The organism is Butyrivibrio sp. DSM 10294 (assembly GCF_028539135.1).
Classification (GTDB): Bacteria; Bacillota; Clostridia; order Lachnospirales; family Lachnospiraceae; genus Butyrivibrio.
Window position 1 is genome coordinate 230,687 of sequence record NZ_JANSWL010000088.1, and the last position, 57,671, is coordinate 288,357.

Below are 57,671 nucleotides of genomic sequence, written 5' to 3' on the forward strand. Positions count from 1 at the left end.
ATTTAAAAATCACTTCGTATACTCATCGTATATTGCTACATGATCGTAGATGCATCTCCATGAACTATAAGCATCTGCAGTTACGCATATATAGTGAGTTCCGTCATTAGATATCTGATAGCTGGCGCCACAGCAACCTGACTGATTAACAAATCCGGTCTTGGCACCTATAACTTCTCCATGCGTATCTTTGTCTTCAATTCTACGAAGAAACCAGTTTGATATAAGTATTCCTTCAGGATGCTCGGTTGTTGCTGAAGTTGTATATTTCCTTGCATTCAATACTTCATGACAAAGCTTGTTTTCTTCAGCGGCTTTGAGAATCATTGCCATATCAGTAAGTGTACAATAATGGTCTTCGTTATATATTCCGACACAATTGGTGAAATGCGCGGTATCTGAGATTCCAAGCTCTTCCAGCTTATCATTCATCATGGCAACAAATTCTTCCTGTGAGCCGGCTATATATTCTGCAAGACACATTGCAGCATCTGCACCGGAAGGGAGGATTGTGCCATAGAGCATATCTCTTACTGTAACCTTCTCTCCTACTGAAAAACCAACCTGGCTACAGTCTTTGCTGAATACGAAATCTCCGATTTCCTGTGTCATTTCATAGGTATCGTCAAGATCTTCAATATGCTCAGCAGCTACCAGTAATGTAAGAATCTTGGTCATGGATGCGGGATTAATACGAACATCGCCGTCTCTGGAAGCTACTACCTTGCCTTCATCGAGATTGATAAGTACCGCGTTTTTGCTGATTACTTCTTCACTTCCGAGATAAGCTATCGAATCCGCTGAGGGTTCATATCCTTCAAAAAAGCTCTGGGCATCCTCAGATTTTTCGAGAAAAGGATTGATATTCTCAGGTTCTGAAGAGTCAGTATCATCAATGATTGTCTCAACAACAGTGAGTTCTGCTGTTGCTTCTTCTGTTGGATTTTCTGCTGCTTCTGCTTCCACAGGGGATTTGCCAGTGAGCTTACTGATAATTAGGAAGACAGTAAAAATAAGAGCAAATACACCTGCTCCAAGAAGACTTAAGTGAAATATGATTTCTTTTTTTCTGCGAGATTTATATTCTGATACGGTCAGACGTTGACCGTCTTTTTTTCTGTAATTTGCTTTTTTCTCCAAAACTTTCTCCACCCAATAGAAATAATACTTATAAATATTATCATTTAACATAAAGCCCCATCAAGTGGCATTTTTACTTAAATTTTGGCTTGTTCATGGTATAATTAGACTATGCAAAACAAAATTGGAAATGATGAAAAATATTATAACGAACAGGACAAGCTCAACACTATCAGAATGAGGGAAGTGCTCGATACTCTTCCACATTTTTGCAGGCAGTTCTTCAGGGGAATTGAGACTACAACATCTGCAAGAACAAGACTTGGTTATGCTTATGATCTCAGGACATTTTTTGAGTATCTTCATAGTAAGAATCCGGCTCTCAAGAATATGGCTATTACCGAGTATAAACTTGATATTCTTGACATGATCGAGCGCGAAGACATTGAGGAATACCAGGAATATCTATCCTTGTATGAGAAGAAAGACAAAGAGATAACCAATGCCGAGCAGGGGAAGAAGAGAAAAATGTCAGCTCTTCGATGCCTATACACATATTTCTACAAGGCGGAACTCATTCAGCGTAATACAGCGGAACTTGTGAAGATGCCAAAGCTTCATGAAAACGAGATCATAAGACTCGAACCGGATGAAGTAGCAACTCTCCTTGATCAGGTTGAAGCCGGCGATAAGCTTACCAAGGGTCAGCTTAAATATCATGAGAAGACAAAGTTAAGAGATGTGGCGTTGCTTACTCTTCTGCTTGGAACAGGAATACGAGTATCAGAATGCGTCGGTATTGATATTGATGATATCGATTTTAAAACCAACGGAATCCGTATTCACAGAAAAGGTGGATATAATACAACCGTGTATTTTCCTGATGAAGTAAGAACGGCTTTGATCAATTATCTGGAAGACAGAAAGCTTAAGATTCCTGAAGAAGGTAGTGAAAATGCATTGTTCTTGTCAATGCAGAATAAGAGAATCACTGTTAGAGCTGTTGAGAATCTAGTGAAGAAATACTCTCGGAATGTAACTACTCTTAAAAAGATAACGCCGCATAAACTGAGAAGTACCTTTGGCACTAATCTCTATAAAGAATCCGGCGATATATACCTTGTTGCAGATGTACTCGGTCACAAAGATGTAAATACGACCAGAAAGCATTATGCTGCTCAGGATGATGAAAATAGGCGAAGAGCCGCGAACATGGTTAAACTAAGAGAAAAATGACAAAAAAAGAAGAGGATGTCCTCTTCTTTTTATTTTGCGCTCTTGTATATAGATTTGAACATATTGCGATCCATTATGAACATATCATGTGGATCATCTCTATTTACGCAGATATAATCACCCTTTTCTCCAACCATGTACTTCTCTTCATCCCAATATGGGAAAACTTTGGTGGTCTTTTTTAGCTTTCTTGCATAGATATTATTCTCTCCGGAAGTAAGACAGGCCTTAGCAACAGGCATAAGAGCAAAGGTCTTACCATTATCTGCATTCTTGATTGTGGGCTGATAATCGGCGATGTCCAAAACAAATTTCTTACGTGTCGTGGAATAGCTGCTTTTAAACTTTTCTTCGGAAATGGCGGATACATGACCATAGATGTTAATGATCAAGACGGTATTATCCTTGATCTCTACGTTAATATCACCTCCGATAGTTCTGACTATGGCCATGGAACCGGGTTGAATAAACTCCTGTGGTCGTACATAGCCCACGATAATAGGAGGTGTGGTGTATTGACTCATCTTGGATGTATCTAGTGTAGTATTGATAGCATAGATAATATCAGCGTTCTCAAAATAATCCGACATCCTCTCTCGGATGATATTGCTGATGGAATGTCTGGCCGAGTCATCATCTATCTCTGTATAATCCGAATAATGCTTGATGATAAGTTCGTTTTTGAGAAGACCGCCGGATTTCTCGGTATGTCCCCCTCCTGAACCAATATTTCTGGCAATATATGAAGCCAACTCATCAGCACGAGTCTCCTTGGAACAGCTCCTTATAGAGAATTTAACTCCAAAGGACAGTACACTGTACACTAGGCAAACATCTATTGAATCGACCGCTACAATGAAGTCGCCGATAAGGCCAAGTATATTGGGATCACAGGGCTCACTCCTTAGAATCGCGTATCGCTGGTCCTTATGATACTCAACACCAAGCATGGCGACACCGGCAATTCTGGCTTCCTTAAGAGTAAGATTCATATTCTTGAGCTTAAGAATAAGGCTCTTATCATAAGGCAAAGTATCTATCATATCTCGGTCAAGAGGGTGAGATACCTCGGAAAAAGCATTGGTATCCGAATAAAGACCATAATAAAGCGCAGTACCAACAGCTGTATCGATGAAGTACTCCTCATCTTCTATTTTCAGAAGATTCCAAATTACTGAGCAGCAACTTCCAAGATTACTTCTGACCTCGTTCTCTTTAGGTAGTTTGCCGGTAACCTGGTGATGATCAATGACGGCTACATTCTCAGCCTTGAATTTCTTGACATTACCCTCTCCGTATTGGCAGTCAGTAAGTAAGAGAAGCTCAGGCCTAATCTTAAGAGTCTCTACATACTCGATTGGGATCTTGAGTTCGTTGATCAAATAAACAAGATTGCTCTTGGTAATCTCAAAGTTACCTGAATAGATAAGACGCACGCTCTTTTTGTGCTTTTCAAAAAACCTATACAAAACATACCCCGAGCAGATTGCATCTGCATCAGGGTTGTCATGACATTGAATCGTTATATCGTTATATTTAAGTAAACTGGAAAGCTTCATAAAAACACCTCTTCTTGCATTATATAACATGAAGAGGTATTTGTTGTGAAAAAAGTAATATTTTTCAATATTTTATCTGAATTCTGTAGAATAATAAGGAATTATGAGATCTTCACCGGCATTAACGATACTGTCAGACTGGAGCTTATTGATGTTGTTGATCTCTCTGATGTACTCATTAAGGGACTTGTACTGAGTGCTATCGAAGTTATCATTAGCTATGGACCAGACTGATTCACCGGAATGGATTGTAACTGTCTTGTAATATTTATAATTTGTTACATGATCTTCACCTTCAGCACCTGAAAGAATGGTTGTGAAGGAAAAGCATAATGTAAAAATAATTATTGCAATAATTGTACCTAATGCAAAATATTGTCTTCTGACAATGCGCTGACGTCTGACCTGATTACGTCTGATTCTCTCTTCGCTCTCGCTGAAATATCTGGGATTATTGTATAAAGATGCTGCTGCTCTCATTGCCTCACTCATATTCTCACCTCAGCCGCTATCGGCTACTTTTAACAAACATGTGTACGGAACAATTGTTCTAAAATAATATTATCGAACATACTTTTGTTTGTCAACAAAAATCGAACAAATATTCCGAACAAATTTTCCGAACAGATATTTGCTTTTGCGTAAATGCTGTGATATACTAATAAAAACGATTATTTAGGAGGTTTTCATGGAAAAAGGGAGCATATCTAAGAAACAACAGGAAATTTTAGACTACATAAAAGAACAAACTCTCGTAAGAGGATTCCCTCCTGCTGTTAGGGATATCTGTAAGGCTGTTAATCTCAAGTCAACATCTTCTGTTCATTCACATCTTGAGACATTGGAGAAGAACGGTTATATCAGAAGGGACCCTACCAAGCCCAGAGCAATCGAGATCTGCGACGATGGTTTCAATATGGTAAGAACAGAGATTGTCAGCATTCCCGTTATAGGACAGGTGGCTGCCGGTACTCCTATTCTTGCGGAGGAGAACATTGATTCATATATTCCTATTCCTGCCAGCATGTGCCCTAAGGGATCAGATGCCTTTATTCTTAATGTTAAGGGTGATTCTATGATCAATGCAGGAATTTTTAACGGCGATAAGATTTTTGTTCAGCAGTGCAACACAGCCAAGAACGGCGATCAGGTTGTAGCTCTTATTGATGATTCAGCCACAGTCAAGACCTTCTACAAAGAAGATGGTCATATAAGACTTCAGCCGGAGAATGATACCATGGATCCTATCATTGTTGAGGATTGTCAGATACTTGGTAAAGTATTCGGTATCATGAGATTCTATTGATTATTCATATAAATATAGATTTTTCCATATAAAAAAGCAGGGCTCATTCGAGCTCTGCTTTTTCAATGGACTTACCGTCTCTCCATATTCTCTCAAGATCATAGAATAATCTGTTCTCTCTGTCGAAGACATGTACAATGATATCGCCGAAGTCAAGAAGAACCCAGCTTCCGGTATCATAGCCTTCAACATTCTTGGTCATATGACCAGCTCTTCCAAGTACTTCCTGGACGCTGTCGGCCATAGCCTGAACCTGATTTACGTTAGTTCCGCTGGCAATGATAAAATAATCTGCAAGAGTTGAGATCGTACTGATATCAATAACTTTGATATCTTCGCCCTTTCTGTCTTCAAGAGCATCAATTGCCATTAGTGCCATCTTTTTAGATACTGCTAAATCTGCCATATTTACCTCGTTATTTATAAAACTTTTTGTAGTACAGATAGGCATTCATTGTTGCCTCATCGCACTCTTTACCAATAGTTTGCAAGTAAAGAACAGAATCGTGAAGTATGTGTGCAAGACATCTGTCTATGTCTGTGAAGGCCTCTTTACGAATCTCATCCATGCCTTCAAGAGGCCTTCTGTTGGGCTCTATAAAATCTGCGATATAAATGATCTTCTCAAGAAGGGACATATCTTCTTTGCCTGTCGTATGCCATCTGATTGCTTCCAGGATTTCAGGATCATAAATATCATATTTTGCTCTGGCAAGATACATTCCAGCTTTTGCATGGAGCAAAGAGTGATTGCGTCTCTCAACGTCTGTAATCTCGATTTTGTTCTTTTCACAGATCTTGACCTGTTCTTCGTGAGACATGCATTTAGCACAGTCATGGAGCATTCCGGCTATCAGAGCTTTCTCAACATCTGCACCGAATACGAATGCCATACTGGCTGCTGTATATGCCACTCCCAAAGTGTGGTCAAATCTGTCGGGCTTTAGCTCTTTTTCTAGCTCTTTACGAAGCTTCTGGGAAATCTCAAGTATTCTCATTTGTACAATCCTTTGATACACATAAATTCAATGCATTCATTAGGCATCATGTACCTTACGGAGCGGCCTTTAACAACTCTCTCTCTGATATCTGTTGAGGAGATATCAATTCGGTTAAAGGTCATTAGACGAATATCCGCATTATACATTTTCTTGAGTTCTCTTCTCTTCCTGTCAAGAGACGGTAGATCATCTTCTTCTCTTACTGCTGCGAGAATAATGCAGGATGTGAGTAGATCCTTTGCTTTGTACCAAGTGTCGATTCCGATAACAGAATCTGCGCCCAAAATAAGATAGAGTTCGTCCCCGGGATACATAAGTTTCAAATCCTGAATTGTATCAATAGTATAGCACCCCTCCGGCTTGTCTATTTCAAGCCTTGAGCATGTGAAGTACGGGTTGTCGCTGATGGCCATTTTAACCATCTGATATCTTATATCTCCACTTGTGACTTTATCTCTGTTTTTTAAATGAGCAAGATTGTTGGGGATAAAAATTACACGGTCAAGATCAAATTGTTCTCTTGCCGATTCTCCAAGCAGCAAATGACCGTTATGTATCGGGTCAAATGTTCCTCCTAATATACCAATTCTTCTGCATTCCATAATTAAGCCTCCTCTGGTATAGTCAGATGTTGCCACGTGTTATTTAATATTTTAGTTCTTCTTGGATGCCTTGGGTAAAATGATCTTAGGATCATCCTTAAAAGGTTTGTATAGTACGAATCGTCTTCCGATTACCTGTACCAGCTCAGATCTGGTTCTCTCAGAAACAGTAACTGCAACGTCCTTAACATCTTCTACACAGTTCTTGAGTACTGTGATCTTAACCAGCTCATGTGTATTGAATGTCTCTTCGATAGCGCTTGTTATTTCAGGAGTAACAGTTGCTTTTCCAATCTGGAATACAGGCTCAAGGTCTGATGCAAGGCTCTTTAAATAAGCTCTCTGTTTACTTGTAAGTGTCATAAATCCTCATCCTCTTCTTCATAATCACCGTCATCAAACACCGGCTGGGTATCTGCGTTACGATAGTATTCAAATTTGAAGCCATACATTCTGACAGTATCACCTTCATGAATGTGGAGCTTCTCGAGTTCATCAAGAATTCCGTTGTCTGCAAGGAATTTCTGGAAGAATGCGAATCCTTTTTCAGATTCAAGATTGGTATAACCAAGCATCTTCTCAATCTTAGGTCCTTCAATAACATATTCGGACTCATCCTTGTCGTAGAATACCTCGAAGGCTTCATCGGCACTTCTAAGTGCCTCTTCAGGGAAGTATTCCTGTTCAAATACGATAGGCTTCTCCTGAATCTCTGAAAGCGTCCTACTTACATAGTATAACAGTTCCTTAACACCTTTTCCAGTTAGGGTAGAGATTGCAAAGACCTTAACGCCAAGGGGTTCGTACTTGTCTCTGATCTTCTGAATTATCTCTGCATCCTCACCTTCGGGAAGCATATCTATCTTGTTAGCGGCTATAACCTGTGGTTTCTTGGTTATATCTGCGTTGTAGCCTGCAAGCTCGTTATTGATGAGTTCAATATCCTCAAGAGGATCTCTTCCCTCTGTTGAAGCTGCGTCCACAACATGAATCATCATTCTGGTTCTCTCGATATGACGAAGGAACTCATGACCAAGTCCTGCTCCTTCTGAGGCACCCTCGATAAGTCCGGGAATATCGGCTACAACGAAGCCTCTTGCGTCATCAAGATCTACAACACCAAGCATAGGTGAAAGGGTAGTGAAATGATAGTTTGCTATCTTGGGCTTGGCATTGGATACCTTAGAAAGGAAGGTTGACTTACCTACATTGGGGAATCCAACAAGACCTACGTCTGCTATAACCTTAAGCTCAAGAAGAACTTCAAGCTCAAGGGAAGGCTGACCCGGCTGAGCATATTTGGGAGCCTGCATGGTGGAGGTTGCATAATGCATGTTTCCGTTTCCGCCTTTGCCGCCCTTAAGGATAACCATTTCTTTGTTATCACGACTCATATCGGCAATTACCTTACCGCTCTCAGCTTCTTTTATAACAGTTCCTTCCGGAACCTTGATAATGAGATCGCTGCCGTTTTTACCATGGCAACGTCTCTTGTTTCCATCCTGACCGTTTTCGGCTTTGTATTTGCCGCCGTAGTGGAAGTCTGCGAGAGTATTAAGGCCTTCGTCTACCTTGAAGATGATATCTCCGCCCTTTCCTCCGTCTCCGCCATCAGGGCCGCCGTTTGCCACAAATTTTTCTCTTCTGAAGGAGATGTGGCCATCTCCGCCTTTTCCGCTCTGAATAAATATTTTAGCTTTATCTACAAATACAGGCATGTCTAAATCCTCTTATGAAGTCTTACGGGTATCATTAATATAATAACAAATTCTATTTCAAAAAATAAGGCTTCAAACTATTGGTAAGTTTGAAGCCCGATTAAATACCTGATTACTTATTCTCTACAGGATGAACGCTAGCCTGCTTTTTATCTCTGCCCTTGCGCTCAAATCTAAGAACACCATCAACAAGTGCAAATAATGTATCATCGCTACCGATTCCTACATTAACACCAGGATGAATGTGTGTTCCACGCTGTCTGTATAAAATATTACCGGCCTTTACGAATTGTCCGTCAGCTCTTTTTGCTCCAAGTCTCTTGGATTCTGAATCTCTACCGTTCTTGGTTGATCCAACACCCTTCTTATGAGCAAAAAATTGAAGGTTCATATTCATCATGACTTATTCCCTCCTAAATTTAATGTTCAAATACTTTTTACCATATTGCTGATAAATTGATTCAATACCAAGTTCGAATGACCTAACTAAAAGCTCTGCATCATGAGACGGGGTATCCTTAAACTCGAATCTAATGATTCCCTTGTCTTCGTCCTGAAAAACGCTTATCTCATCCTTGGTAAGATTATCAAGTGAATTGATAGTGTTGATAGTCAGAACAGATATTGCGGAACATACAATGTCACTGCCGTATTCGGCAAAACCGGCATGTCCGTTGCACTCTATGCTCTTGTAATTATCATCAGAAGTCTTGGTGAAAATGATTGATGTCATATTATAATGAGATCTTGTTGATCTTAACGAGAGTGAAAGGCTGTCTGTGACCATTCTTCTTGTGATAGCCTGTCTTTCTCTTGTACTTGTAAACAACAACCTTCTTGTCACGGCCCTGTTCAACAACTGTTGCGCTAACCTTAGCTGAGCTAACAGCGTCAGCTACCTTAAGTGTACCGTCGTTTACTGCAATAACATCAAATGTTACTTCTTTTCCGGATTCAACATCAAGTTTCTCAACTTTGATCTGATCTCCCTCGGAAACCTTGTACTGCTTACCACCAGTTACAATAATTGCGTACATAAGTTACCTCCTTCTTCAAAAAACTCGCTAACTTCGGCGGGGCAAAAAGGCCCACTTATGCCTAGTTAAGCGGCATACCATGATATATTAACATCTAATATCAATGTTGTCAACAGTTTAATAAAGTTTCTTTTAACGATTTATCATTTTTATTACGGATAAGCTCCATTATGCCAAGGCCCGTGATATCTATAAAAGAGGTATGAACAGGGTCTCTCCTGCATAAATCCTTCATGACTTCTATCAATTCTTCGTTATCTTCCTTACTCTTCATGTTGATAAAATCAATCAATATCATTCCGGTAAGGTTACGGAGTCTGATCTGTCGCATTATCTCTTTAGTTGCTTCGAGATTGACTTTTTTGATGATATCATCTTTGCCGTTTATGGCTTTGCCGGTATTAACATCTATTGCATTGAAGCTTTCAAGCTGCTCGATTATCAAGAAAGCTCCACTTTTAAGCCATACCTTATTCTTGCATAGTTCATCTATCTTGCTGCTAATACCCCAAATGCCTGAATCATCTTTCATTTCATAATCGGATATACCGTGGAGCTTCATGTAGTTCTCTGCTTTGGCAATGTGCTGCTCAAGGAGATCTTCGTCAGATGAAGTTTCAGAAAATGTGGAATATACTTTTCTGGTGCCCGCTTCAGCTAAAAGGTTCAAAAGATTGTCAAGATTGTTCCTGATATCCTGAATAAGTATATCGCCTGCATCATCAGGATCAAGCTCTGCTGCATCAGTTCTGATGATTGTGCCAAAGCAGTCTCCACATAATCTATCAAGATACTCAGAAGTAATGCTTGAAATATCCTCTTTTACAATACCAATAAGTCTGTTTCTGACAGCATCTTCAAGCTTAACAGAACAACCTACACCGTTTTTGCCAAGAGTGATTACCGTATACTTGCCTGAAACACTGATGCAGGTGGTTAGTTTGGTTTTCTTGGTCTTAACGGCTTCAGACTCAACCTGTACAAGGATCTCATCGCCTTGGCGCAAGGCATCTTTCGGACCGAGCTTTCTGTTCAGAACACAGCATTTATTGACGTTCTTAAGGGAAAGATATCCCATGTTATCATTTGACAACCGAATGAACGCGGCGTTGATATTCTTAACGATATGGTCCACCCTGCCGAGATATAAATTGCCCAGGTCACTTTTTCTTACGAATGAAAGAAATTCAAGCCTGCCATCAACCAGACAGGTGACGACAGGCATGTTTTTGTAGTTGGATTTGATTATCATTCCCTGATTCATAGTGTTAAACTTCCGTAATACAGAATCTTTCATTGATATCATCCGATATAAAAGGCTCAGCGAAGCGCTTTTCTCCCTCAATAACCTCTTTGTATATATCTACTCTATGGATTGCGAGGGCATTTTTGTTAAACTCCTTACCTACATAGGCAAAAAAGCCTTCGAACAAAAGCGTGGGTTTAAGAGTCGCGGAGCTACTCATGCTAAGAAGAATATTGACTTCTTCTTTTGCACTGTCTATGCAGTATTCAAAGATCATGGGCTTCATATCGATCTCTTTTTCACCGCTCTTGGTCTTCTTCATGGCAGGTAGCTTGTCCTGTGAAAGATATTCTTCAAATTTGGAGCACCAATCAAAATCCGGTCTTATATTCTCTCTGAAGTTTAGTCTGTATCTGGCAGCAAAAGAAGCTGTCATGGCCTTCTCATCTCTTTCGGACAGTTCTGTTATCGCCAGGATCTTAATCCCTTCGTTAAGCACATTGTTAAGCCTATCCATGATATCTTTTGTGGAAACCATGGAATTGACGGTCATATCCATATATTCTCCGTCACTTGTAGCACCTACGCTTAAGGGCTGTGCAAATGATATCACCTGATGAGGGCTGAAGCCTTCAGAATACTTGACATCAATATCTGCTCTTCTGATGGCCTTCTGAAAATATCTCATTACATCCAAATGTCCAATGAACTTAATCGGACCGTTTTTGCTGAATTTAAGTCGCAGTTTATGCATTGTTTCGGCCCTCCTTACATACTCCTACGCCATAGGCCGCTGCACCGCAGCCAAAACATTGCTGTCTGCAGTTGGAGGATTTTTTGCCTTCCTGAGAGGTGTGCCATTCTCTGAGAAGGAATGCCTTTGTGACACCACAATCAATCATGTCCCAAGGGAAGATCTCATCATCTGAACGTTCTCTTGTAGTATAGAAAAATGGATCAACGCCGCATTCTTTGAAGGTTTCCATCCATACGTCAAATTTGAAATATTCACCCCAGGCATCAAAGATACAACCTTTTTTGTACGCTTCCAGGATGACTTTGCAGAGCTTTCTGTCGCCCCTTGCGAGAACTCCTTCCATCATGCTGGCATCGGCTTCATGCCAGTTGTATTTGATGTGCTTCTGGTTGATCTGAGCCATAATACCTTTTCTGGTCTTATTAGCCTTATCAAGGAATTCTTCTTTTGTGTTCATTCTTGCCCACTGGAAAGGTGTAAAGGGCTTAGGAACAAAGAAAGAAGTACTTGCAACGATGTCAATTGCTCTTCCGTTTCTCTTATCCTTCGGAAGCGTCTCATAATACAATGCAGCAATCTTGTTGGAAATATCGCCTATTCCAAGAATATCTTCATCTGTCTCCCCCGGAAGACCCAGCATGAAGTAAAGCTTAACCTTGTTCCAGCCGCCTAAAAAGGCCTGCTCAGAACCTCTAAGGATATCTTCTTCGGTAAGTCCTTTATTTATAACATCTCTCATTCTCTGGGTTCCGGCTTCGGGAGCAAAAGTAAGACTACTCTTTTTAACATCCTGAACCTTGCTCATAACATCAAGGGAAAAAGCATCAATTCGCAGAGATGGAAGTGAAATATTTATCTTCTTCTCGTTACAGTGCTCTATCAGGAAGTCTATAAGCTCAGGAAGCTGCGTATAATCGCTGGAGCTGAGTGAGCTAAGAGAAATCTCCTCATATCCTGTATTGGCAAGAGCTTCCAGTGCAAGCTTTTTAAGTCTTTCAACATTCTTTTCGCGAAGCGGCTTATAGAGCTGCCCTGCCTGGCAGAATCTGCAGCCTCTTATGCATCCGCGCATAACTTCAAGGACCACTCTGTCCTGAGTTATCTTGATATAAGGAACCACGGGCTTAGTAGGATAAAACATCTCATCGAGATCAAGACACATCTCCTTCTTAACAGTTGAAGGTATGTCGTCATAAACAGTCTCAATCTTGTCGATGGTTCCGTCTTCTTTGTAAGAAATATTAAAGAGTGAAGGCACGTACATACCGGGTATCTTAGCAACCTCATGAAGGAAATCCTCCCTCGAAATGCCGTCCCTCCTGGCTTTCTTATACATGTCAAAGAGCTCTCTATACCTGGTTTCACCCTCACCTATGTAGAAAATATCAAAAAAGTCTGCAATAGGCTCAGGATTATAAGTGCAGGGACCTCCACCTATAACAATTGGATCATCCCAGGTCCTGTCCTTTGTCATAAAAGGTATACCTGACAGATCTAGAATCTGCAAAATGTTTGTATAGCACATCTCGTACTGAAGCGTAAATCCAAGGAAGTCAAAGTTCTTGACAGGGTCCTGTGATTCAAGCGCAAAAAGAGGAATGTTTTTGCTCCTTAGTAGTGCATCCATGTCGGTCCAGGGTGAATAAACCCTCTCGCACCAAACATCGTTGTAGGAGTTAAACATTCCGTACAAAATCTGAATTCCCAGATGGGACATTCCTATCTCGTAAACATCAGGAAAACAAAAGGCAAATCGGATATCCACCTCTGATTTGTCTTTTGTCACTGAGTTGACTTCATTTCCTATATATCTCTCGGGTTTCTCGATACTAAGCAAAATGTCGTCTGTAAGAGCTAAATTATAATTCATATCGTTTCCTTATCTTCTTGACAGTTCGTCGGTTATATCCTCCCAGCTGACATTTTTTTCAGCCATAAGGACCATCATATGATACAGGAAATCAGACATTTCGTAAACCACTTCATTTTCATTCGGGTTCTTGGCGGCAATAACCATCTCTGTAGCCTCTTCGCCGACTTTCTTAAGAATCTTATCAATGCCTTTGTCAAAAAGGTAATTGGTGTATGAACCTTGTCTTGGATTGACTTTGCGATCCTTGATAACTTCATATACACTGTCCAGGACCTTCTGCGGGTTCTTTTCGTTATAATCTTTCTCGGCGATCTTGTTAAAGAAGCATGAGTAACTGCCGGTATGACAGGCAGCACCCACCTGCTTAACCTTGGCAAGGATGGTATCCAGGTCACAATCGGCATATAATGACTTAACAAATTGGAAATGTCCGCTGGTTTCGCCCTTTAACCATAGCTGGTTTCTGCTACGGGAAAAATATGTCATTTTTCCTGTCTTCAATGTATTATTATATGCTTCTTCGTTCATGTATGCCAGCATCAAAACCTGATCCGTACGATAATCCTGAACAATTACAGGAACCATGCCGTCTGAGTTCTTCTTAAGATCTGCAAAAGAAAATTCAGGCTCCAGAACAAGAATCGGAATGCTCTTTTTGATGCATTCGGACTTGTATGCATCGATTTTTTCAGCATTCTGGTTAATATATGGACCACTCACACCGGAAATTTTCTCGTCCTGCAAAACATCGAATAAATTACCTGCAAACGCTTCGGGAAGCACACAAATAACCGGAAGTTCAGCATCAGCAGGAATAGCTGAATAATCATTTAAACAGATAAGCTCGGTGCTATAAGTTCTGACTTTATCCAAATTAGCAGAAATATCGTCCGAAGATGAAAAAGTGATAAGTATCTTATCCTTGCCGAATTTATCTGAAATTTCTTCTGTTATCTCAACGTTCTTACCATCGGAATAATCAAGGCACGCTCTTTTGCAGCCTGCATAAAGGAGCTTTTTTATATCCTCCATACGCTTAACATTGCCTGCACCTATTACGGGAACGTCAGAGGCTTTGCAGATGTCCTTAAGATCATCCATAGCTTTTTCATGAGCTTTGTCATTGCCGGGTTCTGACAGGTCGAAAACAAGAATCTCATCTGCACCGAGATCACTAAACCTTGTTGCTGCTTCTACAGCAGAATCAATCAAAACCGCACCGCCTGACATATCAGTCATGGCTTTACCGTCTTTTAAATATATGCAGGGGATAAAAAGCTTTTTGTAATTCATATCATAATGCTCCTTTTGTACTGAGAACGTCCTTAATTCTGGGATCATAAGAGGATGCTTCATCCAATGCTTTGGAAAAGGCCTTGAACAGAGCTTCTATCTTGTGATGCTCGTTGAGTCCGGTGATTACACGAAGATGGAGATTCATAGCTGCGCTGTAGGATACTGCATAGAAAAACTCTCTTACCAGCTGTGTGTCAAATTCACCAACCATAGGAGCAGCAAAATCAGCGTCCATTACGAAATACGGTCTGCCACACAGGTCTACAGCACTCATTACAAGAGTTTCGTCCATCGGAAGAATCATAGATCCATATCTTTTAATACCCTTTTTGTCGCCGAGCGCTTCTGCAATAGCCTTTCCAAGCACAATTCCGGTATCTTCAACGGTGTGATGTCCATCAACCCGAAGGTCACCTTTAACTTTAACTGTAAGATCAAAAAGACCATGTCTTGCAAAACCATCAAGCATATGATCAAAAAAACCTATGCCTGTATCGATATCAGCCAGCCCTGAACCGTCCAGATTCAAGGTTATTTCGATATCAGTCTCTTTTGTACTGCGTTTTACAGTTGCAATTCGGCTTGCATTTCGGATATCCATAATTAGTATCTCCCTAGGCAAATCAACAAAATATTGTTGTTTTAATTATTAACAAATTATAAAACTTGCATTTTATAGATAATTTAGAAAGTTCACTTGCAATTATTATGATAACAGTTGATATGTTATCGATATTAACCATATCAGTCAGTATATAATAATGTTAACCGTATTAGTCAAACCTTACGGATATCGAGTTTGCGTGTGCGGTCAAGCCCTCTTCTTTGGCAAAAAGTTCTATATCCTTATGAACCTTCTCAAGCCCTTCTCTGGAATAAGCGATAATGCTTGTCTTCTTCATGAAATCATCTACATTAAGAGGTGAGAAGAATCTTGCGGTTCTGTTGGTCGGAAGAATATGGTTGGGGCCTGCATAGTAATCTCCGAGAGGCTCTGATGAATATTCTCCAAGGAAGATGGCACCGGCATTCTTGATCTTGGTCATAACCTCGAAAGGATTCTTGGTTATTATCTCAAGGTGCTCAGATGCAACAGCATTGGCTGCATCAATTGCATCTCCCATGTTGTCAGCCACAAAAATATAACCGTAGTTATCCAATGACTTTTTAATTATATCACTTCTTGAAAGAGTCTTAAGAAACTCATCAATCTCGCTTGAAACTTTTTCTGCCAAATCTGCTGAAGTTGTTACAAGAATAGCGCTTGCCATCTCATCGTGTTCTGCCTGGGATAAAAGATCCGCTGCAACATATCTGGGATTGGCAGTTTCATCAGCAAGAACGAGGATCTCACTGGGGCCGGCAATAGAATCAATTGATACGTGACCGAAACACGCCTTCTTGGCAAGAGCAACAAAAATGTTACCGGGGCCTGTTATTTTATCAACCTTTGGTACACTCTCTGTTCCAAAAGCCATTGCAGCGATTGCCTGAGCACCACCTACTTTATATACTTCGGTAACACCTGCTATATCTGCTGCAACAAGAGTTCCGGGATTAACACTTCCGTCCTTACCGGGAGGTGTGCACATCACAATTCTCTCTACGCCTGCAACCTTAGCGGGAACTACATTCATAAGAACACTTGAAGGATAAGCAGCCTTACCACCGGGTACGTAAACGCCGGAGATTTCAATAGGCAGGATTCTCTGTCCTAAGATGCTGCCATCTTCCTTGGTGTCGATCCAGGAATTCCTCTTCTGCTTCTCGTGGAATACGCGGATGTTCTCGGCACTCTTTTTCATAACCTCAACAAATTCAGGTGCAAGCTTCTTATAAGCTTCGTCAATCTCCGCTCTGGTAACCAGAATGTTATCAGCTGTTATGTCACATTTATCAAACTTCTTGGTGTAATCAAATAACGCACTGTCACCATTATTTCTTATGTTCGTGATTATTTCATTAACAGTTGCTTCGTATTCGGAGTAACTTCCGGGATTTCTTCCGAGAAGATTGCCGAGAAGTTCATTTTTGGTCTCTTCATTTAAACTAACGGTTCTCATATATCAAAGGTTCTCCTTCATTGCATTAATAATCTTTCTGATACGTTCTGTCTCCATCTGCATGCTGACCTGATTGACGATCATTCTTGCAGACAGGGGACAAATCTCTTCCAGAACTTCCAGACCGTTTTCTCTTAAAGTGGATCCGGTCTCAACAATATCAACAATAACATCTGATAGATTAACGATCGGTCCAAGCTCAACTGAGCCGTTAAGCTTAATAATATCAACTGTCTGATGCTTCTTATTGAAGAAATAATCCTTGGCGATATTAGGATATTTGCTGGCTACTCTTATCATCTCGCGATGCTCAAGAAGCTCTTTTGCCTCATGAGGTCCGCAGACACACATTCTGCATTTGCCAAAGCCAAGATCAAGGACCTCGTAAACACGTCTATTCTCTTCCATAATTGTGTCAGCGCCAACAATTCCTATATCAGCTGCGCCATATTCAACGTAGGTAGGAACATCCGGTCCCTTAGCCAGGAAAAACTTAAGCTTAAGCTCTTCATTTGTAAAAATGAGCTTCCTGGTCTTCTTGTCCAGGATCTCTTCACACTGAATACCGCATTTATTAAGTATCTCCATTGTGGAATCCACAAGTCGTCCCTTTCCAAGGGCAAATGTAAGATATCTCATATATTCACCAATTAACCTTTCTTGTAACAAAGGGCAACTTTCTGACCTGATTTACGAAGATCCGCAGCTTCCGAAAGCTGTGCCTCAAAACTATTCTCATCAAATTCTAAGATAACCACTTCATCTTCGTGTTCAATCTCTACATTTTGTCTATAAAGAGCTGATATAAGGTCATCCAGGATGATAACAAAGCCGATGGCAGGTGCATCCTTACCATATTTACCCAGAAGTGAATCGTATCTTCCGCCTTTGGCAATTGCATCTCCTACGCCATAGGTATAAGCACTGAAGATAACACCTGTGTAATAGTTGAATTTGCTCAGCATTCCAAGGTCAAAGGAGACATATTGGCTGCAGTTATATTCCTTAAGTACCCCATACAAGCTCTTGAGGCGCCTAATTGCTGACAGTGACCTCTTGTTGGAAACTTCTTTCTCAGCATTATCAAGAGCCTCATCTGAACCGATAAACTCAGATACCTTCACAAGAAGATTTCTGTATTTATCCTGGATATTACGCTCAACCATAATACTCTCAGCAGCAAAATAGTTCTTCTGAACTATCTGTTCTCTGATAAGACTCTCAGTCTCGGCATCAATTCCAGCTTCCTCACAGATTCCTTTGTAATAATCAGCATCACCGATGCTGACCTGGAAATCGGTAAGGCCTGAGCTCTTAAGAGATTCGATAAGAAGAGCTATCATCTCAGCGTCGGCATATACAGAATCGTCATTAAACAGTTCAACGCCGATATCATAGTTCTCCTTGAGTTTGCCCTGAAGGTTGGATGTATTAAGGAAAGATTTACCCTGATATACAACTCTTATAGGGGTTCCGTTCTCAAGCATGGACTTTGAGGCACATCTTGCTACAGATGGAGTAAAGTCAGGTCTAAGAACCAGAGTGTTACCCTCTTTATCAAAAAACTTGTATAATTCTCTGGCATCTGAAGCATTGATCTCCTCAGCAAAAACATCGAAGAACTCAAAAGTAGGAGTCTCCATATCTTCATAGCCAAAAAGCTTCATTTTGTCGTGGATTTTCTCTTTGACAAGAATTCTGTCGCTGCACTCTCTTCCGTAAATGTCTCTTACACCATCAGGGGTATGTAATAGCACTTTAGTCATAAACACCTCATCTCAAATACTTTCGCATGGTACAGTGGTAGTGTGATAATTCGCTAATATAATAAAGATTTTATCTTATAGCCAGATTATTGTCAACAATTTATACTGCGGTGATTTAATTGCGAAGATCAAGATCTTTTTGTATTGCATCAAGATATGGGATAAGAAGGCCGTTTTCTCCTGGAGATCTGATAATAAACTCATCATCAAGTTCATCTCTCCTAAAGCTCTTGCGGCCGCCTTCCTGTGCTCGTGCCCAAAATTCTTTTAATTTTCTGAAGGGTAAATAATAGAACTCATTTCTGCCTGTATAATAGATAAGAAAAAAAGCAACACCATCCTGCTTTTCAAAGCTATCCATGAACGCAACCTGATGGGGATGGATATTCTCAAGTGCAAAGGTAGTGGCAGCGCATTCCTTTGCGTCAAAACAAACGGGAATACCCTGGACTGCTCCAATGTAGTCCACGGTACTTTTCTGATCAAAATATGCGAGAGTTATATGCCTTGTCTCCTTCTCAATATTGATAGGAGTAATAGGCGTAGGAATCTTTTGAATGAGCGCCAGAGACAGCTCCTGATAGCGCTCATTAGTCCTGTTTATCATATCTTCTAATGTTGAACCACGTAGACCCCTTGATTTCCAGGTTGGCATATTATCCCTCTCTGAAGAACTTACCAAAAATCTCCGGAAGTTCTGCCTTGTATTCTTTTCCCATGATGCTCGTAAATTCCTCCGGCAGATCATTGGGAAACTTAAGTCTGTAGCTGTGAAGAAGCTGTGATCTAAGACCTCCGATTTTCCTTCCGCCGTATTTTACATCACCTATAATCGGATGGGAAATACTGGCAAGATGAGCTCTGATCTGATGGGGTTTACCGGTTATAAGCTTAACCTCCAGCAGGGTAAGATCATTTTCTTCATTGTATAAAAGAGGCTGATAGTAGGTCTCTATATAGGAATAGCGATCATCCTTAGGGTCCTCTTTTTTAATAAATACCTTATTCTTCTCTTCATCCTTATATAGGAATCCGGTCAGCCTGACAGGCTCTTTGAGATTACCACTGACAATTGTTCGGTAGTATTTATCTACATTTCTGTCCTTAAGGAGCTTATTCATGGTTCTGGCTCCTAAAAGCGACTTGGCACAGATAACAAGACCGCTGGTATTTCTATCTAATCTGTTGCAGACAGAGGGTCTGTAGGTATCAAGTGACTGAGCCGTAACTTCGTTTTTGCTGTACAAATAATAGATAAGCCATTCATTTAGGCTGACATCTTTGGGAGTGGCCTTCTGAGTAAGCACTCCGGAAGGTTTGTTAACAAGAATAATGTTATTGTCTTCATATATTACTGAAATATTGCCGAGAGCATTAATATCTTTGATTTCTTTATCGGTAAAAGGCTCAGCACTACTATCTTGGTTGCTCTTTCCCTTGAACTTCTCAAAAGTCTCATCAGAGAAAAAGATATTGATCTTATCTCCTACTTTTAGTTTCTCTGTTCCGGAAGCTTTCTTGCCATTGAGAGTAATATTTTTCTTCCTTAGCATCTTGTATATGAATCCGGTGGAAGCTTCAGGCAGATAGGCCTTAAGAAAACCGTCTAATCTCTTATCTATTTGATTTGCACCAATAACTATTTCCTTCATAACACTCCGTTAAAGTGAAATTGATAAAAGTACCGAAGCAGCTGTCTCCACCGTTCCGGGAACCCAGGCATCCTCAATTGCCTTGGGATCAATGTTTTTCTCGCTTCGAAGCTTTTCAAGCTGAGATAGTCTACTACAGAACTGATCAATATCCTTGAAAATCTTGATACTGTAGCTGGAATAGCCGCTCTGTGCGATCATTTTCTTGATATGCTTTTCGCAGTCGTGAATATCAAGCTTATCATCAGACGCATAGAGACAGATATTTTTATCCAGAACTGTGGATGCTGCTATATTGTAGTTGGTATCATAGGATGTTATTACATGATCGTAATGGATCAAAAGATCACCTTTGCAGGCCTCAATCTTCTCATGATCTGCATCGCTGCAATAAGCTGCTTTCAGAAGCATGATAAGATTCACACCGCTCCAGCCTGTGGGAAGACATCCGAGAGCTGCAATGATACTCATACCGTTTTTCTGTGTCTTAAATAACAGAAGACCTGTAACATACATACCAATTGCGGCAATCAGGCAGATAGCGGTTCTAATGATCGCAACCTTCCTTCTGTATTTGATATAACCAAATTCACCTTTATAAACCTTAGAACTCATATATGAAAAACTCCAATTAACAGTATTTATTCAATATCCAAAGCTTTCAGCTCTTCATCGGTGAGCTTTCTGTACTCTCCGGGATGAAGGTTGTCATCGAGATGCAGAGGCCCCATGGACAATCTTTTTAAAAACAAAACTTCGTTGCCCACTGCTTCCATCATTCTCTTAACCTGATGAAATCTGCCTTCATGGATTGTAAGATGAACAACCGGATGTCCGTCCTCATCGATACCGGCATCGCTTACTTTGGAAGGGAGAGTAAGATCAGGACTGCCATCATCTTTGTAATTACCGATGTTAACTCCGGTCTCAAGCTTCTTGGAATCAGATTCTGAGAGCACCTCCCTTAAGTGAACTTCATACACTTTGTTTACATGCTTTTTGGGAGAAAGAAGACGATGAATCAGTCCTCCGTCATCTGTTAAAAGAAGCAGTCCCTCAGTATCAATATCGAGCCTTCCGGCAGGGCTTAAACCCTTAACATTTTCATCCGCAAGAAGATCAAGAACAGTTGTGTTATTGCCGTCTGTAGTGGCTGAAACAACACCGGCAGGTTTGTATAGCATAAAATAATGAAATTTACTGTATTCAAGAACTATACCGTCAAATGCAACCTTATCGCTGTTCTCATTGATATGAACATCCGGCTTGGTAATAACTTCGCCGTTGACGGTACATCTGCCGTTCTTAAGATACTCTTTAATCTGCTTCCTTGTGCCTATATCATAGGTGCCAAGAAATTTGTCCAGTCTCATATAGTCACCCTTTTTCCAAATCTTATCAAAAGAAAGGCTGTCGCAAATGCGGCAGCCTTGTATATGTATTAGTTAAGCATATCAAGATTTATGGATTCCTCAGCTGCGGGCTGTACATAGTTCTGATCTGCGCCGGCAGCCACCGGTGGACGAAGGTCTGCCCTGTTGGAACGAATAATCTCGCTGTACTGTGTAAGCGCTGAAAGAATGCTGTCATTGCTTGCAGTAACAGACTGTACCATATCGACGCTGTGCTGTTTGATGGCTTCAATGATGTCATCATTGTTTCGGCTGCTGGCATCGATTGACTGAGAAATAACATCCTCAACTCCGGCAAGGAGCTGATCTGTATACTGTACTGCTGAAGCCTTCATCTCATTGGCTTCGTTCATTGCATTGTCGAGGATCTCCTTGGCCTGCTTGGCAGCCTGAGAAACCACTTCGTTGGCCTGTGCATATGCCTGCTGCATGATCTCATGCTCGTTAATAAGCTCATTGGTATGAACTGTTGCTTCATCAATAAGAGCCTGTGCCTTCTGACGGGCATCATTCAAAATGGCTTCTTTGTTGCTGATGATCTTCTGATATCTCTTTATCTCTTCAGGAGTCTTGCTGCGAAGCTCTCTAAGGAGCTCATCAATCTCCTCTTTGTTAACGATTATCTTGGTTGAGGAAAGAGGCTGAGGCTTACAATTATCAATATATGTCTCGATTTCATCAATCAGCTGTTCAATCCTGCTTGTCATATTATTTAATCCCCCTACTTTTTATTTCCAATCTTCGTGGTCGGATGTAGTAGTATCCTTTCGGTGTCCATATTTTTCATACAAAGAATCTGCGATAAAGGGCGCAACGCAAGGTGTGATATCTCCATTGTAGCTTGCTATCTCCTTTACCACCGAACTGCTCAGATAAGAATATTCCAAGGAAGTTGTTAAAAAGACAGTATCGACTTCATTGTGAGACAGCTCCTTGTTGGTCTGAGCTATCTGAAGCTCGTATTCAAAGTCTGTTATCGCTCTGAGTCCCCTGATAACTATGTGAATATCGCGCTCCTTGCAGTAGTCGATCATTAACCCGCCAAAGGAATCTATTTCGACGTTATTAAGGTCTTTTACAGATTCTCTTAACATTTTAACACGTTCATCAAGGGTAAACAATGGAGTTTTGGCTGAATTGAACATAACCGCCACTATTACTTTGTCAAACATTCTGGAGGCGCGCCTTATAATGTCCAAGTGACCATAGGTTACAGGATCAAAGCTTCCGGGATAAACGGCTATCTTCATTACTTTTCCTTTCTGTAGATAAAGACATGCTTGTTTGTCTTATATTCTTTTTCACGTCTTACTTCCAGTCCCAGATCCTCTACAAAAGAGAAATCCATCTCAAGAGGACTCTCTATAATGATCATCGTGTACTGTGTAACGTAATCCATAGTGGCAAGCTGAGCCAGTGTTCTCTCGTAGAGATCCTCGTGATAAGGAGGATCAATAAAAATGATATCAGCTTCCTCTTCATGGATATTCCTAAGGCCGATGACAACATCCTGTTTAAGAACAGTAGCCACATCTTCAAAATGCGTGGTCTTAAGATTGGTGGTTATACATTTTACGGCATTTGTAGCGTTTTCTATAAAATATGCTTTTTTGGCGCCTCTTGAAAGGGCCTCAATACCGATTCCACCGCTTCCCGAAAAAAGGTCAATAAACACTGAACCCGGAACCTGAAGCTGGATCATATTAAAAAGCGTCTCTTTGATCCTGTCCTGGGTAGGTCTTGTGTCATTACCGTCGGGGGTTATTAGTTTCAATCTTCTTGCAGAGCCTGCAATTACTCTCATAATCTTACCTTTGTTCCCTTCGTATCTCTGCCGGTTACCTTGAGATGGCCAAGTTCAAGTTTCTTGTCATTGTGGTCGATGGCCTTCTCTTCCATATCGTTAAGGAAATATACATCCCTTACGAAATCATTTTTACCAAGTCTCATGCCTCTTACGCCTACAGCAGCTTTCTTCTTCTCAGGTACGGTCTCAACATAGAATCGTAAGAAGAATCCGTCATTCGACTGCAGAATAACAGTCTTCTGCTCATGGAGAACCTCAACGTTTACTACTTCATCGTCGTCAGCAAGCTTGGTTGCGGCTACGGTTCTCTTGGAAACATCAAACTCACCACCATCAACGATCTTCATCATTGACATCTTAGTGGTAAACATCAGTCTGTACAGATTAAGGTCTGACTGACTTGCAGCAAGGACTATTGTCTCCTTGGCAGTATCAAAATTACTGATGTTATCTATCGGAACGCCCTTATCCCTCATTTTGGCCTGAGGCAGATCCATTGCCTTAACTGTATGAAGATTACCTGTATTTGTAAAGAAGCATACTTTGCCGGTATTCTTCATAACAAAGGAGAACTTGAACTCACTCTCGATTGTCTCCTTGTTCTTCTCATAGGTGTTTACATCAATAGTCTTGGCATATCCAAATCTGTCCATGATAAAGGCAACATCGATCTCTTCTACAGGCTTTTCCTCGTAAACAGCATTCTCTCTATTGTCTATCTCGGTCTTTCTGGGAGATTTGAATTCCTTTTTGATTTTGTTAAGCTCATCCTGTATTACAAGAGACATGGATTCATGGCTCTCCAAAATATCTTCATATCGATAGATATTGGCAACGGTCTGCTCATGCTCTTTAACGAGAGCATCAAGCTCAAGACCAATGAGCTTGTACAATCTCATATCAAGAATAGCATCTGCCTGTGCATCTGTAAAAAGAAGCTGAGATGCCATTGCCTTGGATTCTCTTGACTTGAAGTTAATACCATCGGTTACGCCGTTAACAAGGCAGTTCTTGGCCATTGGCCTGTCTTTTGAGCCTCTGAGGATCTCAATTACAAGGTCGATTACATTACAAGCCTTGATAAGGCCTTCCTGAATCTCTTTCTTCTCCTGTTCCTTCTTGAGAAGTGTTGTATATTTCCTGGTGGCAACTTCAAACTGGAAATCGGCGCATGCTCTCATTATTTCCTTAAGAGACATGGTCTCCGGCCTTCCATTATCAATAGCCAGCATGTTAACACCAAAAGTATCTTCGAGCTTAGTCTTTTTGTAAAGAAGGTTGGTGAAGTTATCTACATCAGTATCCTTCTTAAGCTCGATTACTATACGAATGCCTTCCTTGGAAGACTGGTTGGAAATATCAACAATGTCGTTAGTGATCTTCTTTTCCGCAAGCTCAGCCACATCAGCCATGAACTTACCGATACCCATGCCGATCATGGTGTAAGGAATCTCGGTTATAACAAGATTGATATGTCCATTCTTGCCCTTCTCGGTGGTTACCCTTCCGCGAAGTCTTATCTTGCCGGTTCCGGTTTCATAGATACTAAGGAGTTCATCTTTATTGATGACGATTCCTCCTGTGGGGAAATCCGGCCCTTTAATATACTTCATCAGATCTCTTGTTGTTAAAGAGTCATCCTGAATATATGCAATCTCAGCATCAATGACCTCTGCAAGATTATGAGGCGGTGTGCTGGTAGCCATACCTACTGCGATACCCTCAGATCCGTTTACCAAGAAGTTGGGAATTTTTACCGGAAGAACTGAAGGCTCTTTCTCGGTCTCATCAAAGTTTGGAACGAAATCAACAACATTTTTGTCCAGATCTTCAAGAAAGTTCTCCTGCGTTATCTTGGATAGTCTTGCCTCCGTATAACGCATGGCAGCAGCACCATCACCCTCGATGTTGCCAAAGTTACCGTGGCCGTCTACCAGCGGAACCGTCTTTTTGAAGTCCTGAGTCATTACAATAAGGCTGTCGTAGATAGAGCTGTCACCGTGAGGGTGGTATTTACCCATTGTATCACCCACGATTCTGGCGCTCTTTCTGTAGGGCCTGTCATATCTGATGCCCAGCTCATACATATCGTAAAGTGTTCTTCTCTGAACCGGTTTAAGGCCGTCTCTTATATCAGGAAGCGCACGGGCTACGATAACGCTCATGGCATAATCTATGAAGGATTTCTGCATAAGGTCGGAATATTCGGTTTTTATAATTCTATCTTCCACGCTATTACCTCGCAGTGTTTATCAAATATCAAGTGCAGCATCTGTCGCATGCTGATGTATAAAATCTCTTCTTGGCGGAACATCAACGCCCATGAGGAGCTCAGTCATATGTGAAGCCATCTTGGCATCTTCAATCTCAACGGATTTAAGAAGTCGTCTCTCCGGATCAAGAGTTGTCTCCCAGAGCTGGTCAGGATCCATCTCACCAAGACCTTTGTATCTCTGAAGAGTAAAAGGTCCCTTGTGCGTATTCCTGTACTTGGCAAGGGCTGAATCATCGTAGAGATATTCTTCCTTACCTCTTGAAGGAATGGCCTTATATAGCGGTGGCATAGCCACGTAAACATGCCCCTGGTATATAAGCTCCGGCATAAATCTGTAAAAAAGCGTAAGAAGAAGCGTTGAAATATGCTCACCATCTACGTCCGCATCGGCCATGATTATTATTTTGTCATAGCGAAGCTTGTTAATATCAAAATCATTACCGTAACCTTCAGAAAAGCCACAGCCAAAGGCATTGATCATTGTCTTGATCTCGGCATTGGCAAGAACCTTATCGATACTTGCCTTCTCAACGTTGAGGATCTTACCTCTGATAGGAAGAATTGCCTGATAATTACGATCTCTGGCCATCTTGGCACTGCCACCGGCGGAATCTCCCTCTACGATAAAGATCTCGCATTTAGAAGCGTCCTTGCTGATACAGTTGGCCAGCTTACCATTGGAGTCGAAGGAATACTTCTGCTTGGTAAGCATGTTGGTCTTAGCCTTCTCCTCAGTCTTCCTGATCTTGGCAGCCTTCTCAGCGCAGCCTATGATGGACTTAAGGGTCTCAAGATTTCTGTCAAAATATCTTGTGACCTCATCGTTAGTGATCTTGGATACGATCTTGGCTGCGTCCTGATTATCCAATTTGGTCTTGGTCTGTCCTTCAAATCTTGGGTCAGGATGCTTGATGGAGATAACGGCTGTCATACCATTTCTAACATCAGTTCCTGTGAAGTTATTATCTTTGTCCTTAAGGATATTCAGCTCACGGGCATACTGGTTGATGATATTGGTAAACATGGTCTTGAAGCCGGTAAGATGTGTACCGCCTTCAGCGTTATAAATATTGTTACAAAAGCCAAGAACTTCTTCATGGAATTCGTTGACGTACTGGAATGCTACTTCGACCTCAATGCCCTCGCTCTCTCCGCTGAAGGATATTACTTCGTGAACAGTCTCTTTGGATTTGTTCATATCCTTGATAAAGCCGGTAATTCCGTCGGGCTCATGGAATTCGATGTATTCCTCAACTCCCGGTCTCTTATCCTGGAAAATGATTGTAAGAGAAGGATTCAGATAGGCAGTTTCATGAAGCCTTGACTTGATATCATCCTCTTTGAATCTTGTTTTCTCAAAAATAGTATCATCAGGTAAAAAATTGATGGATGTACCGGTCTCTCTTGTGGTTCCAACAGGTACGAGAAGCCCATCCTTAAGCTCTGTCGTAGGAATACCTCTTGCGTAGGTGTCCTTATATATATATCCGTCCTTCTTAACAACTACGGACATTCTTGTTGAAAGCGCATTGACAACAGAAGATCCCACACCGTGGAGACCTCCTGAAGTCTTATAAGCATTGTTATCAAATTTTCCACCGGCATGAAGTACAGTGAGAACCACACGCTCTGCTGATACGCCCTTAGCGTGCATCTCCACCGGGATACCTCGTCCGTTATCTTCTACGGTAGCCGAACCATCGGCCTCAAGAGTTACATGGATTTTGGTGCAGAATCCTGCAAGATGCTCATCTACAGCGTTGTCTACAATCTCATATACAAGATGATTGAGACCTCTTGTAGTAACACTTCCGATGTACATTCCGGGACGTTTACGTACAGCCTCAAGTCCCTCCAGTACGGTGATGCTGGAAGCGTTATATTGTTCATTTGCCATTGGTTAACCCCCAAAAAACTAAATAATACTGATCGATCAAAAATGGACCTTGCGTGAAATAGCAAGCGCCAGTGCTCCTGGACCTATATGACAGGATACAGATAATGAAAGCGGATCCATATGGATATCAACGCCGGGAAAAGCAGCTTCTGCCTCTTTCTTCCATTCCTCTGCAGCCGCAAGGTCTTTGGAATATGCTATTGCAATGTTAAAATCTTTATCCTCAAAGCCTCCGAATCTGTTCTCAATGTCGGCTTTGATTGCATTTATCATAATGGTCTTGCCCTGGGAAGATGTTCTTGCCTTGGCAAAAGCATCAAGTTTCTCTCCCTGGATCTGAAGAACCGGTTTAAGTCTCAAAAGAGTTCCCAGTGCAGCAGCTGCAGGTGTGATACGACCGCCTTTTTTAAGGTAATAGAGTGTATCCAACATAATATAGATACTTGATTCAAACTTACACTTCATAAGCTTGTCTACAACTTCTTCAGCAGAAAGGCCGGCATCAACCATTGCCTTGGCATCCAGAGCTGATTGCCTCTGGGTAACGGATATTCTCTGATTGTCTACAACGAATACCTTGCCTTCATATTCCTCTTCTGCGATCATATGAGCGCTCTGGCAGGAACCTGACAGTCCGCTGCTCATGGGAATATATATAATCTGATCGTAGTCCTGAAGTACCTTGTCCCACAGAGTCATAAGTGAGTCCGGTGAGGGCTGGCTGGTAGATACATTCGCATCACCTTCAAGCTTCTCGTAGAACTGCTCCTGTGTAAGGTTAATATCTTCAAAATAGTCTTCTTCATTGATCATGAAAGGCATAGGAACCACAAAAAGACCAAGTTCCTTGGCCTGTGCCTGAGTTACTCCGCTGTTACTATCTGTGATTACCGCAATCTTAGACATTTCAGTATTCTCCCTTATCAGCAAATGCTGATAATACTCCTATATTTTAACTTTAAACTAAAACTATCTTACTTTTAAAGGGTTGCAAAGTCAACCGAATTTGCAGATTTTGTGGTTAAAAGGCTTTTGAGCACACTATATTGTATTGAAGAAAGTTCCGGATCTTCGTTCAGAATCCTATCTGCATCCATTGCTGATTCTTTTACCAGATCGCTATCATGATAAATATCACCAACTCTAAAATTCAATTCTCCGCTTTGTCTTACACCGAACAGATCTCCGGGGCCTCGCTGCTTCAGGTCCTCTTCTGCTATTACGAAGCCATCATTGGTCTTGTTCATGGTACCAAGTCGTTCTTTGGCTTCTTCCGACTCGGAGGTATTAAGAAAAATACAATAGGACTGAGCATCTCCTCTGCCTACTCGGCCGCGAAGCTGATGGAGCTGCGAAAGACCGAATCTCTCAGAATTCTCTATCATCATAACAGTAGCGTTTGGAACATTGATACCTACCTCAATAACTGTGGTGGATACAAGTACATCGATATCCTTCCTGGCAAAAGCATCCATTATCTGATCTTTTTTATCAGGTTTCATCTTGCCGTGAAGCATTTCTACTCTTACTGATGCAGGTAGGTTTTGCCTAAGTGTCTCTGAATAATCGGTGACGTTCTCAACTCCGTCAAGTTCACCTTCCTCTACCATGGGACAAATGACATAAGCCTGATGACCGGCTGCCACCTGATCAGCGATGAATTTATATGCCTTTGGTCTGTAGTCAGTGCCTACAACACAGTTCTTGATAGGAAGTCTTCCCATAGGAAGCTCATCAATAATTGAAATATGAAGATCACCATATAGGATAATCGCCAAAGTTCTGGGAATTGGAGTGGCGCTCATTGCAAGAACATGGGTATTCAGCCCCTTTCCTGCAAGAGATTCCCTTTGTCTTACACCAAAGCGGTGCTGCTCATCTGTAACGACAAGCGCCAGATTCTTGTATTCTACCTTGGCCTGTATAAGCGCATTTGTACCGATGATGCAGTTAACTTCGCCCTCTCGTATCTGCCTCTGCGCTTCTTTTTTGTCCTTGGCAGATAATGATCCTGTCAGAAGTACAGGTTTAAGAGCTGTAATCCCATACTTCTTGATCATAGAGGTGAAATTCTCATAATGCTGAGTAGCAAGAACTTCCGTGGGAGCCATAAGAGCTCCCTGGTATCCGTTGGAAGCAGTCATTAGAAGAGCCAAAAGCGCAAGAACTGTCTTACCGGAACCTACATCACCCTGAATAAGTCTGTTCATCACGTTTTTACCGGTAAGATCCGCCTTAACATCCTCCCAGGCTCTTTGCTGTGCTCCTGTAAGATTGTAAGGCAGTTTTTCAAGAAGCCTTACAGTATCGGAGGTTTCTATCATTTTATAGCTGCTTTCTATTTCTTCCTGTGAAGCTTTTAATAGACGCAGTTGTAAAACGAACATAAGGAATTCATTATATGCAAGACGTCTTCTTGCATTCTCAAGGTCCTCTTCATTACTTGGAAAATGAATACCATAAACTGCTTCCGAATACGATATAAGCTTAAGTCTGTCGAGAATGTCCTGAGGTACAAATTCCTCAAAATGGCCTGCGTTCACAAAGGCTGCGCTCATTGCTTTTTTGACTGTGTTGTTTGATAAGCCTTTAACCAGAGAGTATCTTGGCTGAAGGGTTCCAAGAAGAGCTGCGTATTCTTCATCCTGGTACATCTTGGGCTGATTCATCTCAAGAAAGCTCCCCTTTTTCTGAACCAAACCTCTGAAAATATGCGTGGTTCCAGATTTCAGTGAGCTCATAAGATACGGAGAGTTAAAATATGCGATTCTTATCTTGCCTGTAGCATCCGCTGCTTCAAATGCGATTATTGATAGATTGCGAACACGGCGAAGTGTTACTCTGCCTATTATTGTAAGCTTTACAGCACTGATTTCTCCGGATCTAAGATCGCAGGCCCTGACAGGGGCTTTGAAATGATCGTAGCCTCTTGGATAGTATTCAAGAAGATTACCAATGGTCTTAACACCGCATTTTTCAAAGAGCTTGCCTGTCTTGTCGCCTATTCCCTTTAGATTAGTTACAAGTTCCTGTAATTCTTTGTTTCCCACTCTTTTTCCCCTTAACAAAAGAATCCTCTGATAAAGTAATAGCCGGGATAAATCCCGGCTAATCATTGTTATATAAATTACTCTGCGGAAACGATGTAATAATAAATTGGCTGTCCGCCATACTGAAGCTCAACATCGCATCCGGGGAAGTTCTCGCTGATTCTTGCACGAAGATTCTCAGCATCCTTCTCATCAACATCCTCTCCGTAATAAACACTTATAAGTTCAAGCTCATCATTCACCATCTTGGAAAGCATGTCAAAGGTTACATCTGCAATCTCACCGCCTACAGCAAGGATTCCGGCATCACCGATTCCCATGTAGTCGCCCTGTCTGATCTGAACATCATCAATGACAGTATCTCTGACTGCATAAGTAACTTCACCTGTATTAACTGTTGAAAGCGATTCTGTCATTGCAGCTACGCTCTCTTCCACACTGCCGCCCGGTACATAATTGATAAGAGCGGTAATTCCCTGAGGAACAGTCTTGGATGGAACCACTACAATCTTCTTGTTATCATCATTGTCCTCAGACATAATTGCAGCCTGATTAGCGGCAAGAATAATATTCTTGTTATTGGGCAGAACGATTACTGTATCGGCGTTAACTTTGTCAACAGCATCAAGAATATCAGCTGTTGAAGGATTCATTGTCTGACCACCCTCGATCACATAATCTACGCCAAGTCCTCTGAAGATATCAGCAAGTCCGCCACCTGCACATACAGTTACGAAACCAACTTCCTTGTGAGGCATCTCGGGTTCAGCCTTCTCTTCCTGGCCCATATCGACCTTCTCACCAAGAGGAATATCATCTCCGGGGAGGTATGTTGGTGTAAGCTCAGCTGCACCATTGATCTCTGTCTTGATCTCAGCCCAGGAACCGTCATTATTTTCATGGAACAGCTTCTCGCGATGCTCCATTCTCATATTGTCAATCTTCATATTGGAGAGCTGGCCATACATAAGAGCTCTCTGAATAGCAAGTCCGGGATCGTTGGAATGAACGTGTACCTTACAAATCTCGTCATCAGCAACCATAACAATGCTGTCGCCGATAGACTCAAGGAAAGCCTTGAAGTCAATCTCCTGCTTAACATTAAGAGGCTTGGATAAAAGAACGATGAACTCTGTACAATATCCAAACTTGATATCTTCTTCGGCTGCAGCCTTGTCCTGTTTCTTGGAAACGGGAGTTACTGATTCTTCCTTAATAGAAAGATCTATCTCTTTACCAAGATATCCATCAAGGGCTCCCTTAAGCACCTGAACCAGTCCCTGTCCGCCTGAATCAACAACACCGGCCTGTTTAAGAACAGGAAGCATATCCGGAGTCTTGGCAAGAACTTCGTCAGCATATTTAATAACTTCTTCACAGAAACGTACGATATCATCGCAGCCTTCCATAGCGAGCTCATGAGCCTTCTCAGAAGCACCCTTGGCTACGGTAAGGATTGTACCTTCCTTGGGCTTCATAACCGCCTTGTAAGCAGTCTCGACAGCCTTCTCAAAAGCCTCTGCAAGTACTGATACAGTAAGCTCATCATGTTCCTTAACAACCTTGGTAAAACCACGAAGGAGCTGAGATAAGATAACTCCGGAGTTACCTCTTGCACCACGAAGTGAGCCGGATGAAATCGCCTTACAGATAGCCTGCATATCAGCGTTGTTACCAAGAGAGCTAACTTCCTTGGCTGCAGACATGATAGTCATTGTCATATTTGTTCCGGTATCTCCGTCGGGAACGGGGAATACGTTAAGCTCGTTGATCCACTCTTTCTTAGCCTCGAGATTCTTAGCACCTGTCAAAAACATCTTCGACAGCATCTTAGCGTCGATACTATTATTACTCAAAACAATCTTCCTCCAAATCAATCAATAACGCGGACGCCTTCGATGTAGATGTTGATCTTCTCGATTTCAAGCCCGGTAAATTCCTCTACTTTATATTTAACCGTATCAATAAGATTAGTTGAAACGGCTGAAATGCTAACACCATAAGCTACTATAACATGGAAGTCAAGCTTCAGCTTCTTATTCTCATCCAAAGTTACATTAATTCCTCTTGTCATGGAATCCAGCTTAAGCAGGCTGACAAGTCCGTCCTTCACATTGACATTGGCCATACCTACGATTCCAAAGCACTCCATAGCAACTGCACCCGCATACTGGGCAATTACTTCATTATCAATGGAAATATTTCCCATGTGAGTGTTCATTAGAGAAGCCTTCATATGTGTCCTCCTTAAAATGTGCGATATTTTACTGCCTTTTTCGCATACATATAGTATTATAATAGCAGTTTTATAAAAAATAAACTATAATTTTTGCAGATTTTACTTGCAATCCTTATTTGTTTCTGCTAAGATATCAATGTTGCGGATAAATTCGCAATAATTTTGCTGTAAGAAACAGATTACATGGCTTATAAGGAGGTGTCAAAATGGCTAAATGTGATATTTGTGGCAAGGGCGTTCATTTCGGTAACAACGTAAGCCATTCCCATAGAAGATCTAACAGAGTTTGGAAGTCAAACGTTCAGCACGTTGCTGTTAAGGTTAACGGATCAACTCAGAGAATGCACGTTTGCACAAGCTGCCTTAGATCTAACAAAGTTGAGAGAGCTTAATTTCAAATGAACTAAGAAAACTACCTGATATCAGTCAGGTAGTTTTTTTATGCCTTTTTTATTCTCTTAAACCGGGAAAGCAAATAGTGCCAATTTGGAAATTATCAGCTCTCTAATGATCATTCCCCTATCTTCTTTTGATTCCTTAGATATTCTTACAAGCTCAGGAATTGTATATACTTTCTCTTTAAACCCTTTTTCCCTTGCAAGAGGATTCTTGTATTCAGATACTCGTACTCTCCCCTTTAGCTGCTTATAAATCTCGTAGTCAAAATTATCGTCGGTCAGATAATACAGATGACTCTCTAATGTTGTATTAAGATCCACGTCATCTTTCATATGTTTGGAGATTATGGTCTTGAACTTAAAGGGAACCATCTCGTTCCCCAGAAGTTCGTTGTAATTGTATCTACAGCCAAAATAATGACGTTCGATATCCTGCATGTAATATTTAAAATCATCTTCATTAACAATATTGTTCATATATCAGTCTTTCTTCTCTCCACTGTCAAGATCTTCGATATTATCTGCGCTGAACTTGATGGCTGTACGAATTTTGTCTTCATCCCAGCCGGTCTCCTCCATGAGTTCCTGAACAGTTACTTTTCTTCTGAGGTCTTCAGCTAGTTCTCTTGCTTTGTCGGCTACTTCATTTACCAGCTCAAGCACCTTCTGACTTCCTGCATCTTCCGCAAGATTGTCCTGAATGATCGCTTCCATCGCATCAAGCATCATTTTATAAAGGAAACTCTCGACCTCTGAAGGTTCTCCCACGGCATCGAGCATTGTAACGCCTTTGGTCAACGCAAAATTACCTTCTCCGATAAGATCCTCAAGAAAAACACCCTGCTCAGAATACATTCTGGCAACATCCACAACGAGAGGAAGATAATTCTCTATCAGTTTGGACTGAGCATCCTTATCTCCTGCTATTGCGGACATAGATACTGCCTCAAGCTCTCCCTCTGTGAGTTTAGGAAGAGCTTCCAGGCTCTCCAGATAGTCATTCAGATAATTAGTCTCTTCCTCTGTAAGATTCTCATCTGTAAAATCTACCTTTTCATCAACGCCGATATTGTGTTGTTTCAGGTAGTCAAACACCATTTCCATCTGCTTCTCATCAAGCTCAAGCTCTGAAAATGCTGTCTCCACCTGCTCTTTGGTGATGAAATTCCTGTTCTCTCTTGCTGTTCTTGTTACAGTCTTAAGTATAGAGGCAAACTCCACCTCTTTATTATCAATATTTCCCATTATCTATAATATTCTCCGTATTTTTATTTAACATGCTGATGTGTAAAAAGATGATCCTGGCAGTATTCATAATTGCCGTTACACTTGGAACAGAACCTGAATTCAAGCTCAGGGTTGGTTTCTTCTGATTTTCCGCATACCGCACATTTATGTCTTGTGACACCTTTGGGAGCCATCCTGACATTTCTGCTGAAATCGTGTCTTCTTTTAATGTCCTTTGGCTTAAATCTGGACATACGTCCTGTCTGTAAATAAAACAAGAACAGATTCAGAAGCTGAGAGCCGATTGCGAAGAATACAGCGTAATTCTGATCCATAAGGCCCTGAATACATTCAACTCCGAGAATAATACCATAGGCGATGCCCAGCCATTTTACTTTGATTGGAATAATGAACATCAAAAGAACCTGCATCTCAGGATAGCAAATAGCAAAAGCAAGGAATACCATCTCCTGTAGATACATCATATTGTAGAATCCTGCAGTTATCTCCATTATCTGAACTACATCCGCAGGATATCTCAGCAGATAAATCAAATAAGAAAGAAATGCGCCTATGATCATGAAAATTATTCCGCTGAAAATAAACAGATTGTAGCGGAAGGTTCCCATGGTTCTCTCCATGTTGTTACCAATGAAATAATAAAATATTAAGGTAATGATCATAAGAATGCTAAATCCATCCGACGGAGGTATCAGAACCCATGAGATAAGTCTCCATACCTGCCCGTGGAGAATCTTATAGGGATCCAGGCTGATATAATCAAAAAGTCCGTTCAGTCTGAATATCATCATGATATAACCAATCGCATACAGCGCAATGATATACATGGTGAGATTGGGAATAGCAAACTTTCCGAATTTTCTCTCAAGCTTGTTAATAAAATTGTTCATTTAAAAATCCTCTTTTAACTCTTAAAAATTTTAGAGAAGACTTCTGTCATCTCCGCGATGTCATAGGGCTTGGTAAAATAGTATTCTGTAAATAGCTTTTTATCAGTGCCCTCATCGTTTACCGGAACTTCTGATGTTATAGCAACAATGGGAATGTCAGCCTTGGCATAATTGTTAAGGCTTCGTATCTTGGTTGCAGCCTCAAAATCATCGTTGTCCCTTACATCCATGTCCATGATTATAGCATCAAAATAGCCTTCAGGTGCAGCATTTAATTTATCATAAGCCTCTTCGCCGTCAGATGCGCACTGGATCTCAAATCCCAGTTTTTTGAGAATCTTGCCGGTCACCATCTGATTCTGCATTGTATCCTCAACAACAAGTATTCTTTTGCCCTTGAAGGTCTGATTCTTATCTTCAAGTTTGAACTGTCCGCTCTCAAGTCTACTCATGTTAAGGATATTGTTTATTACTTCGCTGAGCTTACTACTGTATATCTCCATCTCTTCGATGTAATTCGATACTTTATTGGAATCTTCGGTTATTTTAGCCTTATGTATAAGAGAATTAAGACCTCGCATCGGTTCGCCCATATAATTGGCCATTTTGTTTACAAAGACGAATTTGTCGTGATCGGCCTTCTCAATCTCTATTCTTGCTCTTTCTTTTTCAGCAATCCTCTCTCGGCCAATCCTTATATCCTTTATCAGCATATGCATGATGAAAAGTAAAAAGATCAGAATAGCCGCGAAGATGAACCAATAGTACTTTTTAAGAAAATCTTTTAAAGTGGGTTTATCAAGATTTTGAGAATAACGAAATGCCATATTCTGATAATCAGAACCCGCGATATGGATGCCTCTGTTTAACAGCATCAAAAGTCCGTTATTTCCAATTTTGACACCAAAACAGCTGTCGTCCTGATAGCTTAGCTGAATGAAAGAAAGCTTATCATAAGACTTATTTTTTAGAACCAATCCTGTTCTGAGTCCGTTTAATGTTGTATATGAAACATCGCCTTTTTCAACTGCATCAAGACAATCTTCCAAACTGGCATATTGCTTTATGCTGGAATGGGGATAATTATTCTTAATATAATAATATTGAAGTTTGTTTTTCTCATTTACCGCAAAATCAATAGTTCCTGTACTGGGTCTTTTCTCACTGTATACGAGATCGGTCAATGTGGACAAAACAGGATCTGATATAAGTATGCCGTCCTCCTCGGAATAATAGAGGCCTCCACCTACAGGGAATGCCACATCAACCTGTCCACTTCCTATTGCAGCAATAAGTTCATCGTAGGTGTCATATCCCTTGTATTCATAGGTGAGTGAGCTTATTCCCAATTGCTTAAATGTATAGGGGAATATATCAGCCACCATTCCCGTTACATTACCGTTTTTATCTGTATCACTATACGGCAAAAAGTCATTCAGATAACCGATGGTTAACTCTTCATGCTCTTTTAACCATTTCAACTCAGTTTTATTAAAAGCACGGCTGGATAATGCTGATGGATAATATTTGCTGCGAAGGTTACTGATATAATCCGGGTTATCAACATAGAGCTGAGCCTGAGCCATATTAAGAGCTCTTACAAGGTCAGGTCTTTTCCTGCTGACGCACATATAATAATCATTTTCGCCAAAATAAGACATTACTTCGGCGTGATACCTGTCATAGATTCCGTCAATCTCAGCTGCAATAAGATCGATTTCTTTTCTGTCGAAGCATTCCAGCAGATTACCGTAATCACTGAAGGTGATAACCTCCGCATTAACTCTTTCTTTTTTGAGATAGTCATTAAGAATATCTACTATTGCGGAATCAAGGACTCCTATGGTTCGTCCGTTAAGCGTTGCAGGATCTGATGTGAGTGAATCATCACCCTCGTGCTTAACAAGGCCATAGCTCTCAAAGCCCATGGGCTTCTCGGGATAATAGATCAGTGTTGAACGTTTCTCTGTATATGCAAGTCCCGCAACTACATCAACTTCCCCCTTAAGAAGCATATTGTAGATGTCAACAAAATCTCCGTATACATATTCATAGGTCCATCCGGCGTACTCGGATATCTTTCTGTAATACTCGTAGGCATATCCTTTTTTTATAGCACCATCATAGCCACCGTCTTCAAATACTTCATTCTGATAATATCCGACTTTGACAGTCTTGATCTCGTCATCGGATGCTGCGTGCACCGAAAAGGATGAAAAGCTAAGAGAAAAAATTGCCCCCACCAAAATCAGACTTAAAAAACATCTAAATTTTTCCAACATAAATACTTCCCCTCATAGATACTTACTAAATCATGATACCACATTTTATATTTTGTGCAATTTATGTTAATTGATTTTTGTTGACCGCTGGATTATAATCATAGAGATTGTCATTTTGGCCTTATTTTTACTTATTATATAGGGTTAAATATTTTTATGAGGTTTATATATGATTTCTAAGGATTACACATTAGGCATTGATATTGGATCTACTACAGTTAAGATTGCACTTCTTGACAGCGAGCGAAACATAGTATTTTCCGATTACAAAAGACATTTTGCAAATATTCAGGAGACACTCGCAGAGCTTCTTAAGGAGGCCAGCAAGGTATCCGGTAACATCATACTCCATCCTGTCATCACAGGATCCGGCGGACTTACACTTGCAAAGCATCTTGAAGTTCCTTTCGTTCAGGAGGTTATCGCTGTTTCCACATCGCTTAAGGCACTTGCGCCTAAGACAGATGTTGCTATTGAGCTAGGCGGCGAGGATGCCAAGATTATTTATTTTGAAGGTGGCAACGTTGAACAGCGTATGAACGGAATCTGTGCCGGTGGTACAGGTTCATTTATTGACCAGATGGCGGCTCTTCTTCAGACCGATGCATCAGGTCTTAATGAGTATGCCAAAAATTATAATTCTTTATATACAATCGCTGCACGTTGCGGCGTATTTGCCAAGTCCGATATTCAGCCTTTAATTAATGAAGGCGCAACTAAGGAGGACCTGGCCGCTTCTATTTTCCAGGCAGTAGTTAATCAGACTATTTCAGGTCTTGCCTGCGGTAAGCCAATCAGAGGTCACATTGCCTTTCTCGGCGGTCCTCTTCACTTCCTGGATCAGCTTAAGGCAGCATTTATCAGAACGCTGAACCTTGATGAGGAGCATACCATCGATACTGATAATTCACATCTTTTTGCTGCAATTGGTTCAGCTCTTAATGCAAAAGAAGAAACCAGCTACAGCATGGACGAGATGGTTGGTAAACTCTCTCATAAGATTGTGATGGATGCCGAAGTTTCAAGACTTGACCCTCTCTTCAAAACAGAGGATGACTATAACGCATTCAAAAACAGACAGTCTCAGTACAAAGTTAGGACCAAGAAGCTCGATGACTACCAGGGCAATGCTTTCCTTGGAATTGACGCCGGTTCTACTACAACTAAGTGCGCACTCATCAGTGAAGACGGTGATCTTCTCTATTCATTTTATTCAAGCAATAACGGAAGTCCTCTTAAGACTGCTATTTCCTCAATTCAGGAGATCTACAAACTTATGCCTGAAGGCGTGAAGATAGCAAGAGCCTGCTCAACAGGTTACGGTGAGGCTCTCCTTAAGTCTGCACTTGTTCTTGATGACGGAGAAGTTGAGACAATTGCTCACTATAACGCTGCTGCTTTCTTCGATCCTGAAGTTGACTGCATCCTTGATATCGGCGGACAGGATATGAAGTGCATTCATATCAAAAACGGTTCTGTTGACTCTGTACAGCTTAACGAGGCATGTTCTTCAGGTTGCGGATCCTTTATAGAGACCTTCGCCAAGTCCCTTGATTATTCTGTTCAGGACTTTGCCAAGGTAGCCCTTTATGCAAAATCACCGGTAGATCTGGGAACAAGATGTACCGTTTTCATGAATTCAAGAGTTAAGCAGGCTCAGAAGGAAGGCGCTGATGTTGCCGATATTTCTTCAGGACTTGCATATTCCGTTATCAAAAATGCTCTTTTCAAGGTTATCAAGGTATCAGATGCCAAGGATCTTGGCGAGCACATTGTTGTTCAGGGTGGTACATTCTATAATGATGCTGTTCTTCGTGCATTCGAGATTATTTCCGGTGCTGAAGCGATCCGTCCTGACATTGCCGGAATCATGGGCGCATTTGGTGCTGCACTTATCGCAAGAGACAGATTCGGTGAAACCGCAGACTATAAGACCACAATGCTTACCATTGATCAGATCAATTCACTTGAGTACACCACCAGTATGACAACCTGTCAGGGATGTACCAACCACTGCCGTCTCACTGTTAATAAATTCACCGGTGGACGTCAGCATATTTCAGGTAACAGATGTGAAAGAGGTATAGGTAAAGTCAAGAACGCTGACAATATTCCTAACCTTTTTGATTACAAATATAAAAGAATCTTCGGTTATGAGCCTCTTACCGCTGACAAGGCGCACAGAGGAACTGTTGGTATACCAAGAGTACTCAATTTCTATGAGAACTATCCTTTCTGGTTTACCTTCTTTACCAATCTTGGCTATAGAGTTGTTCTCTCACCCAGGTCAACTCACCAGATATATGAGCTTGGAATCGAGTCAATTCCAAGTGAATCAGAGTGCTACCCTGCCAAGATCTCACACGGACATGTTGAGTGGCTTATAAGACAGAACGTTGATTTCATCTTCTATCCCGGTCTTTTCTATGAGCGTGAGGAAGTAGAAGGTGCAACCAACCATTACAACTGCCCTATTGTAACTTCTTATAGTGAGAATATTAAAAACAACGTTGAAGCCATAACCGACGGTAAGGCCAAGCTTCGTAACCCCTTTATGGCATTTACAAGCCTTGAGACTGCCACCAAAGCTCTGGTAAAAGAATTTGCTGAGCTTCCCGCAGACGAAGTTATCAAAGCCGCCAAGGATGGCTGGGATGAGATGGCAAAAGCCCGTCAGGACATTAGAAACAAGGGTGAAGAGACACTGAAATGGATGGAAGAAAATGGTCGTCACGGTATCGTACTTGCAGGAAGACCATATCACGTAGATCCGGAGATCAACCATGGTATTCCTGACATGATCTGCTCCTATGGCGTTGCGGTACTTACAGAGGATTCAGTATCTCACCTTGGAACTCCTGAGAGACCTCTTATCGTTTCAGATCAGTGGATGTATCATTCAAGACTGTATGCCGCAGCCAGCTTCGTAAGAACCAGAGAGGACCTGGATCTTATCCAGCTCAATTCCTTCGGATGCGGACTTGATGCCGTTACCACAGATCAGGTCAATGATATTCTTTCAGGTTCAGACAAGATTTATACCTGCCTTAAGATTGATGAGGTCAACAACCTTGGAAGTGCAAGGATCAGAGTTCGCTCTCTTCTTGCCGCTATCAGAGTAAGAAAACAAAAGAATAAGAAGATTCATGTAAATGACTGCTCTAATCACAGAGTACTTTTCACTGAGGATATGAGAAAGAACTACACCATCCTCTGCCCTCAGATGTCACCTATACACTTTGACATATTGGAGCCTGCCTTTGCTGCCTGTGGTTACAACTTTGTTGTAATGCAAAACGACAACAGACATGCTATCGATATGGGACTTAAGTACGTAAATAATGATGCCTGCTATCCTTCACTTTGGGTTGTAGGTCAGATTATGGATGAGCTTCTGTCCGGCAAATATGACCTTAACCGCACTGCTGTCATCATGTCCCAGACAGGTGGCGGATGTCGTGCTACCAACTATGTAGGCTTTATCAGAAGAGCCCTCAAGAAAGCCGGAATGGAACAGATTCCTGTCGTATCACTGAATCTGTCCAAGCTTGAAGCTAACCCCGGTTTCCATATTAACCTTGAGATGCTGATGAGAGCTGCTTATGGTGCCATCTTCGGAGATGTATTCATGCGATGCGTTTACCGTATGAGACCTTATGAGAAAGTTAAGGGCTCAGTAGATGCCTGCCATGAGAAGTGGATGGGACCTGTAAAAGAGTTTGTTACAGCTAAGCATATGAGTTTCTTAAAGTTCCAGAAACTCTGCAAAGAGATCATTGAGGACTTTGATAAGATAGAAATTACCGATGAGATCAAACCAAGAGTTGGCGTAGTTGGTGAGATTCTTGTTAAATTTGCTCCCGCAGCCAATAACCACCTTGTAGAGCTACTTGAGGCAGAAGGCGCAGAGGCTGTTGTTCCTGATCTTATTGATTTCATGCTCTACTGCTTCTACAATCAGATCTACAAGGCAGAAGAACTCGGAACCAGTGCTAAGACCGCAACACTTATGAAGGCTGCCATTTGGGGAATAGAAAGACTTAGAAGCGGCGCTTCCAGAGCATTTGAGAAAAGTGAACATTTCGATCCTCCTACAAGCATCTACAAGCTCGTAGAATATGCAAAACCCATCGTATCTATCGGTAATCAGACCGGCGAGGGATGGTTCCTTACAGGAGAAATGGTTGAACTTATTAAAGAAGGTGCTTCAAATATAGTTTGTACACAGCCCTTCGGTTGCCTTCCTAACCATGTGGTTGGTAAGGGTGTAATCAAGCAGATGCGTCACCTCTATCCCGGTTGCAACATTGTAGCAATCGACTACGATCCCGGGGCATCCGAAGTTAACCAGCTTAACCGAATCAAACTGATGCTTTCTACTGCTCAGAAGAAAGTTGATACAATTAAAAAAGCCATATAAAAAATAGGACGCAGAAAAATCTGCGTCCTATTTATATTCAAAATATACAATTATTTCAGTTTGGCATTCAAACGCTCGATGGCATCTTCATGACGCTGAACTGCGAATTCAGCGGATTTGATCTTAAGCTCTGTAGCCATACGCTTTTTGTGTATCTCATTACTCTTTACATAGTAATCATACACAACGTCGTCATCTACTTCCAAAAACTTGTCTGCGATGCAGCCGGGAAGAACGAACTTCTTAACTACGTCTGAGAACTTAACTTCTATATACTTACCGTCCTGCTTGATAATCTCGCCTGCGCCGAACTTCTTATGACTAACCTTAAGTCCCATGGCAGATTTATCTCCAAGAGCAGAATCTTCCTTATCAAGTCCCGCAAGCTCTTCATTCAGTCTGGATTGTTCCAGCTTGAGGTCTTCAATCTGCTTGGCGTTCTCTTCAAGCATTTCCTTAGTTTTTTTGGTTGGTTTTTTCTTTAATTCCGTTGTCTTTTCTTCAAGCTCTTCGTTTTCCATATCAAGTGGCATAAGAGAGTCTCCTTTTCAGAGAAAAAAATTAACGTCTTAACATTTATATTTTAACTTATTTTAAAGAAAATTACAACTCTGTGGTAATGCCCGGTTTACATTCAACTGTCTTTTTGTCTACTTCAAGAAATACACTGATAGCGCTGGGATTATAGGCGAAGTCACCCTTTACAGATACCTGCATACGGCCGGCTGCGTCAAGATAATCTACAATTTCTATATTGGAGGCATACCAGATATCATCCTGACCTCCCATATCAGCTGCAAAGCTTTCAATTACGTGCCAATTATTGTTTACCTCAAATTCATAGCTATGGCCCCAGAGATAAAAAATATAAAGATACTGAGTTTTCTTAAGGGCAAGAAATTCCTTCTTGAGATTATCAAGGCCTTCAAAATTATGGTGACAGGTAGGATGCCATCTGAGAAAATCCTCGGGAAGATAGAATCCCCCTGTTGATCTTACTGTTCTGGCATGTCTGATACCGCAAGCTTTGAGTGCATCAACAACTTCATCACTGTATGAGCCGTTAGGATAGGCACATCCCCGAACTGTATAGCCCATAACTTCTTCCAATGCTCTTCTATCCTCGATGATCTGACGAATCATCTGTTCCTTAGGGCATCTTGCTATAGTGGGATGCGTTACAGTATGAACTGCTACTTCGTGACCTTTGTAGAGGTCTCTATATTCTTCCATTGGAATTCTTTCCTTGTAATACTCATCGAAATGATCGTTTACAAGACCGGAATTGACGTTGAAGGTAGCCTTAATGCCGTTCTCATTCAGAATATCAACAAGGCGTCTATCCTCAATTTTTCCATCGTCGTAGCTAAGCGTCAGAACCTTATGCTTGCCTCCGGGGAACTGCGTATAAATATTTCTTAATCTTTCTCCCATTTTGCACCTTCTAAATATTTAATATGCTTAATTCTGATCTACTTTCTTGGTTAAGGCCTTGGCAGCCATCTTTCTCTTGTCCTCGTCAAGAATCTGCCCCCACTTATAAGGTGTGTTCTGATATACATAGTAGTTAAGCCAATTTGAGTATAGATTGTTGGCATGACCTCTCCATACCAGGTCAGGCTTCTTAGTGGGATCATCATTGGGATAATAGTGCTCCGGGATATGAATATCCAGGCCTTTACCCAGATCTCTTTTGTATTCACTGTCAAGGGTAAGTCTGTCATATTCAGCATGACCCATTACAAAAATCTGGCTGCCGGACCTGTTCATGCAAAGAAATACTCCGGCTATATCAGATTCTGCAAGAACCACAAGATCGTCACATGCATGAATATCTTCTGAAGGAGTTGCGGTATGTCTGGAATGAGGCATCATGAATATGTCATCGAAACCTCTTACCAGCGGCACTTTCCTGTTCATTACTCTGTGCTGGAAAATACCGAACAGCTTCTCATCAAGAGGCTTCTTATTGATTCCGTAGTGATAATATATTCCTGCCTGAGCTCCCCAACAGATATGGAAAGTGGAAGTGACATTGGTCTTACTCCACTCAAATACTTTGCACAGTTCATCCCAATAATCAACCTGTTCGAAGTCCATTTGCTCAACGGGAGCTCCCGTGATAATAAGACCATCGTAGGTGTTATCTTTAAGCTCATCAAACGTGTTATAGAATCTGTTCAGATGGTTGGGGGATGTATTTGATGAATGATGAGAACTCATCTGCATAAAAGATACATCCATCTGAAGAGGCGTATTGGACATAGAGCGAAGAAGCTGGAGCTCTGTGTCTTCCTTAAGAGGCATAAGATTCAGAATACATATCTGAAGGGATCTGATATCCTGATGCATAGCCCTATTCTCATCCACCACGAAAATATTCTCCCGCTCAAGTATTTCTCTTGCGGGTAAATCGTTCTGTATCTTAATAGGCATTGGTCTGGGTTCTCCTTGTTGTAATATTTTATAACGATAATGATATCATATTATTTTATCATCTCAAGAAACTCTGCTTCATCGATGACTTTTATTCCAAGTTCCTGTGCTTTGGTAAGTTTGCTACCTGCGGCTTCTCCCGCAAGGACAAGACTTGTCTTCTTAGAAACGCTTCCTGAGGCTTTACCACCATTTTTTACGATCAGTTCTTCCGCTTCTTTTCTTCCCAGAGTCGGAAGAGTTCCGGTAACTACGATAGTCATTCCGGCGAGCTTGTCTGAGGCATCGGCATCTTTTTCGGCTGCCATATTAAGGCCAAGCTCCTTCATTGTATTAAGGATCTCAAGGTTAGCAGCTTCATGGAAGAAATCATACAAATCATTTGCTGTTGTTTCTCCTATATCAGGAATCTGAAGAAATCCTTCTACTGTAACATTTGTAAGATCCATGAGATTATCAAAATGCTTCATGATTTCTCTTGCAGTAGATTTGCCAACATTTCTGATGGCAAGACCGGTTAGAAGTCTTACCGGATCATTGGATTTGGATTTTTCTATCTCATTAAGGAGTTTGTCGGTGTTTTTCTCTTTGCCGATTATTCCTTTTTCCACGAGTTCGTCTCTGTAGTCTCTAAGCTTATAAATGTCTGAATAATTCTTAAGATATCCCTCGGAGACAAGTGCGTCAACAAGGGTGTCTCCAAGCCCCATGATATTCATGGCATCTCTTCCTGTGAAATAAGCTATAGTACGAGTCACCTGAGCAGGACATGTGGGATTGATACATCTGATGTCAGCAGTATCCTCCTCACGAATCAGATGACCACCACAAATAGGACATACATCAGGGGCTGTATATACAACTTCAGGGGCTCTGACACATCCGTTCAGTTTGGGAATGATCTCACCGCTCTTGAAGAGTTTGTATTCTCCGCCTATTCCTATCTGCATCTGAGTGATGTAATCCTGGTTATGAAGAGTTGCTCTGGATACTGATGTTCCGCAGAGTCTGGCAGGTTTGCCTGTTTCTCTGTCATGGAAGCTTCCGGTGAAGGTAAGTTTACCGGTTCTGCCAACATCAACCAATATTTCGTCCATTACGACAATTCGTTCTTCCGGAGGATACTTATATGCGATATGTCCACTGGAATACTTGGAGCCTGCAGGAAAATCATCTCTCCAGGCCAGGTTATCAACTTTTATTACTGCACCATCCAAGTCAAACTCAAGGTTATCTCTCATACTGCCGATGTCATCAATGGCGTCGATGATTTCGTCATCATCTTTGCACTGCTTATGAAAAACTGTCTTGATTCCGGCATTTTCAAGGGCATCAAGGCCTCCGCAATGAGACTCTCTAAGCTCCGAAGGACCATCCTGAATGTTAAAAACGAACATCTTAAGGCCGCGGTTTCTTGTTACTTCAGGATCAAGCTGTCTGAGAGTTCCGGCGGCAAGATTTCTGGGATTGGCTGCGATTTTCTTACCAAGTTTCTCCTGTTCATCGTTAAATCTCTCAAAATCTTCGTGGGACATATATACTTCACCGCGAAGCTCCAGATATTCATAGGGAAGGTTAAGAACTTGCATTATATCCGGGATTACAAGAGCATTAGCTGTTACATCCTCGCCAATGAGTCCGTCTCCTCTGGTCTCTGCCATAGTAAGGTGCATCATGCCATCTTCCTGTCTTTTATATCTAAGGGATAAGCTAAGTCCGTCAATCTTCTGTTCCACGGAAAACAGTGCTCCGGGGTGAACAGCATGAACCTTATCTACAAAGGCTCTTACGTCTTCTTTATTGAACACGTCCTCAATTGAAAGCATCGGAACGTTGTGTATTATCTTAACTCCTGCTTCACGTTTGGCGGTTCCGCCGATGATCTGTGATGGTGAATCCTTGGTAATAAAAGAAGGGTTGTCCTTCTCTATTGCTTTCAGCCTCTGCATGAGCTGATCATATTCATAATCTGAAATCTCAGGTGAGTCCTGATTGTAGTATAAATCCATATGATGCTTGATGGTTTTAACAAGGGCATCATATTCTTGTTTGAGTTCTTCTGTATTTGCCAATTCTTTATCTCCCAACTTTTTTCTTTTCTGCGGCGGATGTGAGTCAATGGGGACGGTTCTATGTGACTCACGAAGCGAGTCACATAGAACCGTCCCCATTGACTCACATCCGCCGTTTAAATCATTCTAAGACCGGCAGCTAAATATAATTTCTTCTTGTCCGCTTCACTAAGCTCCACATATTTTCCCGGAGCAAGCTTATAATCCTCCAGTTTAATAGTCATAACCCTGATTCTCTTAAGCTTCTTAACTTCATACCCAAGAGTCTTGCACATTCGTCTTATCTGACGATTAAGTCCCTGAGTCAGAATAATATTAAAAGAACACTTACCGGTTCTGTTAACCTTGCATCCTCTAGTCGTCTGGTCAAGTTCCTTAAGATAGACTCCTGAAGACATCTTTTTTAAAAAATCGCCATTTAAAGGTTTATCTACGGTTACTTCATATTCCTTCTCGTGTCGCTTAGCGCCTTTCATCATAGCATCTATGAGTTTGCCATCGTCAGTCATAAGAAGGAGCCCTTCGGAATCCTTGTCAAGGCGGCCGGCATATGTAACTCGTTTGTTATAGCTAAGGTCCTCGATAACTGTCCTCTCGGCATGTTCATCCTTCTCGGTGCAAGTGACTCCCACTGGCTTGTAATATGCAATAACCACAGAAGACTTGGAGGGTTCAATCTTCCTGCCATCAACAGTAACAACATCCTTGTCTGTTACCTGAATTCCCGGCTGAGCGTTATTCCCGTTAACAGTGACCCTTCCGGCATCTATTAGCTTATCCGCTTCCCGCCTGGAGCATACTCCGCAGGACGCTATGTACTGATTAAGTCTCATATTTTTCTCCATTTAACTATAAGAAAAAACGGCCAGGAACAAATCCTAACCGTTTAATTATAATATTTCTTAAGTGTTTCCTCAATACGTTAATATACTGAATTAGCAGTTAAAATGCGGCTTCAGCAAGCTTGTTTATTGCATCATCGGCAATGAGAAGTTCATAGTTCTCCTTCATATGAGCGATGACATTTTTGTTGGTTGCCTGGAAATGAGCAAACTCATAAGCCATTGTAAAGAGTCCTGCAAATACCTTGGGATCCTCGTTCTCTCTCTTGAGGTCAAGGTAATACTTGCCATCCTGTTCATTCTTATAAAGTGCACTTGAAATGCTGATGTCCTTAGGTGCCTTGGCACAGAAAGACATAACAGTGTGAATATCCTCGAATTTGAATACATATTCATGGAACTTAAGTCTGTTCTGATCTCTCTTGGCCTTCTCTTCCTCGGCAATAACTTCAGGATTCTTCTTGGCTGCGCTGGTGATTTTGTCAACCTTGGCCTTGTTACCGGATACAGTCTCATTTTTGTTAAGAAGAAGCTTGTCGTTTTTGTCAGCGATTCCGTTCTCTTCCATAATATCCTTGACGGAATTGGTAAGCTGCTTAAGGCTCTTCAAATACTCATTAAGTCTGTTGATTCTCTCATCTCCGGCTGCATCTCCAATATCCTCAAGTACATTCTTGGGAATCTTGATGCCTGCCTTATCGGTAAGGTTCTTGAGAATCTCTCCGAAGGAAGCTGAAGCGTTCTCTGAAAGTGTCAGTGAAATAGAATGATCGGGAAGTACTGTGATCTGCATAGGCATAAAGGAACCTGTAGGCTTGTAGTCAACCTCTTCCTCTGCCTTTCTCATTACATCATGAAGAAATTCCATAGCCTCTTTCTTCTTCTCAAACAGGTCCTCAAGCTTGATTCCCTGTTCGTCCATATCATCCTCAGTTATGATACACGTAACCGTGTCTTTATTTATTCTCTTAAATTCCATTAAAAGTCCTTTCAAAAACCGACGATCTATTGTTAATCCATATTATCTAGAGATTAGTCTGTTTTGTCAAAATTAAAATTCTATAAAAATTTTCTCAAAAGACAAGGTTTATTTTACAACATTTAACAAATTCTTGGAAGACCTTCTCCGTACATCAGTCCCACTATGCGTTTGCCACCTATCTTGGTACGCAGTACCACACTGTTATCATCGGATGAGGTGTCCTGTTTATGAACCTGCCCGATAATGCAAGCATTTTCGCCGTATTTGGCACTTCTTATAATGGAAACTGCTCTGTCAGCGTCATCTGCGGCAACAGACAATACCATTTTACCTTCATTTCCCATATAAAGAGGGTCAAGGCCTAACATTCCGCAGAAATTTCTTACTGAATCAGATACGGGAAGACTCTGTTCTTCTAACTCAATTGTACATTTGGAGCTGTCACTGAATTCGTTAAGTACCGTTCCAAGGCCGCCTCTTGTCACATCTCTCATGGCATGAACCTTAATGCCTGCATCAAGCAGTGCAAAAACCATCTCCTTAAGAGGTGCCGCATCGGATACGATATTGCTCTCAATTCCAATTCTTTTGCCCAAAATGGCTGCATGATGATCTCCGAGATTGCCTGAGATTATGATCTTGTCTCCATCCTCAAGATTAAAGGGACCGGGAACCGCAAGATTCTCATCGATAAATCCAACTCCTGAAGTATTGATGATAAGTCCCGGCTCTCCGCCTTTGTTCTCAATAACCTTGGTATCGCCTGTAACCACAGTAACTCCTGCTTCTCTGCAGGTCTTTGCAAAAGAGGCAATAATGCGGTCAAGAACATCAATATCAAGGCCTTCCTCCAAAATACAACCGCAGGTGATATACTGTGGTCTTGCACCGCTCATAAGAAGGTCATTTACAGTACCGCATACGGCGAGCCTTCCGATATCTCCGCCGGGGAAAACAATAGGGGTCACCACAAAAGAGTCCGTAGTTACGGCAAGCTTACCTGCGCCTTTAACTACTGCAGAATCCTCAAGTTTTTCAAGGATCTCGTTATGAAAATGTTTGGCAAAAACATCTTTTATAAGCCTGGAAGTGGACTCTCCTCCGCTTCCGTGAGCCATTGTAATCTTCATGAATCTATATCTCCAAAATACTTATTTTCTTCCTGATACAAAATAGTTGTAGCAGCTTCCTTCCGTTGAAACCATGCATGCTCCGTGTGCATTATCAGGAGTGCAGGCTTTGCCGAATAATGGACATTCATAAGGTCTTAGCTTACCTACAAGCACATTTGCACACTGACATCCCGGTGGCATATGATCTTCATCAAGACCTATACTGCCAGCATCAAAAGGAGAGAACTCTTTTCTCAAGGTCATACCTGAACCCGGAATCTTACCCATACCGCGCCAGGATGAATCAGAAGGCTCAAAGTACTTGTTAACCACTTCTTGTGCCTTAATGTTTCCTTCGTAGCTAACTACATCTTTGTAGAGGTTTTTCATTCCGGTTTTGCCCTTCATGGATATAAGAGCATATATTGTCATAAGAAGCTGAGCTCCTTCAAACCCCGATACAACAAAAGGGATTCCCAGCTCTTTGGACAGTTCCTCAAAAATACCGCTACCTGTAACTGCTGCAACATGGCCGGGGGCAATGAAACCATCAATGCCACCACCATTAGTTACAACCCACCTGATTACTTCCGGCATTGTCTTAAGTGATGTGAGGAGCTTCAGGTTCTTAAGATCCTTTTTAACAGCTTCCTCCAACAGCATTGCATATACAGGCGTCGTGGTCTCAAAGCCGATTGCAGCAAACACATAGGTATGCGCAGGGTCTTCTTCAGCAAGTTTAATTGATTCCATTGGTGAATACACCATTCTTACGTGAGCTCCGTCTGCCTTGGCATCTGCCAATGACTTGCTGGTTCCCTTGACTCTTATCAGATCGCCAAAGGTAAGTACGCAAGTATCCTCTCTCATGGCAAGCTCAACAAGTTTATCAATTACAGCGGTAACCGTAACGCATACCGGACACCCGGGACCGGATATCAGCTTGATCTTAGGTGAAAGCATATCCGGGATACCATTCTCTGATATTGCGGCAGTATGTGTACCGCAAACCTCCATAATACGAACTTCTTCACCGTCATATTCTTTTAAAGCCGTGATTATCTCTTCAAGATTTCGCATCAGACTTCGAGCCCCTCGATTTCTCTGAATAATTCCTCCATCTCATCTGCAAGCTTGTCATCCATTGTCTGAATGATACATCCTGCGTGGACAAGAACCTTATCACCAACCTTAACATTAACAAGGCCCGCTTCTGCATTAACTATATTTCCTGAGAAATCTACTGTAGCCTTGGTTCCCTCAAGTTTAATTACCTTACCGGGTATTGCAACACACATATTGTTCCTTTCTTTTACTGTATTATTCTGAAAGCATTAGACCGTAATAGGCCTGTCCCAGAGAAATCCCAGCATCACTGGCCGGAACTTGTTGGTTCCAGTACACTTCGTAGCCGCTGATGCTCAGTAAATTAATTGTTTTGGTCAAAAGAAGTCTGTTCATGAAAACACCACCTGATAAGCAGACTTTCTTTTCTCCTGTTTCTTCTCTAATAATGTCACAGACACTTTTGATAGCGGTTGTAATAGCCACATGGAACGCATAAGCACATAAAACGGTGTTATATTTGCCTTCCCTTTGGCACTCTACTATCTGCCTAAAAAAATCAGCCTGATCGGTGATAATATTACCATTATCATCTCTATATACTTTAAGCTCAAATTCCGGTCTGTCAATACCTGTATACTTCCAGGCTTCTTTTTCAAGGGCTGTGGCGCATTCTCCTTCATAAGAATTATAGCCACAGATTCCAAGAAGAGACGAAACAGCATCAAATAGTCTTCCAACACTGGAGGTTTCGTAAGTATTGATGTTATTGTTAAGTGCAGATCTTATTATATCCGGAATAATATCGCTCTCACCATCGTTATCGCAGGCAAATCTATAACAGTCCCTTACAAGATCGGCTTTTTTGGGTGCCATATCTCCGCCGCAGAGCTTGATGTAAGACATATGTCCGAAGCGTTTAACAGAAGTCTCGTTGCAGTAGAAATACTCGCCGCCCCAGACTTTGCCGTCATCTCCGTAGCCTGTTCCATCGAAGGAAATGCCAATACAGCTATCAATTCCGCTTTCGGCCATTACAGAAAAAATGTGAGCGTGATGATGTTGTACTTTGATAATAGAGCTATCATCCAGATTATTAGCTTGTAAAAGTTTTGCAGCATAACCCGAAGAAAAATATCCGGGATGCTTGTCACAGATCATTCTGTCAAAGGAAAAATGGAACAACCCTCTGCAATAAGGAATCAGCTTCTTATATTCTTCAAATACGTCTACATCAGCCAGATCTCCCAAATGCTGAGATGGGATAATTTTATCCTTCTTTGCAAATGCAAATGTATTCTTAAGATCAGCTCCCAGGGCAAGTACAGCCTTATTACATGAAGCACCACTGCAGCTTTCAGGACTATTATTTTTCAAAAGTACAGGAAGAGGAAAATATCCTCTAGATCTTCTGATAAACTGCGTTGAAAAACCTTTGGATGACCTGATGACAAAGAGTACAGAATCATCCTGGGCAATATTTATCTTTCTTTTATGGTAAAGAACTCCATCTGCGTGAAGTTCATTTTTTTCATCCAAAAAAATATCAAAAAACTTCTCATCTGAATAAATCATAGGCTGGTCAGACTTGTTAGCACTGGTGACAATAAGAGGTCCCAGTTCATCGCATAACAGTCTGTGAATTCCTGAAGAAGGAAGAAAAGCTCCGATGTATCGGCTGTCTCTGCAGACCTGCTCAGGAAAGTCTTTTTTCTTCTGAAGTAAAACGATTGGTCTTGCAGAAGATAAAAGAAGGTCTTTCTCCCTATCGTTCACATAACAATATTCTGATATTTCTTCAAGTACGGAGAACATAACGGCGAAGGGCTTCCTCTCGCGACCCTTCAGTTCTCTGAGCCTTGTAGCGGCTTCTGTTGTCGGAAGGCAAACAAGCTGATAACCCGATATGCCCTTAAGTCCGATTATTCCGCCATTTGATAATATCTCAATAGCCTTTTCTACGGCTTCTTCTTTATTTAACTCAGATTCTGAATATCTGAAAATCATCTGAGGTCCGCAGCTATGACAAGAAATTGTCTGTGCATGGCGGCGTCTTCCTCTGCGATATTCGCTATCACAATCACCACACATTTCAAAATCAATCATTGTAGTGGTGTTGCGATCATAAGGAAGTTTATTTAATATACTGACCCTCGGACCGCAAACTGCGCAGCTGATAAGAGGATAATGATATCTTCTGTCCTTCTCATCCAGCATTTCATTCATGCAGTCGTCGCAGATCCCAATATCCGGCAGAAAAACAGGAAGCTCAGAGGAAAGATCAATCTCATCACTTGGAACAATCATAAATTCCGAAAGGGATGTCTCATCATAGTTCACGATCTCCTCTGCAGACAAATCAAGAATAAGAGCACCTGCCGGATACTCACTTTTAATGCTCTCGATAAATAAGTCCAATTCGTCCCTATTTCCAATCGCAAGAATATCAACAGCTGCTCCAATATTTTTGACATTACCTTTTATGCCGTATTTAGTTGCCGTTTCAGCAATAAAGGGGCGGAAACCAACACCCTGTACCGCCCCTTTAACTCTTATCTTAATTGTCATAATCTGATCTTTTTGTCTCAAAAAATCAAGCCTTAGGTTCTTCTTTCTTCTCTGCATTTCCTGCTGCGGCTGCCTGTGCTGCCTTAGCGGCTGCTGCAGCTGCTGCACGTTCCTTAGCTGCCTTCATAAGAGCTTCCTGAGCGGCGATAGCCTTCTCAGACTGCTTGAAGGTCTTGGTAACCTTCTCAGGACCGGGTTCTGTGAATCTAAGTCCCATAGAAAGTGATTTCTTAGGGCAGTTATCTACACAGCATCTGCACTGGATGCAGCTCATAGGATTGATGGACCAGGTCTTCTCTGCCTTATCAATGCTGATAGCATGAGTAGGGCATTTGATGGAGCACAGACCGCACAATACACAGAGATCCATATCATTCTCAACATGTCCTCTTGTGCCTACCGGGTACTCTTTCTCAACCTTTCTGGTCTTAGGCTTTGATACAAGATTATGAAGAATTGTGTTTTTAAAACTAATCAAAGACATATTTAATCACCTCTCTGTACAGCTGATGCAAGGATCAATGGTAAGAACAAGGATCGGAACATCTGCCAGATCGCAGCCCTTAAGTGTCTCAACAAGACCTGAAAGGTTTGCAAAGGTGGGGGTGCGGACTCTCATTCTGTCTATGAACTTGGTACCATTAGCCTTTACGTAGTAATGAGCCTCTCCTCTGGGCTGCTCAAGACGCATGAAATACTCACCGTTTGGCATGCCCTTAACGGGAACATCAATGTCTCCCGCAGGAATCTTGGCGATTAACTGCTTAATAATATCAAATGCCTGGAAAATCTCTTTGATACGGCACTCTGTTCTTGCATAGGAATCACCATCATTGCTGATGATAGGCTCAAAATCAACATCGCCGTATGCGCAGTAGCCTGTGCTACGAATATCACGGGCAATACCGCTGGCACGAAGGAAAGGTCCGCAGCAACCAAGAGCATCTGCCTGCTCAGCAGTAAGAACACCTACGCCGCGAAGTCTTGTCTGAACGGCCATATCGTTAAGGAAGGGCTTGGCAATAACCTTGAGATCCTCTTCCATTCTTGTAATACGCTCTGCGAAGTCTCTGAGCATCTCATCAGAAACATCTCTTCTAACGCCGCCAATCTTCATAGCGGAAAAGATAACACGTCCGCCGGTGGAAGCCTCAAACATATCAAGGGCATCCTCACGAAGTCTCCAGCAATCCATGTAAAGAGACTCAAATCCAAAAGCATCAGCCAAAAGACCAAGCCAAAGGAGATGTGAATGAACTCTGGAAAGCTCAGACCAGATAGTTCTAAGGTATTTAGCACGCATAGGTACATCGATATCCATGATGTGCTCAACAGCCTCTGAATAGCCAAGGCCGTGGCCAAGAGAACAGATACCGCAGATACGCTCTGCAACGTATACCATCTCGTTAAAATCTTTTTTATCAACCAGCTTCTCGAGACCTCTGTGGATGAAACCGATGGAAGGAATAGCCTCAACTACCTTCTCGTCCTCCATAACAAGATCTAAATGAATGGGTTCCGGAAGAACCGGATGCTGGGGTCCAAATGGAATTACACTTCTTGTAGACATTTTTGGTTCCTCCAATTATTTAAATGGTGTCTCGATCGCTGTACGATAGAGCTTACCTTCAAAGTCGATATTGATCATCTTAACCTGCACACCGAAAAGATCGTGCATCTCGTTCTCATAGATGAAAGCACAGGGATAGATGCTTGTGATGCTGGAAATCTCCTGATCCTCGGGAAGAGTGATCTTGAAATGCTTCATCTCAAGGTCCTTTCCAAAGGAATAGATCAGCTCATAAGCTCCGGGAATTCTTGTAGCGCACTGCTGCATAAGGTGATATCCCTGGAATTTGATCTTCTGAGTCTCATCGATAACGCTTTCAGGATTAACACTGATAAATTCTGTATTCATTATGCGTTTTCTCCTTTCTTGGTGTTATCGGCAGCGGGCGCTGCTGCAGGAGCCTGTGCAGGTGCAGCTGCATTAGCTGCGGGAGCCTTAGGCGCTGCGGCTGCAGCCGGCTTGGGAGCAGGCTTTGCAGATGCCTTGATCTTCTCTTCTGCCTGCTGTCTGAGAGCCTCCTCTGTAAGAACAGCATCATACTGGTTGCTGGGATCATAGTCATCAGCAGTAGTATGAATTGCAATCTTGCTATAGTCAACGGTACAATAGCCGGCTTTCATGGATTCCTTAAGTTTCTTTCTCTTCTCTTCAAGAATTCCAACAGCCTTAACTACGCCCTCAATAAGAGCTTCAGGTCTAACGGCACATCCCGGTACATAAACATCAACGGGAACAACCTTGTCGGCGCCTCCCAAGATGTTATAGCACTCTTTGAAGATACCGCCGTCGCATGCGCAGATACCGCAGGCAACTACTACCTTGGGATCAGGCATCATATTGTAGAGCTGTCTGATTACAGGAGCAGTCTGGGCATTGACGCCGCCTGTAAGAAGCAGAACGTCAGCATGCTTAGGGTTACCTGTATTAATAATTCCGAATCTCTCCACGTCATAAAGAGGAGTCATCGTTGCAAGTACTTCTATATCACAGCCATTGCAGCTGGAGCCATCATAATGTAACACCCATGGTGATTTAGATATTTTCATTGATTTTTATTCCCTTCATCTTATTTCAAAACATTGAGGATCAACAGATTTGTTCCTGCGAAAATAAGGATAACAGACCATGTTACCTTAAGCATGGTGATGTACTTAACACGAGGGAACAAATTGTCAATAAGTGTCTCAAGGAAAAATACCACTGAAATAGCTATGATTGCCCATACTCTGCTGATAGGGTTGGATGTGATAAAGAACATTCCAACGATACCCATCATAAGTACCAGATCATACCACTCGGCAATCTCAGTAAGTGCAAGGTTTCCACCTGAAAGATCCGTTGTAAGACCCTTGACCATCTCCTGATGCATATGGTGAGATGTACTAAGGTCGAAAGGAGACTTTCTCAGCTTGATAATAAGGATGAATACAAAGCCGATGAAGAATCCGGGAATCTGTACGATCGCAGGAACCTCTGCCTGAATCAGGTCGTTAACCATGAAGCTTCCGTTTGCATAGTAGAAACCAATTGCAACAAGAAGAGTCATAGGCTCATAACACATCATCTGAAGGAGCTCTCTCTGTGCACCCATGATACTGTAAGGTCCGTTGGTTGAAAAAGCAGCCATAACCATCATAACCTCGGACATGGACAGCGCAAAGAATACAAGAAGCATATCTCCGCCGCCGAAGAAAAGAGCACCTGTAAAAATTGTCATAATAAGGTAGCCTGTTACAAACAGAACCTGAATACTGTTAACAACGGTGGTCTGCTTGTTTAAAAGCTTGAACACATCATAGAAGGGCTGGAAAAGAGGTGGGCCCTGTCTGCCCTGCATACGTGCAGAGAAAATTCTGTCCACACCTGCAAGAAGTCCTCCAATAAAAGGTGCCAGCACTATATAAATTAAAGCCTTAACAAAAATCATCACATCCATCAGAAAGCACCTCCAACTACTACGATAAGCATTACAGCAACAAGCACTGCAGCGACGATAATGCTGGGCCAGAGAAGCTTCTTCTCACCGAAATAATCTTCCATGTACCAGTTGGACATGTAAAGTGCTCTCTCCTTGCCGAAGGAATCGATGTAATGTCTGTCGTCACCTGCATTAACACCGGCCACATAAGACATTGACATCTTGCTGTTCTTACCGATTGACATAATTCTTGATCCGATAGGAATCATAAATATCATCGCAACCATAATCATCATGATGATAACATCGCTGCCACCGATAACATCAGGAATGTTGGTGTTGAATGCCTCATCAAGAATAGGCTGGATCATGTTGCCTGACATCCAGGGGAATGCAAAGCACATAACAACAATCATTGTTGTAAGAGGGAAAATGGAAACCATCTCACTCCTTGGTGTAATATCCTCAATCTCAAAGGACTGATGGATAACTGTACAGATCTTGCCAAGCCATTTAGCCCAGTAGAAAAGTGTTGAACCTGAACCAAATACAAGGAAAAGGACCAGCCATACAGAACCTGAATCCACGAAGGATTTAAGAGCAGCCCACTTAGATACAAGCATTCCGAAAGGAGCCATGAACATACCGCAGATACCGATGATCATGATGAATGCAAGTCTTGGAAGCTTGATGATAAGTCCGTGCATATCCTCAATATCACGGCTGTGCATACAGTTCTCAATATCACCAACAGTCTGGAACAGAAGTGACTTGGAAACAGCATGGAAAAGAACCAGCATAACAGCAGCCCATACACCTTCTGTTGTACCGGTGCCTGCGCAGGCTGTGATAAGTCCAAGGTTTGAAATTGTAGAATAAGCAAGCACCTTCTTACCGTCACTAACAGTTATTGCAAGAAGTGATGCTGCAAAGAATGTGAATCCACCGATGACTGTGATCATGATACCTGTAAGTGTTCCATACATTACAGGAGAC

Annotated in this window: 56 protein-coding genes (1 of these 56 cut by a window edge); 4 read left to right on the forward strand and 52 right to left on the reverse strand. The window is 41.6% G+C overall.

Annotated features, from left to right (window positions below; translation table 11 throughout):
- Positions 1-9: 9 nt before the first annotated feature.
- Positions 10-1,140 (reverse strand): D-alanyl-D-alanine carboxypeptidase family protein, encoded by a 1,131-nt coding sequence (locus NXH67_RS17085; RefSeq protein ID WP_272798159.1) that lies wholly within the window; start codon positions 1,138-1,140, stop codon positions 10-12.
- Between the two features lie 111 nt (positions 1,141-1,251).
- Between NXH67_RS17085 and NXH67_RS17090 the strand changes: the two genes are divergently transcribed.
- On the forward strand, positions 1,252-2,316 hold the full coding sequence (locus NXH67_RS17090) for a tyrosine-type recombinase/integrase (protein ID WP_022778574.1): 1,065 nt from the start codon (positions 1,252-1,254) through the stop codon (positions 2,314-2,316).
- Between the two features lie 29 nt (positions 2,317-2,345).
- Here NXH67_RS17090 and NXH67_RS17095 read toward each other — a convergent pair whose 3' ends face one another.
- Together NXH67_RS17095 and NXH67_RS17100 are read right to left on the reverse strand one after the other, a co-directional pair.
- Positions 2,346-3,875, reverse strand: a complete 1,530-nt coding sequence (locus NXH67_RS17095; protein ID WP_022778573.1) for a DHH family phosphoesterase — start codon at positions 3,873-3,875, stop codon at positions 2,346-2,348.
- Between the two features lie 72 nt (positions 3,876-3,947).
- Positions 3,948-4,367, reverse strand: coding sequence for a LysM peptidoglycan-binding domain-containing protein (locus tag NXH67_RS17100; RefSeq protein WP_272798160.1), 420 nt, complete (start codon positions 4,365-4,367; stop codon positions 3,948-3,950).
- Between the two features lie 196 nt (positions 4,368-4,563).
- Here NXH67_RS17100 and lexA point away from each other — a divergent pair, with 196 nt between their 5' ends.
- Positions 4,564-5,181, forward strand: coding sequence for a transcriptional repressor LexA (gene lexA / locus NXH67_RS17105; RefSeq protein ID WP_022778571.1), 618 nt, complete (start codon positions 4,564-4,566; stop codon positions 5,179-5,181).
- A gap of 43 nt (positions 5,182-5,224) precedes the next feature.
- Here the strand turns inward: lexA and rsfS are convergent, their stop codons facing one another.
- The 29 genes from rsfS to NXH67_RS17250 form a co-directional block, all read right to left on the reverse strand.
- Positions 5,225-5,587 (reverse strand): ribosome silencing factor, encoded by a 363-nt coding sequence (rsfS, locus tag NXH67_RS17110; RefSeq protein WP_026668696.1) that lies wholly within the window; start codon positions 5,585-5,587, stop codon positions 5,225-5,227.
- Between the two features lie 10 nt (positions 5,588-5,597).
- A complete protein-coding gene (yqeK, locus tag NXH67_RS17115) occupies positions 5,598-6,179 on the reverse strand; it encodes a bis(5'-nucleosyl)-tetraphosphatase (symmetrical) YqeK (RefSeq protein WP_272798161.1) in 582 nt (193 codons plus the stop codon).
- Positions 6,176-6,784, reverse strand: coding sequence for a nicotinate-nucleotide adenylyltransferase (nadD, locus tag NXH67_RS17120; RefSeq protein ID WP_272798162.1), 609 nt, complete (start codon positions 6,782-6,784; stop codon positions 6,176-6,178). The genes yqeK and nadD overlap by 4 nt, the downstream gene beginning before the upstream one ends.
- Before the next feature lie 51 nt (positions 6,785-6,835).
- The gene (gene yhbY, locus NXH67_RS17125) at positions 6,836-7,147 is read right to left on the reverse strand and encodes a ribosome assembly RNA-binding protein YhbY (RefSeq protein WP_022778567.1); all 312 of its coding nucleotides are present in this window, start codon (positions 7,145-7,147) and stop codon (positions 6,836-6,838) included.
- Positions 7,144-8,502, reverse strand: a complete 1,359-nt coding sequence (gene obgE / locus NXH67_RS17130; RefSeq protein WP_272798163.1) for a GTPase ObgE — start codon at positions 8,500-8,502, stop codon at positions 7,144-7,146. Before obgE ends, yhbY begins: the two co-directional genes overlap by 4 nt.
- Positions 8,503-8,614: 112 nt before the next feature.
- A complete protein-coding gene (gene rpmA / locus NXH67_RS17135; RefSeq protein ID WP_013280832.1) occupies positions 8,615-8,902 on the reverse strand; it encodes a 50S ribosomal protein L27 in 288 nt (95 codons plus the stop codon).
- 3 nt (positions 8,903-8,905) lie between these two features.
- Positions 8,906-9,235 carry a ribosomal-processing cysteine protease Prp gene (locus NXH67_RS17140; protein WP_022778565.1) on the reverse strand — a complete coding sequence of 110 codons (330 nt, stop codon included), beginning with the start codon at positions 9,233-9,235 and terminating at the stop codon, positions 8,906-8,908.
- Between the two features lies 1 nt (position 9,236).
- Positions 9,237-9,539 (reverse strand): 50S ribosomal protein L21, encoded by a 303-nt coding sequence (gene rplU / locus NXH67_RS17145; protein WP_022778564.1) that lies wholly within the window; start codon positions 9,537-9,539, stop codon positions 9,237-9,239.
- A 109-nt stretch (positions 9,540-9,648) separates the two neighbouring features.
- The gene (locus NXH67_RS17150; RefSeq protein WP_272798164.1) at positions 9,649-10,803 is read right to left on the reverse strand and encodes a ribonuclease E/G; all 1,155 of its coding nucleotides are present in this window, start codon (positions 10,801-10,803) and stop codon (positions 9,649-9,651) included.
- A 4-nt stretch (positions 10,804-10,807) separates the two neighbouring features.
- Positions 10,808-11,539 carry a TIGR03936 family radical SAM-associated protein gene (locus NXH67_RS17155; protein WP_022778562.1) on the reverse strand — a complete coding sequence of 244 codons (732 nt, stop codon included), beginning with the start codon at positions 11,537-11,539 and terminating at the stop codon, positions 10,808-10,810.
- Entirely contained in the window at positions 11,532-13,412 is a 1,881-nt protein-coding gene (locus NXH67_RS17160; RefSeq protein WP_272798165.1) for a TIGR03960 family B12-binding radical SAM protein, read from the reverse strand. Before NXH67_RS17160 ends, NXH67_RS17155 begins: the two co-directional genes overlap by 8 nt.
- A gap of 9 nt (positions 13,413-13,421) precedes the next feature.
- Positions 13,422-14,708 carry a bifunctional phosphoribosyl-AMP cyclohydrolase/phosphoribosyl-ATP diphosphatase HisIE gene (gene hisIE / locus NXH67_RS17165; protein ID WP_272798166.1) on the reverse strand — a complete coding sequence of 429 codons (1,287 nt, stop codon included), beginning with the start codon at positions 14,706-14,708 and terminating at the stop codon, positions 13,422-13,424.
- Position 14,709: 1 nt separating this feature from the next.
- Positions 14,710-15,312, reverse strand: a complete 603-nt coding sequence (gene hisB / locus NXH67_RS17170) for an imidazoleglycerol-phosphate dehydratase HisB (protein WP_272798167.1) — start codon at positions 15,310-15,312, stop codon at positions 14,710-14,712.
- Positions 15,313-15,484: 172 nt separating this feature from the next.
- Positions 15,485-16,774: a histidinol dehydrogenase gene (gene hisD, locus NXH67_RS17175; RefSeq protein WP_272798168.1), complete on the reverse strand. Its 1,290-nt coding sequence runs from the start codon at positions 16,772-16,774 to the stop codon at positions 15,485-15,487.
- 3 nt (positions 16,775-16,777) lie between these two features.
- A complete protein-coding gene (gene hisG, locus NXH67_RS17180) occupies positions 16,778-17,413 on the reverse strand; it encodes an ATP phosphoribosyltransferase (RefSeq protein WP_022778557.1) in 636 nt (211 codons plus the stop codon).
- Between the two features lie 11 nt (positions 17,414-17,424).
- Complete coding sequence (gene hisZ, locus NXH67_RS17185; protein WP_272798169.1) at positions 17,425-18,540, reverse strand: ATP phosphoribosyltransferase regulatory subunit; 1,116 nt, start codon at positions 18,538-18,540, stop codon at positions 17,425-17,427.
- A 115-nt stretch (positions 18,541-18,655) separates the two neighbouring features.
- Entirely contained in the window at positions 18,656-19,195 is a 540-nt protein-coding gene (locus NXH67_RS17190; protein WP_272798170.1) for a Holliday junction resolvase RecU, read from the reverse strand.
- Position 19,196: 1 nt separating this feature from the next.
- Positions 19,197-20,192, reverse strand: a complete 996-nt coding sequence (locus NXH67_RS17195; protein WP_272798171.1) for an RluA family pseudouridine synthase — start codon at positions 20,190-20,192, stop codon at positions 19,197-19,199.
- Positions 20,193-20,201: 9 nt separating this feature from the next.
- The gene (locus tag NXH67_RS17200; RefSeq protein WP_022778553.1) at positions 20,202-20,807 is read right to left on the reverse strand and encodes a hypothetical protein; all 606 of its coding nucleotides are present in this window, start codon (positions 20,805-20,807) and stop codon (positions 20,202-20,204) included.
- Between the two features lie 26 nt (positions 20,808-20,833).
- The gene (locus NXH67_RS17205) at positions 20,834-21,565 is read right to left on the reverse strand and encodes a pseudouridine synthase (RefSeq protein ID WP_272798172.1); all 732 of its coding nucleotides are present in this window, start codon (positions 21,563-21,565) and stop codon (positions 20,834-20,836) included.
- Positions 21,566-21,633: 68 nt separating this feature from the next.
- The gene (locus tag NXH67_RS17210; RefSeq protein WP_022778551.1) at positions 21,634-22,311 is read right to left on the reverse strand and encodes a vacuolar family H+-ATPase subunit H; all 678 of its coding nucleotides are present in this window, start codon (positions 22,309-22,311) and stop codon (positions 21,634-21,636) included.
- Between the two features lie 21 nt (positions 22,312-22,332).
- Positions 22,333-22,854 (reverse strand): pantetheine-phosphate adenylyltransferase, encoded by a 522-nt coding sequence (gene coaD / locus NXH67_RS17215; protein ID WP_272798173.1) that lies wholly within the window; start codon positions 22,852-22,854, stop codon positions 22,333-22,335.
- A complete protein-coding gene (rsmD, locus tag NXH67_RS17220; RefSeq protein WP_272798174.1) occupies positions 22,854-23,408 on the reverse strand; it encodes a 16S rRNA (guanine(966)-N(2))-methyltransferase RsmD in 555 nt (184 codons plus the stop codon). Before rsmD ends, coaD begins: the two co-directional genes overlap by 1 nt.
- On the reverse strand, positions 23,405-25,603 hold the full coding sequence (locus NXH67_RS17225; RefSeq protein WP_272798289.1) for a DNA gyrase/topoisomerase IV subunit A: 2,199 nt from the start codon (positions 25,601-25,603) through the stop codon (positions 23,405-23,407). The genes rsmD and NXH67_RS17225 overlap by 4 nt, the downstream gene beginning before the upstream one ends.
- 60 nt (positions 25,604-25,663) lie before the next feature.
- The gene (locus tag NXH67_RS17230) at positions 25,664-27,583 is read right to left on the reverse strand and encodes a DNA gyrase/topoisomerase IV subunit B (protein WP_272798175.1); all 1,920 of its coding nucleotides are present in this window, start codon (positions 27,581-27,583) and stop codon (positions 25,664-25,666) included.
- Between the two features lie 36 nt (positions 27,584-27,619).
- On the reverse strand, positions 27,620-28,489 hold the full coding sequence (locus NXH67_RS17235; protein WP_272798176.1) for a DegV family protein: 870 nt from the start codon (positions 28,487-28,489) through the stop codon (positions 27,620-27,622).
- A 74-nt stretch (positions 28,490-28,563) separates the two neighbouring features.
- Entirely contained in the window at positions 28,564-30,633 is a 2,070-nt protein-coding gene (gene recG / locus NXH67_RS17240) for an ATP-dependent DNA helicase RecG (protein WP_272798177.1), read from the reverse strand.
- Between the two features lie 77 nt (positions 30,634-30,710).
- Positions 30,711-32,489, reverse strand: coding sequence for a DAK2 domain-containing protein (locus tag NXH67_RS17245; RefSeq protein WP_026668694.1), 1,779 nt, complete (start codon positions 32,487-32,489; stop codon positions 30,711-30,713).
- Positions 32,490-32,506: 17 nt separating this feature from the next.
- Entirely contained in the window at positions 32,507-32,869 is a 363-nt protein-coding gene (locus NXH67_RS17250; protein WP_022778543.1) for an Asp23/Gls24 family envelope stress response protein, read from the reverse strand.
- A gap of 209 nt (positions 32,870-33,078) precedes the next feature.
- Between NXH67_RS17250 and rpmB the strand changes: the two genes are divergently transcribed.
- Complete coding sequence (gene rpmB / locus NXH67_RS17255) at positions 33,079-33,264, forward strand: 50S ribosomal protein L28 (protein ID WP_022778542.1); 186 nt, start codon at positions 33,079-33,081, stop codon at positions 33,262-33,264.
- A gap of 66 nt (positions 33,265-33,330) precedes the next feature.
- Here rpmB and NXH67_RS17260 read toward each other — a convergent pair whose 3' ends face one another.
- From NXH67_RS17260 to NXH67_RS17275, 4 genes are read right to left on the reverse strand one after another with little or no spacing between them, the layout of a single operon-like run.
- Positions 33,331-33,747: a hypothetical protein gene (locus NXH67_RS17260; RefSeq protein WP_022778541.1), complete on the reverse strand. Its 417-nt coding sequence runs from the start codon at positions 33,745-33,747 to the stop codon at positions 33,331-33,333.
- A 3-nt stretch (positions 33,748-33,750) separates the two neighbouring features.
- Positions 33,751-34,515, reverse strand: a complete 765-nt coding sequence (locus NXH67_RS17265; RefSeq protein WP_022778540.1) for an RNA polymerase sigma factor region1.1 domain-containing protein — start codon at positions 34,513-34,515, stop codon at positions 33,751-33,753.
- Between the two features lie 23 nt (positions 34,516-34,538).
- Positions 34,539-35,408: a membrane protein gene (locus NXH67_RS17270; protein WP_022778539.1), complete on the reverse strand. Its 870-nt coding sequence runs from the start codon at positions 35,406-35,408 to the stop codon at positions 34,539-34,541.
- A 14-nt stretch (positions 35,409-35,422) separates the two neighbouring features.
- Complete coding sequence (locus NXH67_RS17275; protein ID WP_272798178.1) at positions 35,423-37,690, reverse strand: transporter substrate-binding domain-containing protein; 2,268 nt, start codon at positions 37,688-37,690, stop codon at positions 35,423-35,425.
- Positions 37,691-37,859: 169 nt separating this feature from the next.
- Here NXH67_RS17275 and NXH67_RS17280 point away from each other — a divergent pair, with 169 nt between their 5' ends.
- Complete coding sequence (locus tag NXH67_RS17280; protein ID WP_272798179.1) at positions 37,860-42,110, forward strand: 2-hydroxyacyl-CoA dehydratase; 4,251 nt, start codon at positions 37,860-37,862, stop codon at positions 42,108-42,110.
- A gap of 50 nt (positions 42,111-42,160) precedes the next feature.
- Here the strand turns inward: NXH67_RS17280 and NXH67_RS17285 are convergent, their stop codons facing one another.
- The 16 genes from NXH67_RS17285 to NXH67_RS17360 form a co-directional block, all read right to left on the reverse strand.
- The gene (locus NXH67_RS17285) at positions 42,161-42,643 is read right to left on the reverse strand and encodes a hypothetical protein (protein WP_022778536.1); all 483 of its coding nucleotides are present in this window, start codon (positions 42,641-42,643) and stop codon (positions 42,161-42,163) included.
- A 70-nt stretch (positions 42,644-42,713) separates the two neighbouring features.
- Positions 42,714-43,544: a polysaccharide deacetylase family protein gene (locus tag NXH67_RS17290; protein ID WP_022778535.1), complete on the reverse strand. Its 831-nt coding sequence runs from the start codon at positions 43,542-43,544 to the stop codon at positions 42,714-42,716.
- A gap of 27 nt (positions 43,545-43,571) precedes the next feature.
- Positions 43,572-44,546 (reverse strand): homoserine O-acetyltransferase MetA, encoded by a 975-nt coding sequence (metA, locus tag NXH67_RS17295; protein ID WP_022778534.1) that lies wholly within the window; start codon positions 44,544-44,546, stop codon positions 43,572-43,574.
- A 50-nt stretch (positions 44,547-44,596) separates the two neighbouring features.
- The gene (gene ligA, locus NXH67_RS17300; RefSeq protein ID WP_022778533.1) at positions 44,597-46,618 is read right to left on the reverse strand and encodes an NAD-dependent DNA ligase LigA; all 2,022 of its coding nucleotides are present in this window, start codon (positions 46,616-46,618) and stop codon (positions 44,597-44,599) included.
- A gap of 116 nt (positions 46,619-46,734) precedes the next feature.
- Positions 46,735-47,451: a pseudouridine synthase gene (locus tag NXH67_RS17305; protein WP_022778532.1), complete on the reverse strand. Its 717-nt coding sequence runs from the start codon at positions 47,449-47,451 to the stop codon at positions 46,735-46,737.
- A 109-nt stretch (positions 47,452-47,560) separates the two neighbouring features.
- Positions 47,561-48,439: an adaptor protein MecA gene (locus tag NXH67_RS17310; RefSeq protein ID WP_022778531.1), complete on the reverse strand. Its 879-nt coding sequence runs from the start codon at positions 48,437-48,439 to the stop codon at positions 47,561-47,563.
- A 122-nt stretch (positions 48,440-48,561) separates the two neighbouring features.
- Complete coding sequence (gene hypE / locus NXH67_RS17315) at positions 48,562-49,572, reverse strand: hydrogenase expression/formation protein HypE (RefSeq protein WP_272798180.1); 1,011 nt, start codon at positions 49,570-49,572, stop codon at positions 48,562-48,564.
- Positions 49,573-49,593: 21 nt separating this feature from the next.
- Complete coding sequence (hypD, locus tag NXH67_RS17320; RefSeq protein WP_272798181.1) at positions 49,594-50,634, reverse strand: hydrogenase formation protein HypD; 1,041 nt, start codon at positions 50,632-50,634, stop codon at positions 49,594-49,596.
- Complete coding sequence (locus NXH67_RS17325) at positions 50,634-50,852, reverse strand: HypC/HybG/HupF family hydrogenase formation chaperone (RefSeq protein ID WP_022778528.1); 219 nt, start codon at positions 50,850-50,852, stop codon at positions 50,634-50,636. Before NXH67_RS17325 ends, hypD begins: the two co-directional genes overlap by 1 nt.
- Positions 50,853-50,874: 22 nt before the next feature.
- Complete coding sequence (gene hypF, locus NXH67_RS17330; protein ID WP_272798182.1) at positions 50,875-53,244, reverse strand: carbamoyltransferase HypF; 2,370 nt, start codon at positions 53,242-53,244, stop codon at positions 50,875-50,877.
- Positions 53,213-53,671 (reverse strand): NADH-quinone oxidoreductase subunit I, encoded by a 459-nt coding sequence (locus NXH67_RS17335; protein ID WP_272798183.1) that lies wholly within the window; start codon positions 53,669-53,671, stop codon positions 53,213-53,215. The genes hypF and NXH67_RS17335 overlap by 32 nt, the downstream gene beginning before the upstream one ends.
- Positions 53,672-53,677: 6 nt before the next feature.
- Positions 53,678-54,757: a hydrogenase large subunit gene (locus NXH67_RS17340; protein WP_022778525.1), complete on the reverse strand. Its 1,080-nt coding sequence runs from the start codon at positions 54,755-54,757 to the stop codon at positions 53,678-53,680.
- A gap of 15 nt (positions 54,758-54,772) precedes the next feature.
- Complete coding sequence (locus tag NXH67_RS17345; RefSeq protein WP_022778524.1) at positions 54,773-55,105, reverse strand: NADH-quinone oxidoreductase subunit C; 333 nt, start codon at positions 55,103-55,105, stop codon at positions 54,773-54,775.
- Positions 55,105-55,803 carry an NADH-quinone oxidoreductase subunit B family protein gene (locus tag NXH67_RS18320; protein ID WP_330676761.1) on the reverse strand — a complete coding sequence of 233 codons (699 nt, stop codon included), beginning with the start codon at positions 55,801-55,803 and terminating at the stop codon, positions 55,105-55,107. Before NXH67_RS18320 ends, NXH67_RS17345 begins: the two co-directional genes overlap by 1 nt.
- Positions 55,804-55,823: 20 nt before the next feature.
- A complete protein-coding gene (locus NXH67_RS17355; protein ID WP_022778522.1) occupies positions 55,824-56,693 on the reverse strand; it encodes a complex I subunit 1 family protein in 870 nt (289 codons plus the stop codon).
- Positions 56,693-57,671, reverse strand: partial view of an NADH-quinone oxidoreductase subunit 5 family protein gene (locus NXH67_RS17360; protein ID WP_272798184.1) — the 3' portion only. The gene runs 899 nt beyond the window's last position; 979 of the gene's 1,878 nt are visible here — the last part of the coding sequence; its start codon lies off the right edge, out of view; its stop codon occupies positions 56,693-56,695. The genes NXH67_RS17355 and NXH67_RS17360 overlap by 1 nt, the downstream gene beginning before the upstream one ends.

Coding starts and splice junctions, on each gene's coding strand:
- NXH67_RS17090 (WP_022778574.1), top strand. CDS start 1,252: ATGCAAAACAAAATTGGAAATGATGAAAAATATTATAACGAACAGGAC.
- NXH67_RS17095 (WP_022778573.1), bottom strand. CDS start 3,875: ATGAAGCTTTCCAGTTTACTTAAATATAACGATATAACGATTCAATGT.
- NXH67_RS17100 (WP_272798160.1), bottom strand. CDS start 4,367: ATGAGTGAGGCAATGAGAGCAGCAGCATCTTTATACAATAATCCCAGA.
- lexA (WP_022778571.1), top strand. CDS start 4,564: ATGGAAAAAGGGAGCATATCTAAGAAACAACAGGAAATTTTAGACTAC.
- rsfS (WP_026668696.1), bottom strand. CDS start 5,587: ATGGCAGATTTAGCAGTATCTAAAAAGATGGCACTAATGGCAATTGAT.
- yqeK (WP_272798161.1), bottom strand. CDS start 6,179: ATGAGAATACTTGAGATTTCCCAGAAGCTTCGTAAAGAGCTAGAAAAA.
- nadD (WP_272798162.1), bottom strand. CDS start 6,784: ATGGAATGCAGAAGAATTGGTATATTAGGAGGAACATTTGACCCGATA.
- yhbY (WP_022778567.1), bottom strand. CDS start 7,147: ATGACACTTACAAGTAAACAGAGAGCTTATTTAAAGAGCCTTGCATCA.
- obgE (WP_272798163.1), bottom strand. CDS start 8,502: ATGCCTGTATTTGTAGATAAAGCTAAAATATTTATTCAGAGCGGAAAA.
- rpmA (WP_013280832.1), bottom strand. CDS start 8,902: ATGATGAATATGAACCTTCAATTTTTTGCTCATAAGAAGGGTGTTGGA.
- NXH67_RS17140 (WP_022778565.1), bottom strand. CDS start 9,235: ATGACATCAATCATTTTCACCAAGACTTCTGATGATAATTACAAGAGC.
- rplU (WP_022778564.1), bottom strand. CDS start 9,539: ATGTACGCAATTATTGTAACTGGTGGTAAGCAGTACAAGGTTTCCGAG.
- NXH67_RS17150 (WP_272798164.1), bottom strand. CDS start 10,803: ATGAATCAGGGAATGATAATCAAATCCAACTACAAAAACATGCCTGTC.
- NXH67_RS17155 (WP_022778562.1), bottom strand. CDS start 11,539: ATGCATAAACTGCGACTTAAATTCAGCAAAAACGGTCCGATTAAGTTC.
- NXH67_RS17160 (WP_272798165.1), bottom strand. CDS start 13,412: ATGAATTATAATTTAGCTCTTACAGACGACATTTTGCTTAGTATCGAG.
- hisIE (WP_272798166.1), bottom strand. CDS start 14,708: ATGAATTACAAAAAGCTTTTTATCCCCTGCATATATTTAAAAGACGGT.
- hisB (WP_272798167.1), bottom strand. CDS start 15,312: ATGGATATCCGAAATGCAAGCCGAATTGCAACTGTAAAACGCAGTACA.
- hisD (WP_272798168.1), bottom strand. CDS start 16,774: ATGAGAACCGTTAGTTTAAATGAAGAGACCAAAAATGAACTTCTCGGC.
- hisG (WP_022778557.1), bottom strand. CDS start 17,413: ATGAGATATCTTACATTTGCCCTTGGAAAGGGACGACTTGTGGATTCC.
- hisZ (WP_272798169.1), bottom strand. CDS start 18,540: ATGACTAAAGTGCTATTACATACCCCTGATGGTGTAAGAGACATTTAC.
- NXH67_RS17190 (WP_272798170.1), bottom strand. CDS start 19,195: ATGCCAACCTGGAAATCAAGGGGTCTACGTGGTTCAACATTAGAAGAT.
- NXH67_RS17195 (WP_272798171.1), bottom strand. CDS start 20,192: ATGAAGGAAATAGTTATTGGTGCAAATCAAATAGATAAGAGATTAGAC.
- NXH67_RS17200 (WP_022778553.1), bottom strand. CDS start 20,807: ATGAGTTCTAAGGTTTATAAAGGTGAATTTGGTTATATCAAATACAGA.
- NXH67_RS17205 (WP_272798172.1), bottom strand. CDS start 21,565: ATGAGACTGGACAAATTTCTTGGCACCTATGATATAGGCACAAGGAAG.
- NXH67_RS17210 (WP_022778551.1), bottom strand. CDS start 22,311: ATGACAAGCAGGATTGAACAGCTGATTGATGAAATCGAGACATATATT.
- coaD (WP_272798173.1), bottom strand. CDS start 22,854: ATGAAGATAGCCGTTTATCCCGGAAGCTTTGATCCTGTAACCTATGGT.
- rsmD (WP_272798174.1), bottom strand. CDS start 23,408: ATGAGAGTAATTGCAGGCTCTGCAAGAAGATTGAAACTAATAACCCCC.
- NXH67_RS17225 (WP_272798289.1), bottom strand. CDS start 25,603: ATGCAGAAATCCTTCATAGATTATGCCATGAGCGTTATCGTAGCCCGT.
- NXH67_RS17230 (WP_272798175.1), bottom strand. CDS start 27,583: ATGGCAAATGAACAATATAACGCTTCCAGCATCACCGTACTGGAGGGA.
- NXH67_RS17235 (WP_272798176.1), bottom strand. CDS start 28,489: ATGTCTAAGATTGCGGTAATCACAGATAGTAACAGCGGAGTAACTCAG.
- NXH67_RS17250 (WP_022778543.1), bottom strand. CDS start 32,869: ATGAAGGCTTCTCTAATGAACACTCACATGGGAAATATTTCCATTGAT.
- rpmB (WP_022778542.1), top strand. CDS start 33,079: ATGGCTAAATGTGATATTTGTGGCAAGGGCGTTCATTTCGGTAACAAC.
- NXH67_RS17260 (WP_022778541.1), bottom strand. CDS start 33,747: ATGAACAATATTGTTAATGAAGATGATTTTAAATATTACATGCAGGAT.
- NXH67_RS17265 (WP_022778540.1), bottom strand. CDS start 34,515: ATGGGAAATATTGATAATAAAGAGGTGGAGTTTGCCTCTATACTTAAG.
- NXH67_RS17270 (WP_022778539.1), bottom strand. CDS start 35,408: ATGAACAATTTTATTAACAAGCTTGAGAGAAAATTCGGAAAGTTTGCT.
- NXH67_RS17275 (WP_272798178.1), bottom strand. CDS start 37,690: ATGTTGGAAAAATTTAGATGTTTTTTAAGTCTGATTTTGGTGGGGGCA.
- NXH67_RS17280 (WP_272798179.1), top strand. CDS start 37,860: ATGATTTCTAAGGATTACACATTAGGCATTGATATTGGATCTACTACA.
- NXH67_RS17285 (WP_022778536.1), bottom strand. CDS start 42,643: ATGCCACTTGATATGGAAAACGAAGAGCTTGAAGAAAAGACAACGGAA.
- NXH67_RS17290 (WP_022778535.1), bottom strand. CDS start 43,544: ATGGGAGAAAGATTAAGAAATATTTATACGCAGTTCCCCGGAGGCAAG.
- metA (WP_022778534.1), bottom strand. CDS start 44,546: ATGCCTATTAAGATACAGAACGATTTACCCGCAAGAGAAATACTTGAG.
- NXH67_RS17305 (WP_022778532.1), bottom strand. CDS start 47,451: ATGAGACTTAATCAGTACATAGCGTCCTGCGGAGTATGCTCCAGGCGG.
- NXH67_RS17310 (WP_022778531.1), bottom strand. CDS start 48,439: ATGGAATTTAAGAGAATAAATAAAGACACGGTTACGTGTATCATAACT.
- hypE (WP_272798180.1), bottom strand. CDS start 49,572: ATGAAGATTACAATGGCTCACGGAAGCGGAGGAGAGTCCACTTCCAGG.
- hypD (WP_272798181.1), bottom strand. CDS start 50,634: ATGCGAAATCTTGAAGAGATAATCACGGCTTTAAAAGAATATGACGGT.
- NXH67_RS17325 (WP_022778528.1), bottom strand. CDS start 50,852: ATGTGTGTTGCAATACCCGGTAAGGTAATTAAACTTGAGGGAACCAAG.
- hypF (WP_272798182.1), bottom strand. CDS start 53,244: ATGCAGAGAAGAAAGAAGAACCTAAGGCTTGATTTTTTGAGACAAAAA.
- NXH67_RS17335 (WP_272798183.1), bottom strand. CDS start 53,671: ATGTCTTTGATTAGTTTTAAAAACACAATTCTTCATAATCTTGTATCA.
- NXH67_RS17340 (WP_022778525.1), bottom strand. CDS start 54,757: ATGTCTACAAGAAGTGTAATTCCATTTGGACCCCAGCATCCGGTTCTT.
- NXH67_RS17345 (WP_022778524.1), bottom strand. CDS start 55,105: ATGAATACAGAATTTATCAGTGTTAATCCTGAAAGCGTTATCGATGAG.
- NXH67_RS18320 (WP_330676761.1), bottom strand. CDS start 55,803: ATGAAAATATCTAAATCACCATGGGTGTTACATTATGATGGCTCCAGC.
- NXH67_RS17355 (WP_022778522.1), bottom strand. CDS start 56,693: ATGGATGTGATGATTTTTGTTAAGGCTTTAATTTATATAGTGCTGGCA.